Here is a 44,466-nt window from a genome sequence, read left to right on the forward strand (position 1 = left end):
GAGACCGCCCATAGTTTTGTACAAATCGTCTTCTTCACCTGGTAATTCTTGATCGATGTGAAAGAATTCTTTAAATTCATCTACGTTGAGAAGGCCATCTACGAGCCATGCTCCATCGCGTTCGATGATCTTGTTTTCTTCTTCCTTGATTTCTTCCTCACCAGAAGGCATCAGACCTACAATTTCCTCCATGATGTCATGCAAGGTGACAAGGCCAGTAAAACCACCATATTCGTCGAGGATAATTGCTTCGTGAACGCCTTCTGTACGTAGAACGTTCAATAATTTCATGAGTGAAATGGATTCAGGAACGAGAACAGGTTCTTTCAAACAAGCTTTGATGATATCGTGAATGGAACTTTCACTAGGACGTTGCATAATTTGAACTAATACATCGGATACGGTAACGAGACCCTTTAATTCATCTAAGGAATCGGTACCTACAGGAATGCGGTAATGGTTGGCATTCTTGAGAACCTCCATGATTTCGTCTTCCGTGCCGTTAAGATCAATCCATTTGAGCTGTGTACGAGGTGTCATTATATCACCTGCGTTCATATCTGCAAGATGGAAGATATTTTCTACGAGGATAGGTTCTTCCTCTTCGTAAGCACCCATGGCAACGCCTTCGGTGAGCATCTTGTTGATTTCAGACTCTGTAACAGGTGCTTCTTCTTTTACAGTAACGCCTAGCATTTTTAAGAGGAATTCTGTGGAAACGCCGAGGAAGCTAACGATTGGTTTTAACGCCACAGATAGCCAGTAAATTGGTTTTGCTACTACAACGGCAATGCTTTCAGGGCTATTTAAGGCCAAGCGTTTAGGCACGAGTTCGCCGATAACGAGGGATAAATAGGTGATGATGGAAACGATAATGAAGGAGCTCACAGAGGCTGCGTATGGTTCGATGCTTGGAATATTTGATACTAAAATTTCTTCTAATGGACTAGAGAAGGTGGCACCAGAATACAAACCAGTTAAAATACCTACGAGGGTGATGCCGATTTGAATGGTAGAGAACATTTCATTTGGGTTCTCTGATAATTCAAAGGCTGTTTTCGCGCGTTCATTGCCTGATTCTGCTAACTCTTCAAGTTTACGTTTTTTCGCATTTACAATGGCTAACTCCGTCATGGAGAATAAACCATTTGCAATGATTAACACGATGATAATGATAAAATCTAAGGTCAGATCACTGTCCATGTAAGTAGATACTCCTTTTTAATGACATATAATTCTGCACATGAGAATAATAGAAATATTACTCCTAGTATACCATATCGACATTAATAAGTGTTTCATATAACAAAAGCACCCGATGTGGATGCTTTTGTTATATACTATAGGTGTTACTGGACTAGTAAATAGTACCCTAATAAGGGTATAGTATGTATAGAAATTAAGATTAATATCAGTATTAGGTCATATAATTTAGGCTTCATAATAGGATTATATAGATGGCAACAGAGCAAGAGTGGGAAAGTGTATTACAAATTAAAACCTCTGGTCGCGATGATAGTCGTTCCGATACGGAGCATCATCCGTACGAGCCGACGGATTATTGCGTGCTGGAGCGTTTAGCAAATAGTGGTCATATTCGCAAGAAAAATACGCTCATCGATTATGGTAGTGGCAAGGGCCGAGTGAGTATTTTCATGGCTTACCAAACGGGCTGCCATTCTATAGGCATCGAATACGATGAACGGCTCTATGAAAAGGCTTTAATTAATGGTGAAAGCCCGGCAACTCGTAATCGTGTAAGCTTTGTACTAGGTGATGCAGCGCTGTATGAATTGCCAGATCAGGCTGATCGATGCTTTTTCTTTAATCCCTTTGCACTCCATACGATTAAGCGGGTATTAGGAAATATTTTTGATTCGCTATATCATAATCCTCGGGAGATTAAGTTATTTTTCTACTATGTTAATGAAGAGGTGGAGAACTTTTTAAATAACCATGTGCGCTTGGAACAAGAGGAACCTATTGATTGTAGTGACCTCTTTGAAGGAAGCGATACAAAGGAACGAATTCTCGTCTATTCAGTTAACTTGTTTTAGTGCAGTAATTTAAGACTTTTATAATAAAATAATTTAAGACCTTTAAAGACATTTATGTAACAATTAGATATATTTTGATGTAATAGTTAAAAATCCGATGGATGCAATACATATTAGATTGATGCAATACATATTATATTGATGTAACAAATAAATATCAGACTTTAATATAGTAAGTTTATATATGAATATGATGTATATAAATTTGATTAAATAACCTCGATTTGAATAGTGTTTTAGTAGTATGAAATGCATACTATTAGGGACGTATTTAAATTGAGGTTTTATTCTATTTTTAAGGAACTTTTACACATATTATTAAGGAAAAAGCAGATAAATTCTGCTATAATAATATATTAGAGATTATTAAATCAATTCATTTTTATGATTCTATACATTGATTCGTATACGCTAATGTAGCGGGTAGGACTGAGTGTATTGAATATAGGAGGTGCATATGGAACTCATCGATACAATGTTGATTAAACGCATTCGTAAGGCGTTAATTAAACGATATGACCGAGATCAACAGATTCAACAAATGATTGAAGAAATTGGTGCAGAGGAAGGCCTTAATGAAACCGAATTATCTATCGTTTACCAAGCGTATTTAGAGGTAAAAGAACGGGTGTACTATACATCTTCTCTCGTTGATTTGTGGAATCAAATTGAAGATGTTCAAAAACGTATGGCCTTATTGCATTCTTACGAATCTTTAGAAGAAGATTTATTTGGTGATGTGTTAGGCGACGATAAGGAAGATATCGTTATTTCTAATACATCTGAACTTGGCAAGGGCGCTAGTTATAATGATGATGCATATGCTATGGAACAGGTACAATTATCTGATTTTCCTGTGCATCATGATTCTACGGTGGGCATGAATCATATTAAATTGAATGAATTAAAATCTATAGGTGGTCTCTTTACTGGTTTTGGTGAAAGCTCTGGTAAGGAAATGGCGGATTTTGAAGATACTGCGATTGAGCACCTTGATGTAAAACCATTAGAAGGCGTTGAAAGTTTAGCAATTCATCATTTAGATGAAGATGAAGCGATAGATGTAGATGGTCTTGAAGAACTTTCAAAAGATAAGAAATTAGAGGCAGCTAACGTGGATGATGAGGATATGTCCTCTATCGATCCATACACGGCGGTGAATGCTTTATTATTTGGTAAAGCCGGTTTAGAGTCCGATAAAACAAATAAGAAGATGGAGAAGCTTCTTAAAAAGAAATTGAAACGCGTTGACGATGAATGGGCGCGTATTAACGGTTCTGAAGATAAGAAATCTAAGGACGATAAAAAATCCAAGGAAGATAAAACATCTAAAGAGGATAAGAAATCCAAAGAAGACAAAAAGTCCAAGGACGACAAAAAATCTAAGAAAGATAAAAAGTATAAAGAAGATAAAAAAGAGAAAAAACACAAGAAGTCTAAGGAAGAAAAACGCTCTAAAGACGAAGAAAAGTTAAAGAAAAAGAAAGACAAGGCTGAAAAGAAGCTTAAAGTTTTAAATGATAAGTTAAAAACAGTCTTTTTAGCTGATACTTTCAAGAAAAAAGATAAGAAGAAAGACAAGAAAAAGGATAAAAAATCCAAAAAGGATGAATCCGCAAAAAAGCAGAATCGATAGTTTCCGTATGGAATAGTAAGGCCTCTGAAAAGATGGTCAAGGAGAGTGCTAGTGCAAAGAAATCAGCAGGTGCTGAGACTATCGACCGTGGATGCGGTAAATGCAAACGATGTAAAGGTCCTAAATGTAAGAAATATCCGAAATAATTGATAGTTATGTAATTAGTAGAATATTACGTAGAATATATGTAGTATATTACGTAGCATATATGTAGCATATATATGTAGTTTATAAATTTTATTACTCATTTAGGCAGTATAGTTATGTAGTTTTGTTACATTTGTAACAATATAGTTGGATTAGTGAATTAACAATTTGGTTATAAGATTCAACAGTTAGGGGTTAATGATGAACCGATGGCAGCGATTATTTGAAGGCATACGAACAGAGATTAAGGTATTTATCTTTTTCTCTGTTCTGTTGACTGCATTTAGAATCGTGTTTCTTGCAGTATTTCAATCACAACTAGCTTCCGTGACGATGGAGAATATCCTTACATCCTTGTGGCTAGGATTTAGATTGAGTCTCAAGACCGTCGGTTCTTTGTGTTTACTAGGCTTTTTAGGGGGGACGTTGGTACATACCTTTGTGCCAAAATGGCCGTCCTTGCGCGTTAAACAGGTCCTCTACTCCATTGCGACTATATTGTTGACCTTCCTGTTTTTGGGACGCATTCCGTTCTACAAGATATTTAACTCTTCCTACAATGCGATGCTCATCAACGGTAAAAACGATGATATCGGCGCCATTGTAAATACCGCTATCAATGAATATAATGCCCTCATGTACATCATAGGGGCCGTTGTATTGAGCGCAGCGCTTTGCTATTTTCTAGTTCGTTTCCTAGCGTGGGGGGCCAAGAAATATAGTGACTACGCTGTTGATCTAAGGAATTGTGATGATGCGGATAATGTAAGAAATAGTGATTTTGCAGATCATCAACGACTTTGTACTACTTGGTATCCTAAAACGAAGAAAACGCAATGGATGACGGGCATTGGATTAACTGTCGCTATCGGTGTAATAGGTCTATTCTTTAGATTTGGCGGTGCTTTCAGCTATACGAACTCCATCAACTGGGAAAGTGCGGCTCGCCTCAGCTCCAATCTGTTGAATGAAAATATTCTCGACGATGTGCAGGCTCTCTATCGTGTTAAAAGCATTGCTAAACGGACGGCTGAGCTTGAGGTTATTAACTTAACGCCTCAAGAGCTAAACGAAAAAATCACTGCCGTTGGCGGTAAGTTTAATGGCACTAATTTTGACGGTTCTTTCACCAGAACCATTACAACACAGCGATTAGCGGAGCAACCACAGTCCATAAACCTCGTTCTTGGAGAATCCTATGGCTTGTGGCCGTTCCTCGCTGAATATAACGAGCCTGGTGCGTACCTCGTTGAACAAGGTCGTAAATACGCTGCTAGTCCTCAAGCGATGAGCACGCAGCTAGCCATCGCGCAAGGTACAGGCACGATGCCGGCCATCAATGGTTTGTTGACGGGTATGCCTGACACAGGGTTATATCCTAACTATGAAGGTGAAAGTTTCAAAGAGCCTTATGGTTTAGGTATTGGTCCTGTTATGAAAAAGCTAGGCTACAAGACTGTATTCTGGTATGGTGGCTTTAGTACTTGGCAAAACGTTAAGAACTTTGCTTTATCTCAAGGCTTCGATGAATTCCACGATGCTTCAGAAATGCCAAGCGAAGACGGCAACGCTTGGGGTGTAGGCGATAAAGATTTATTTAAAGCTATTTCTGCCTACATGGATCAACATAGAGGGGAAAAAATTCTCAATGTTATCATGACCACTTCTAATCATCCACCGTATAGCATCAATGTGGGTAAGGAAGGCTACGATGTGAATAAGGTAAAAGGGCATTTGCCAGATTCTATCGAAGAAAACGATAAGCAATTGAACGAAATGGGCCATATTTGGTACGCAGACCACGTAATGGGCAATTTTATTGCTCGCGAAGAAACAGCAGATCCGTCTGCACTCTTCGTCATTACAGGTGACCATAGTGAACGCTTTAACTTTGCTCGTGAAGTAGGTCCTAATGTGGCATCTACTATTCCTATTATTTTTTATGGTCGCGGCATTCATAAAGATTGGCTTGCGCCTAATGCGTTCGGCATGAGCATTCAAATTATTCCAACATTGGCAGAACTTGTGGGACACCCTGGTCAAACTTATGAAGCCATGGTGCCCAGCTTGTTTACACAAGAGAAATTCGTTTTTAATCATAGACTATATCTTGATAAAAGTGGCAAAGTGTTAGAACAAAGTGCGAGCATGCCTCAATCCTATGGGGATATGATTAAAAACATGCGTGAACTTGCGGCGTGGCGTATTAAACATGGGGATAGTATTCAATAAGGAACTTAAATAATTTAGGAATTAGATTGTATTATAAAATGTAATTATAACTTTAAGTATAATGGGGAGAAAAATGAATATCGTTGTAATATCAGATAAAAATAATGTAGTACGTAGACAAAATGTTATAAATGAATTTAATAAAAAAAATATAGCATTTAGATTTTTTGATGCCATTATGGCTAATAAGATGTCTAAAGAGGAATTAGATGCAAAATCTATAAAAGATACTTTTTTATCACCCAGTGAAATTGGCTGCGCATTAAGTCATTGTGGTGTATATGATGTATTTCTTAAATCTGATGAAAAAAGTATTATGATTTGTGAAGATGATATTTATTTTACAAAGTATTTTAATTATGATTCATTATTAAAAATAAAAGAATTTTTAGAAGAAACAAATGAACCTCGTTTAGTAGTTTTACAAAAGAGTATCTATCATCATAAACGTATAGGAAGTGTGAGAGAAAATATAAATTTATATTCAACACGAAATGCATTTTGTACTCATGGATATATGATTAATAGAACAGCAGCTGAAAATATTAAAAAATTACAAACCCCTGTAAAATTTGAAATAGATGCATTTAAATTTTATTATTGGTTAAATGCATGTAAATTATATTGTCTTGATAAAGATTTAATATTACAACTTAGTGAGGATTTAGCTCCGTCATCTGTAGAAAAAATATGGAAATCAGATCGAAAATCTAAAAAAGATAAAGCATATAAAGAGCTATATAATCAGCTACCTTTAAAAGGTAAACTTATTAGCCAATTTAGAAGATTAAATAAAGCTATATATAAACCTTTTGAATCATTAGATTATTAATTTTTTATTTTAAATTATATAGCTTATTTAGCTAAGATATTATTTTTAAAATAGGAATGTAAAATAATGCCATCTTTATCTGTAATCATTTTAGCCAGAAATGAAGAAAAACATATTGTAGATTGTATTAAAAGTATTCAATTTGCTGATGAAATATTAATTATTGATGATGGAAGTACAGATCAAACGGTACCTCTTGCTACTAACTTGGGGGCTAAAGTTATACCACATCCTCTGAATGGAGATTGGTCACAACAACGGAGATTTGGTATATCTCAAGCACATTGTGAATGGATTCTATTTATAGACTCGGATGAGCGTGTATCTCCTCAATTAGCAAAATCAATCCAAGAATCTATTAAAGGAGAGCCAAAGGCCTATTGGCTACGAAGATATAATTTATTCTATCACAATCCAGCTACTCATGGCGTAGTAAGACCTGATAAGGTTTTGAGATTAATGCCTCGTGAAGGGGCTACAGTGGAGGGGGCAGTCCATGAGACTTTTATTAGTCCTTATCCACAAGTTACATTAGAAGGTAAATTGTATCATTACACTTATGATAACTGGCATCAGTTCTTTGAAAAGTTCAATAAATACACTACAGCAGCGGCCAATAAGTACAAGGAACAAGGGAAATCTTGTAGTTTTTTAGGGGATATTATATTGCGTCCAACATGGGCATTTTTTAAGATATATATTTTGCAAGGTGGCATATTAGATGGAAAAATAGGTTTTCTATTATCTATCTACCATATGATGTACACCATGACGAAATATGTAAAATTATATTATTTAAACAAATCTAATGGGCAATTATAATCAGTAATTTAGTATAGTAGATTGCTATGGGGAATTATTGTTCTTGAAGTAGATATGGAAGTATGAATGAGTGAACAGTTTTTTCTATCCCTACAACAAAATATAAAACTAATGCTTTGGGCTCCTATATTAAGCACCATCTTTCGAATCATATTCATGATTGTGTATAATCCTTACCCTACATGGAAGGGACGCTGGAAATCTGTAGTGGGTTCATTGCGTTATGGCTTTTGGTGGGGGATGGATTTTGATGCTTATGTATTCTTACTACCCTTAGTATTGGTGACACTCCCTGCATTATTATTTGATGGGTATCACCAAATAGAAGATGCTGTACGGTTAGTGGGATTAACTATTTATTCCTGTATACTTTACGCAGCTTTTGCAGGAAAAATGATTTTTTATAAGCATTTCCATGATACGTATAACTATATGGTTCATTATGGAAATCATGCAGAGAAACATAATTTGATTGATGTATTTTTTAATCAAGATCGAGGAATTCTCGTCATTTTAGGATTGATTCCTATGATATTTATATCCTGGTATATGGGAGATTTCTTCTTATCCTTGCCATCTATACCCTATCCAACTATGGAAGAAACTTGGTCTATTGTAGCTTGGAATATAGGGCTTGTGGCTGCCTCCGTTTTGGGGTTTTATTGGTTCCGCTATGGTGGAACCTTATCTCATGATGATAAACCAGAATGGGATACGATTCCTACAGTAGTAAAAGAGGATATATTCTTTGCTCGTGCTACAGTACCAGATCTATGTGCCTTAGAAACTGTGCTAAAACATCCACTTCGTGATGAATATACGGCATCTGCTGAGGACATTGATGACGCGATTCACCGTATTGTTCCTAAGGATTATAAAGATTCTTGGCAGGATTTGAATACACCGCTTCATGCATTCAAGCGCGTTGCATCAGGCCCTCGTATTGATAGACCACAACATATTTTCTTTATTGTTGGTGAAAGTATCCCTCAGTGGTCTCTTGATGAACCTTATAAGGATCTCAATATATGCTCTGGTTTATGGGATTTTAAAGATAATCCTCATACGGTGCAAGTACCTAATTTTTTACCTGCCGGTAATGTATCTCGCCCATCTATTGTGAGTATGTTATCTGGTGTCTATGATGCGGGTACGGAAATCAATGAACGGGAAGCCTTCTGGCATGAACCATTGCCGACTTCTTTGGCATCTCAAATGAAGCGATTAGGCTATGATACGATTTATTGGTATGGTGGTAATGCTTCGTACGGTAATTTTAATCACTTCGGTAATGCCCAAGGATTTGACCGTGTGGAAAGTGCTTCTGTTTTCTGTGGCCCTGATGCACCTAAAACTTGGGTAGGCGTCTATGATCATGTATTTTTAGAACATATAGAACAAGAAATCAAATCTTTAGAACATCCTACATTCCATTTTATTTATACTACATCCAATCATGGTCCTTATAAAATGGAAGATTCCCTATTAGATTATGATCCTGAGAAGGTTATGCCAAATCTTGGAGATGATTTAAAATCTAACAAGAAACGCAATAAGGAATTGGCTACCTATCGCTATAGTGATAAGGCGATATTTAACTTTGTAAATGCTATGAAAGAGGCTTTTCCTGATAGTTTATTTGTTGTCACTGGTGACCATTCTAATCTATTTGGCTCTTTGAATAATACATCCTTAATTCAACGAGATTATACCTTGCGCGATACATTCTGTACTGTAGGATTGTTGCAACATCCTGCTTTCACCAAGGATACGATTACGGCGCCAATTGGCACGCATATGAGCCTCATGCCTACCATTATTGAAGCCATTGCACCAAAGGGTTTCGAATATTATTCCATCGTACCGTCCTTGTTTGATGAACAGCCAGATACATTAGTTACACCATATCAATGGATTACGCCTCATATGATGGGCGATGTTCGTATGGATTATGGTGAAAGCAACATACCATCCTATAAACCGGTTGAGCCAATTCGCCCTATTGATAATCATGGGGACGATGCGCGAGACTGGACATTATTAACTATGTGGTATATTAATTATTATGAAAATAAAGTTAAATACCAATAAGTATTGTTTATAATATTTTTATTCAGTAATAAGCAATTATGTTTTAATCAATATTTCTATACGATGACTAAATACGTAAAGTTTTACTATTTACTAAAATCCAAGGGCAAATTGTAATAGAGGGAGCATTATGTTAGGCAATTTTGGAAAACATTGGCATATAGGCCGTACTATATATGGCAAGCGCACATGGCGTGAAACGAGACGAACCTTCTTACATACAATGCGCTCTTGTCTTCATGACTCAACGGTTACGGAATTTGAAAACTTCTTTAAATCTTATACTCCAGATCCAAAGCTGTTGGAAAAACATCCTAGTCTCTATGAATTGATGAGTCGTATGTTTTTGATTAAAAACTCTACGCCACAATGGCGTTTGGAAGCTCTTCGTCAGCATTTCACCATATTACAAGAGGTGTTTACGGATAAAGCGATTCAGCTCATGTATGTAGACGAAGCGGAGTTTGATTATTTCGATAAAAAACGGGGTATTACCTTTTGGAGTTCCGATGAGCTCAATATGTCTGCTCATCTATATTACGAGCCGGGACAACGTAAGGAAGGTTTCTTGACAGTTATGCTCTTGCTCGAAGATAAGGGCGTATACCATGCAAATATTCGCTTTGCTAAAGGCCCTAATGGAGAGAGAACTCTTGTTATCGGTACTATTCAAGGTTATAAAGATGGTCTTGATCGAGCTAAGAAGATTACGAAAAAGATGTATGGTTACCGTCCGAAGAACTTTATTACCTTCTTGATTCGTGAAATCGCTCGTGCTGCGCGAGTAGAATCCATACTTGCCGTATCTGATGAAGGCTTTTATGCAAATTCACATATGGTGCGTGGTAATAAATCAAAGGTGGCCGTATTAGATACCTTGTGGGAGGATATTGGGGGTACAGTATTGGAATCCGATCCAAATTACTTTACTATTCCTCTTGAAGAAGAACGCAAACCTATGGAAGAGATTAAATCACAAAAACGTAGCCAATATCGTAATCGCTATGCTCTTTTAGATGAGTATGAAACTATAATTCAAGAAAACATAAAACCGTACGTAAAGGCCTAGAGGTGTGCTATGCGCGTAGCAATTTTAGAAAGTATTGTCATGCCTGCTGGTCATGAGGTGGAGTTTGATCGCATCCTCATCAATGAACTGAAGCGTCAAGGTCATGAACCAGTATTATTTGTGCCGGAGAACTTTCCTTTCAAAGTAGACTATGGAGTAGATATAGTGTACATAGGAGGGGGAGAAGTAGTGACCTATGCGGGGGCATCTAAATGGAAGAAGCTATTTTTATCCATTTTGCGAGAACGCCGTCGTCGCAGTTGGTTCACATCAGCAGCAGAAAAAATTAAAGAACATAATATAGATGCTTTAATCATTCCCACAGGGACATACCGTTATATTAAAGCTTTGTTAGACACGCCATTAAAGGACAGTAAGGCAGCAGTACATGTTATCTTCCATGGTATTGGGAAGGGCGAAATGGATCGCTTTATTAAGCAAGCTCATCGTGCTAATGCATATAAAAACGTGTACCTCGATGTTATCTCTTTGCGCGATGATATGTTGCGCTCTGATTTACCAAGAGTTCGTAAAATCTTGCCTCCTGTATTCTTGCCATCGAGTGAATTGAGTGGAGAACAAAAGAATAGTGATACACAAGGTAATGTTAATATACAAGACCAAAAAGTTCCGAATTCTACAACTTGTATAGGTACTAATTTGGAAACCTCTATATCAGCAAATAAACCGATAAAATTAGGTTTCTTTGGTCAATTTAGAAAAGAGAAAAACATTGAGCGCTTTATAGATGCCTTTGTATCGCTGAATTATGATGATTCGGTACAACTCGTCGTTCAAGGGGCAACGGTAAAACCTGAAGATGGGGCTTTATTTGAGTCTATCATCAAGAAATATAGCCAGTATAATAATATTAAGTTCATCCATGCCAGTCTGATTGGAAAAGACTGGGATACAGCCTTATTGAGTGTAGATGCTTTATTATTGCCGTATGGAGCAGAGCGATATCGCTATCACTGGGCGGCTATGTTGTTCACTGCTATTGGCTTTCACAAGCCTGTTCTTATATCTCCAGAGATCAATCCAGAGGTATTAGAACAGTATTCTATTGGGGAATTTTTAAATTTAGATGATGCACATTCCATCAGACAGGGGATTCAAGAGTTTGTAGAGAATTTACAGCATCATAAAGAGCAATATAATCAGGGGTTAATAGATGCAAATGAGGACTACAGTCACCGTGCATTAATTAAATCCATCATACATGTATAAGGGGTATTATGTAAGGTTTGTAGTTTATATGTTGTAAGGGAGAATTAATATGGGGGTATTATCAAGTGTAAGATTAGAATCATGGATTGCCATTATGATTACGTTGATGGCATGCTTTACAAGGCTATCCATGGCAGCTGGTCAAGTATTTTATGTTATTGCTATTTTGTTAAGTATTTTCTATATTTGGAAACATAGGCATGATCTATATGTTCCGTCCTATGTCAAAAAATATAGTAAAACATTTGCTCTAATGTTGTTATTGTTATTGCCTTCCGCAGTATTAACAAACAATATAGCTGTAGGATTACCTGAATTTATCAATGTTTGGTTGTGGAGGATTCCTGTATTTTTCGTTATCGCCCTGTGTATTCGTGATAAGAAAACATTATTTACGATGCTTGCCGTGTTTTTTGTGGATTTTGGTATCGATAATTTAGTAGCCTTTTATCAACATGTTTCAGGAATGACCGATAGAGGATGGGGATTTGGTAGTAGCGTGTTGACCATAGCAGGCCTCATGGTTATGCTAGGGCCTATTTTTTGCGTTATTTTATTAGATTCGGCCTTTCCTAACTATGTGAAAGCATCCGCTTTATGGGCATTAGGTTGTGTTGGCTTTGGTATGTATGGCAATCAAAGTAGAGGTTCCTGGCTTTTTAGTATGATTATGGTGCCTATCGTATCCTTACCATATATACTAAAACGATTCATTTATGTAGTCGTTGTTCTTGCTGCATTAGGTGGAGTTGTATGGGGATTTAGTACACAACCACAATATGTAGCTAGGTTTGAGTCCATTACGAATACGACTACAGATGGTTCTAACCTAGGCCGCTTTGATGTATGGACATCGTCTATTAATATGTTTAAAGACCATCCTGTGACAGGTGTAGGTATAGGTCAATGGCGTACTATATATGAAGCATCCTATCGATTACCAACGGAAAATCAACATTTATATCATGCACACAATAATTTTATTCAACTTCTTGGTGAGGTAGGCCTTTTAGGTTTATTAGGGGTTCTCATCTTTTATGGATCTATTGTTGTTGATAATTTTGTGGTTTGGTTTAAGAAACGAGATCCTTATAGTCTCTGTGCTATGATTGCTGTTATTTGTTATGTATTTGTATTTGGCCAAGTGGAGTATACTTTAGATAATTCATCAGGAATGCGCATTATGTATTTTATGTTAGCTACGATGCTTCAATTGCGGGATAATTGAGAATCGTATATCTGTATTGGAAAGTATTTAACTACCATTTAATAGACAATTAAGTAGGATTCAAATAGACTTAAAGAATAAATAACTACATAAAAGATAGGTGAAATCTATGTTTTTTTATAGTTTTACATATTTAAATATGATACAATATATGTAAATATTGGTACATTGTATTCGTATGATAGAGAGGTTGTTTTCTTAATATTTTGAGATTGAGAAAACAACCTTTTCTTATAATTTGGGGTATTAGTATGAATAGTTCCATCTGTAATAACAATAATAAAAAGTTATTTATTAGTAAGCTCATAGTGCTTATAGCAGATTATATAGCTATTGTTTTGGGAACATTAGCAGCCTATTATTTGCGTTTAAACTTATCAATTTTACCGGTAAGTTCAAATTTTAAGGTAGAAGAAATTTACGTATATGGTATTGTGCCTATTGTATTTTTAACTATATTGTTGCTTAATAATGCTTATTCTGTGGTAACACCTTATTGGGATACGATGAAAAATTTATTTCGTAGCATTACCATAGGGGTTGTCGTATCGATTGTTCTAATGTACACGGGCCATGTAATTAATGATGTGTCTCGTTTATTTGTTGCCTTTGCTTATATATGTATGCTCGTATTTATCTTTAGTGAGCGTTTTATTGTAGGAAAAATACTTTCAAAAACAGGATATTTAACAATTCCAATCCTTCTCGTTGGGGCGGGGAAGACTGCAGAACTTGTAAAGAGGGCTTTAGATCGCATGCCAATTACTACCTATAAGATTATTGGTTATGTAGATGATAATCCTAAATCATCATCCATCGCTAAAGAATACCCATGCCTTGGGGCCTTTAAAGATGTAGAAAGCGTTATTAAAGATACAGGAGTTCAAACAGTGCTTATTTGTGCTCCCGGACTCGAGTCTAAAAAATTAGTATCCTTAATTAATCGATTACAAGTATTAGTAAAACGAGTAGCATTTGTACCTGAATTATTTGGTTTACCTACTAGTAATATCAGTGCTCGTGGCATGATGGAAGAACAAGCCGTCATATTGCGTGTACAAAATAACCTAGCGCGCAAGTCTAATCGTATTTTTAAACGTATTTTTGATATCGTAGCTACTGTATGTGGTGGCATTTTGATTTTACCAATTCTCGCTATCATTGCTATATTGATTTACTTGGACTCTCCAGGACCTATCGTATTTGGACATAAACGTGTTGGTCAAGGTGGGAAATCATTTTCTTGCTATAAATTCCGATCCATGGTGCCAAATGCACAAGAGGCTTTGGAGCAATATCTAAAAGATAATCCAGCTGCTCGTGAAGAATGGGAACGAGATTTTAAATTAAAGGATGATCCTCGGGTTACAAGAATCGGAAAATTCCTTCGAAAAACAAGTCTTGATGAATTGCCACAGTTATGGAATGTTCTCGTTGGAGATATGAGCCTCGTAGGGCCAAGACCTATTGTTCGAGATGAAATTGTAAAATACGGCGATTATATTAATGACTTTTACCTTGTACCACCAGGAATTACTGGTGTTTGGCAGGTAAGTGGTCGTAGTGATACCACCTATGAAGAACGAGTTCTCATGGATTCTTGGTATGTGCATAATTGGTCTGTATGGATTGATATAGTGTACTTATTAAAAACAGTATTGGCTGTGGTGAAGTCTAAAGGTGCTTATTAATTAAGCTTTTACCATAACCATGTACCTCATAGGAAGTCATATGAATACATATCTTATTTATATTGCGCATGGCATCGGTGATTTTGTTATTGCCATGCCGCTCATTCAGAGTATTAAATCGCAAGATCCAACAGCTGTTATTGATATATTCACATGCAGCGAAAAGAGACGCATTAATTTGAATAAAACGATGGTGGAATTACAAGGGGATATTCGTCATTGTTACTACTATACCAAGAATGAACCATTTCATTCCTTAATGTTTTTGTTGAAAGCCGGTTATCATAGTTATGATTATGGTATTGTGCTCGAGCATTTAAATTCTAAATACATGTCGTCATGGCCAAGCAAAATTATTAATTTTTGTTGTAAAACCACGATAGGTGCTCATAATCCCTATAATGGGGCTACTTATGATAAAGAGATTATTCGTCCTGATAGTTACTATATATATAATTTGGAAAATGATATTCTTGAACAATTAGGCTTTGAACGAATAGTTATGCACCGTGAATCTTATTCTCTTGATAAGAATCCTGCGTTAAAACCAATCATAATCAACCATCCATCTATCGTATTTTGTATAGGCTCAGGTCATGTAGCGAATGAAAAATTATATGATCCTTATGCATTAAGTCTTAAGTCATGGCCAACTAAGAATTGGGTTGAACTCGGGAATAAACTTGTTCAACGAGGTTATGAGGTTATCCTTATTGGTGGTTCAATGGAACAAGGTATGATTGAACCTTATCACGATGAATTAGATTCACGTATTGTTAGTTTTATAGGAAAACATTCTATTAAAGAGAGTTTTCAAGTGGTACGAGAAGCAGATCTTGTTGTCGGTGTAGATACAGGCCTTATTCATGCAGCCGCTATACAAGGAACTGCTACGTTAACACTTTTTGGATGTACAGATCCCATTATTGTTAAGCCATTCGGTCCGTATAGTGAGATTATTCATCATACTGTAGAATGTTCACCGTGTTTAGGCTACGATCAATCCTATACATGTACTAATAATAAATGTATGCAAGGAATTTCAGTAGCGGCTGTATTAGATTCTATATTACATATTTTTGAGAGATAGAGGTAGATTATGAATATTTCCATCAAAAAAAGAGATGTTCTATGGTCTTATGGAAGTATGGCTCTCACGATGGCAGTAAATCTCTTATTATTGCCACTTTATATCTATTTCTTTACACCTGATATGGTGGGACTATGGTATGTATTTATTAGTATAGGATCTATTGCTTTACTATTTGATTTTGGTTTTTCTATTACCTTTGCTCGTAATATCACGTATTGCTGGAGTGGAGCTCAAGAACTAAAAGCAAGGCATGTTGTTTTTTCTGAATCAAAAGAGGTTAATTTTTCCTTATTAAAAGCTGTCCTTAAAGCTTGTCAATCGATTTATGCTATCTTAGGTGGTAGTGCTTTAGTGTTAATGTACAGTTTAGGAATGTATTATATAGGTAGCTTAGTTAGTCCGAGTTCTCGCTGGGAAGCTTATATTGCATGGGCAGCGTATGGGTTTGGAATTTTTTTGAATCTTTATTACAGCTACTATATCTCATTTCTTCGAGGTGTAGGTGCTATTACATTGGCTAATAAAAGTATTGTTTATGCTCGTTTATTGCAAATGGTATTTACGATTATTTTACTTTTATTGGGCTTTGGTATTATTGGGGCGAGTGTAGGTTACCTTATATATGGTCTTGGATTTAAACTCTTTGGACATAGATACTTTTATAAATATGAGCATATTGGTGAGAAATTGAGATCTGCTACAAATCTTGTTGCTACATCTACAGCAGATATATTCCGAACTATTTGGTATAATGCGTGGCGAGATGGGATTGTATCTATATCTAATTATATATCAACTCAAGCAACTATTATTATTTCATCATTCTATTTAAGTTTGGCACAAACTGGTATGTATTCCATTGCTATTCAACTGACTACTGCAGTAGCTGTTGTTGCTAGTACACTATATAATACATACCAACCGGCCTTTCAAAATGCATATATCACTAAGGATCAGCCTCGTTTAAGAGAATTATTTTCTTTTTCGGTGACATTATTTATTGTGATTTACTGGGTTGGTATATTTGGCTTATGGCTTGTTGGTCTGCCACTAATAAATATGATTAAGTCTAATTTTGTTATTTCTGATACAGTTCTTTTGGGCGCAAGTATTATGCAATTTGTTATTTACTATCGGAATTGTTATACATCTTATTTCTCTTGTACTAATCGTATTATCTATGTAAAAAGCTTCATTCTATCTTCTGCAATAGGCCTTGTGCTATCTCTTGTATTTATGGAATTTCTCGATCTTGGTATTTTGGGGTTACTTGGTGGGATAATTTTATCTCAATTGATATATAACAGTTGGTACTGGCTCTACAAGGTGCATAAGGAAATGGAGATGAGTTGGATAGAATCTATTGTGAAAGGTATTGAAAGTGCTCTTAGTAAAGTTAAGAGGTAAATTATGAAAACAGAACCAATACGGGTTTTAGAAGTCATTGGTATCGTAGCTGGTGGCGGAGTAGAATCCGTTGTGATGAATTATTATAAACATATAGATCGCTCAAAGGTACAATTTGACTTTGTTGTACATGATGACAATATCGTAGATATTACAGATATAGTTGAGTCTATGGGTGGTAAAGTTTATAAAGTACCATCGTACTCTAAAAATATATTTGGTTTTATGCAAGGTGTTTATCATATAGTAAAGGAACATAAGTATAACATTGTTCATTGCCATATGACGACATTGGGCGTGTTTTCACTAGGGCCTGCATGGCTAGCAGGTGCTAAGGTTCGCATTTTACATGGTCATAATACAACTGTTAAAAGTGAAACTAAGCGCAATATTATGAAAATGGCTTTACGACCTCTATCTGTATTTGTAGCTAATAGATACTTTGCATGTAGTAAGGTGGCAGCATGTTGGCTATATGGTTCTGATAAAGATTCACAAATCATTAATAATGCAATTGATGTAGAATGTTTTCAATATAAAGAAGAGACGCGTCAAGCATTGCGAAGTGAATTAGGATTGGCGGATAAGTTTGTCATTGGACATATAGGGCGATTTGTATATCAGAAAAATCATGCATATCTAATACGACTTTTCTATCAAGTGGCTCAACAATTGCCATCTGCACATCTTGTGCTTGTTGGAGATGGACCATTGCGAGAAAGTGTATTAGATCAATTGAAATCATTAGACTTATTTGAGCGAGTGACTTATTTAGGCTTACGTAATGATATATATAGATTGTATAGTCTATTTGATGTATTTTATTTTCCGTCTTGGTATGAAGGTTTAGGGGTAGTAGCTATTGAATCTCAAGCAGCAAAACTACCAATATTGATGAGCAATTTTGTACCAGATGAAGCTATTATTGATTCTTCATTAGTAAAACATATAGGCATTACTGATGAAGATATAGACATTTGGATTAATGAAACTAAGCGTATTTATAATGATATAAATCATCTTCATGATGGTGTAAATCCTCGTATTGGTATAAATAATTGTATAAATACTGAGGGCTATAATATTCAATTAGAAGCTAAACGTTTAGAGGAGCTCTATTGTGAATACAGTAAAGGCTAGTACTAAACAATTAAATATTTTAGTAGAAATTATGCATGGTTTAGGCGATACAGTATGTGCTTTAGCATTATTAAAAGGGGTGCGATATTTATATCCTGATGCAAAGCTAACAGTACTTTGTAAGATGAAATCAGGCCGTGATATTATTGAATCTTCATATATTTCCATAGATAAGATTATTGTTCTTGATGTATATAAGAATATATATACATCATTTAAAACAATAATGAATTTAAGAAAACAAAATTTTGATATAGGTATTAGTGCTGGCATTACACCAGTAAAAAAATCACAACTTTTTATGAAATTATGTGGAGTAAAGGAACATATAGGTTTTCAAGCTTCGGGCACTAATAAATATGACTATAATATGCATTTTGTGGAAGCTAATGTAAAGACGTTAGGTTTAGAGTTTAATGATGAATTAAGACCACAGTTATATGTAGATACTGATAGTGATAAATCTATATGTCATTATTTTGATGGTTTAGACCAAGCAAGACCTATTATTGGTTTATGTATTGGTAATGCAGACCCATCTCTTACTAATCGTTGGTTACGGACGGGACGAGTCTTTCCTAAAGCTTGGGGAATTACTCGAATGCGTGAGCTTATAAAGTTATTAGTAAATAAAGACTATCAAGTTGTTTTAATTGGTGGAAATCAAGAGAAGCCTCTATTAGAAGAACTACACGAGTTTTTAGGATTATCAAAAGTTGTAAATTTAGTAGGTAAATGTAGTATTAAGCAGAGTATGGCAGCTATTAAGCGTTGTACCTGTTCTATAGGTATTGATACGGGAATGCAACATATTGCAGGAGCTTTATCTGTACCAACTATATCTATATTTGGACCTACAAACCCTAAATATATAGGGCCGTTTTCAACATGTAGTTACTTTGTAGAACATGAGGTGAGTTGCAAGTATTGTTATGGAACAGATAGGTATATTCATTGTAAAGATCGTCGTTGTTTGACGGAAATTTCACCTCAGCAAGTAATGGATATAGTAGAGAGGGTATTAGAAAAAATTTTTATAGATATAGAGCTATAGTATTTTATATAGTTTCATAGATGAATATCTAGATAGATTGAGAGGATAATAAATGATACATGAGAGCTTATTTAAATATATTCGATACTTATTTGTAATTTTATTAATATGTCTGCCTTTCAATCGTATTTATCCTGAGTTTAGACCAAGGTTTTTAGCAGGTATAATGAGTAGTGAATTAGCTATATTTCCTTTAATTATTATAGTAAGTATTGTCTTATATAATAGATGGAAATATAAAGTACCTTTTTACAAGGAAAAAGTATTTATATTTTATAGTCTTATTTATATTATATTTTTATTATTCTCTTCAATTGTAGGATTATTGATATATCCTTATTATGATCAGATTCCAATTTTGGCAAATCAACAATTGCCAGAAGTAACTTCTATATTGAATATAGTTCAACGTTTAAAAATTCCAACTGATTTAATATATCAATTTAGTATTATACTTATAGTAAGTAAATTAATATATGCAGCAATTATTCGTTATATTTGGACTTTTGGTATATCCTACGTGATTTTTAATTGTTATTGGAATCGATTAGGAGAATTAAAACAAGATTTGCTAAAGGGGATTAGTATTTTATTAGGTGTTTTAATATCGTTCAGTTGTATTGAAGCCGTTCATTTATCCGGGATTGCATGGGGAACTGATATAGTTAAATCTATAAATCCACATTTTTATTTAATCGGTGAAGATCAGAATGGACAGTGGCCTCCTTTGATTTGGGAATATCAATTTAGATCTGTTACACCGGAGCCATCATTTCTTGCAATGATTTTGGGATTTTTATTACCTTTTATTTGGTATAAAATATATCAAATAAGAGACAATATTAATAGAGGATTATGGATATTTATTTTGTTTATCTCTACTATATTATTGTTTTTGACACAATCTAGAACAGCAACAACAGCTTTAGCTTTAGAATTATTTATTTTAATTATTATTTTATTTATTAATAGTATTAAATCCCAAACTTGGAGATTTAATGGTCAATATATTGTACATATAATAAGTGTCACAATAGTAGCATTGTTCTGTTCGATTCAATTTATTGCTAACTTTATGACGCCACCGGTAGAGAATTTTAGTAAAGTTGTAAATTTTAGTACTTATATGAATAATAATTTTATATCAGTTAGTACAATTAATAAGTTATTTGATAATATCAATTTAACTAATAATATATATCACAATAAAAAAAATTTAGATGAATCTCAAAAAAACTTAGAAAATTCTAGTGGTTTTATTAAAGACTTAGAATTAGATAGTAATAATTCTAAAGAGACTCGTTCTAGTAATATTTCAAGAAAAGAAAATATTAGAATGGAGTTTGAAATCTTTAAAACTCATCCTATGTTAGGTGTTGGAACTGGATTAAGTGGGATGTATAAGACAGATTTAGTTAATCCTGAATCAATGAATAATGAGTTAGAACGTTGGACTTATATGCAAAAAAAAGTAGGAATTATTAAGGCTATATTCCCTGTAGCGAGTCAATATACAACATTATTAGCCGAGCAAGGTATATTAGGATTACTATGGTTTATGGTGCCAGAGCTAGTTTGTTTGTTTATATTAGTTAGGAAAATTTATGCTGATAGTAATTTAGATATGTTCTCTGTAGCTATATTAATAAGTTTATTAGGTTTTACCTTAATTGGATTTACAACATCATTTTATTTAACTTATATGTATTGGATTCTATTGTCTTTTGCTGGAATTGCTGTATTTAAGACAGATAATTAAATTGTATCTAGACTCTCTAATATTAACTAAATTATTTAACTCAGAAAATTTCAGCTATAGATAAACTATATTATGTAAATATATATTTTTATTATAAACGTATTAATTGTAAGGTAAGCATATGAATAAGAATTTGGGGATTGAACTATTTCGTATAGTTTGTATGTTGTTCATAATAGCATTTCATATGTCAGATCATGGTGTTATATCTATTAATAGTTCTATGCCTATTACAGGGAATTGGTTAACACTTGCATTCGCGAGGCTCGGTGGAGCTATAGGGAATTGTGCCTTTGTTATAATTGGTGGTTATCTATTATGTACAAAAGAATTTGATAGTCGTCGTGTTATTAAATTATGGCTACAAACACTTTTTTACTCTATTATATGTGGTCTTATAGCCTTTAAAATAGGAATTATTGATGTAAGTATAAAAAGGGTTATAATGATGCTATTGCCAATTACCTATAATGAATATTGGTTTATATCATCCTATCTGATTTTAATGCTATTAGTACCTTTCTTAAATCCGTTATTACAGAATATATCAAGAAATAAGTATAGAGGATTTATAGGTATTGGTATACTTATATTTAGTCTTATTCCAACAATAACTCGTTATTATTGGATGGATTCAAATAATTTGATACTATTTTTTATAGTACTATATGCAGTTGGGGCTTATATTAGAATCTATTCTATTCCAGGCAATACAAAGTATCTTTTATATGCTGTATTATTAATGAGCTTTGTAGGTATTTCTATGTGGTCTTCAGCATATATAAACCAGACTTTTAATAAAAATATAGATATTTTTACTTTAGTATGGCCAACATATAGATTTCCTGGATTATTAACAGCATTATGCCTATTTCTAGGTTTTAAGGATTTACAATTACCTTATGGTAAGATAATTACATTTTTCTCTACATCTGTATTTAGTGTATATCTTCTCCATATAGGGCGTTTGCAAAATTGGATATTCCTTAGCCTACTAGATGACTCTTATGTTTATACTCAATGGTTTTTCCCTTTATGGTTAATAGCGGTAGTATTATTTGTTTTTATAATCTGTGTGTTTATTGATAAGATACGTATTTACCTTGTAGAACGGCCAATGGATCCATTAGTAAAATCGCTGGCGGGACGGTTAAACACGTGGCTTAAAAGTAAAGAGATTATATAGGATTTATTGTTTAGGGAATTAATATGCTTTTTAGCATTAATATTAGTTCATTATATAATTAGGAGACATTACTTATGGATATTATTACACAAAGATTTGATGATCATTTAGATACTCATACGAAGATGCGTAATTATATTGAAGAGATTCGAGTAGTTGCGGATATATGTAAGAATGCTCTTGATAAAGGACATAAAATTCTTTTCTGTGGTAATGGGGGTTCCGCTGCTGATGCTCAACATTTGGCAGCTGAATTGGTAGGACGGTTTGTAAAAGAACGGGAGTCTTTACCTGCTATTGCTCTTACAACAGATACGTCTATTTTGACAGCTGTAGCTAATGACTATTCTTATGATGATGTCTTTTCTCGTCAAGTAGCTGGTTTGGGACAGGCTGGAGATGTATTAATAGGCATTTCTACATCAGGAAATTCTAAGAACGTGGTTAAGGCCACAGAATTAGCAAGACAGAAAGGTCTAAAAACAGTTGCATTTACTGGTGAAGGTGGCGGCAAACTTGGTGCTCTTTGTGATGCCGTGATAGCTGTTCCGTCTAAGACCACGGCTCGAATTCAAGAAATGCATATAATGGTAGGGCATATTATCTGTGAAATTGTTGAGGAAGATTATGATTAAGAAAACTATTAATAAGTTCTTACATGATAGTCTGCCTAATCTTCGTATAGCTGTCATTGGCGATCTAATGGTAGATCGGTATGTTTTTGGTGACGTAAGTCGTATATCTCCAGAAGCTCCAGTCCCTGTGAATCGAGTAAAACAGATGAAAGAAGTCCTTGGTGGGGCGGCAAATGTTGCTGCGAATCTTGCCAATTTGGATGTTCATGTATATGTCGGTGGAGTAGCGGGACAAGATACCCATGGAAACCTTTTACAAGACTTATTAGATTCTAATGGTATTGATAAAAGTGGTGTAGTGATCTCTAGCGAAAGATCTACTATAACTAAGATGCGAATTTTAGGTGCTCGTCAACAAATGATGCGGCTAGACTTTGAGACAGTTCGAGATGTTGACCAACAGGAAGAGGAGAAACTCATTCGTTGGCTGACTATTCTCTGCCAAAAAGGATTAGATGGAATTGTTATCTCTGATTATGGAAAAGGGGTTTGTACAGACACTCTTTTAAGACAAATTTTCAACTTGGCTAATCAATATATGATACCGACTATTGTTGATCCTAAGGGAGCTCAGTGGAATAAGTATGATGGTGCTACCTTTATTACTCCTAATGTGAAGGAGTTATCTGAACGAGTTGGTTACTCTATTAGAAATGATGATGATAGTATAGTGACTGCAGCTAAAGAGGCTCTAGATACTAATCATATTCAATATATTATTGCTACTAGATCTGAAAAGGGTATCTCTGTTATTGCTAGAGATGGCCGAATTTGGCATAATCCAGCTACTCAACAAGATGTTTTTGATGTATCTGGTGCTGGTGATACAGTTGTGGCTACGATGATTTGCTCTATCGCAGCTAATCTTTCTATGCGGACCGCTCTTCATGTAGCTAATGGAGCAGCTGGTATCGTAGTATCTAAAGTGGGTACTTACCCTATCCATCGACAAGAATTAATTGACTTGTGGATGTCTCTTCAAGAAGGAAAATCTATAGAAAAGTCACTCTATTCTTGGGAAGAAATGAAGACTTTAGTTCGACAATGGCAAGATCAAGGAGATACAGTTGTTTTTACTAATGGATGCTTTGATATTCTTCATAGAGGGCATATTACGTACTTGCAAGAAGCGGCTCAACTAGGTGATCGACTTATTATAGGCCTAAACTCTGATGCTTCCGTAAGGCGCCTTAAAGGGGAAACTCGTCCTTTAGTAGAGGGAGAAGATAGGGCTTATTTATTGAGTGCTTTGGGTTGTGTAGATGGTGTTGTACTTTTTGATGAAGATACTCCATTCCAATTATTAGAAACTATTCGACCTAACATACTTGTTAAGGGTGGAGACTATAAAGTAGATGAAGTAATTGGACGTGAATTTGTAGACTCAGTACAAATTCTATCTTTTAAAGAAGGATACTCAACCACTAATGTGGTAAATAAAATTGCTGATTTAGTAAGATCCAATAAATTATGATAATCCTAGTTAAATATGAGACGTTATGCATGTAAAAGATGTCTTAAATTGCAACATGAAATTGAACCGTATCCAAATCTACAATTCAGTTATTTAATTATTATATAGAAACGCTCATTTACTTAATTCGAAAAGATAAACCATTTTTTTGATTAAGATTATTTTTGATGATATAATGGGGAAAAGGAGGTTGTGATATGTTAATTAATTTTGCAGTTGCTGGATTTGCATCAATTGATCAACTTCAAGAACTCACATTTTCTGCTTTTAAGGGACAAAAAATTATATCAACAAAATATGAGCAAAATTATATCTTATCTAGTGTAAATAGACCTACTAAATCTAGTGTTATTTTTGGTAATAATGCTGTAGGTAAAACTAATATTCTATATGCTTTATTAGGTTTACAACAAATAATTTCTACAGGAATGCCAATTAAAAATGAAAGAGTTTTTAATCGTTTATCTGATACTATTTTTTTTGAAATAATAGTTGAGTCTGATGAAGGTAATAGTTTCGAGTATAAAATTAAGGTCAATAAAAATGAACAAATAATATATGAAGAGCTTATTAAGAATCAAGATATTATTTTTAAATTTTCTGATAATAGATTATATAGTTTATCACTAGATGAGAAGATACAAGATATTTATTCTAGAGAATCCACTTCGACACTTTTATCGAAATTAAAAGATTTTATAACTGATATATATAATGAGTTTGTTACTACTGTTAATAATATTTCTGTAGTAACAGATATGTTTTTGAATTCTGATGTTAAATGGTTTAATATAACATTCTCTAATAAACATAGAGAGTTAATTCAAAATAATAAAGAGTTAGCGATACAGATTTTGAGACAGGTTGATCCTACTATTAAAGATATCGAGTTTGAAGAGCGTATTTCTGATGATTCAGATACGATTAATTATGATGTCAAGATTGTACGACTAGATGATAATCAGCAACCTGTAAGATTTCTTTTAGCATTTGAATCCAAGGGGATTAAGAGAATCGTTTTCTTATTAATTAATTTGTTAGAGGTACATCTAGGTAAGACAATTTTAGTAGATGAACTTGATGCTTCTATTAGTACAAAATTCCTTATCTTACTATTTAATGAAATTATTAATTCTTCTAAGAATAGAAAAGGTCAATTAATTGTAACATCTCATAATTTAGAGTTATTTGATCTATCTTTGTTTGCACCACAACAAATATATATTGTTTCAAAAAATCATTCATTATCTACGGTTGTTAATTCTTTAGCAGATTTTCAATTGAGAACTAATAAAAAGCGTTTAGCACTGGAATTTTTACAAGGTTCATTTGAGGTAATCTAATATGGCTAGCTCTAAAAAGGTTGTAAGAAAACGATTGGCTAAAAATATTAAGACGAGCTTAAAAATATTAATCGTTTGTGAAGGTCCAACTGAAAGTACATATATAGAGGATTTATTAGGTGATATCCCTAATATTGAAATTGTTTCAATTGATGGTGCTGGATATGGTAAATTTAAAAATTACATTGAAAGCAATGAAAAATTATATAAGGTATTTTTGGTTGTTGCAGATTTAGATAAAGCACAGCCAGATCCGCAAACAAGAAAAACTTCCAATGGGTATCATTTGTTAAATGGTCTTATTACTTATCTTCATAAATTGAATAATCAAAATACCATTTTTCTATCTAATCCAGATATAGAATACTGGGTTGCCTGTTTAATAGGTCAAGAGAGCTATACAAAGGCTGATTTAGTATCGATTGGGTATAGAAAAGGTGACTCTGTAAATACTTTTTTAAGAGCACATAATGGTAATTTTGATACTGCAGTAAAATTGGCTAATAGTGATAAAGTGTATTATCGAAAACCTAAACCAGGAGTGAATTATACATTGCAAAGTGATTATTTAGAATTAAGACAGAGTAATTTAACAGAACTCCTAGTTTATATACAAATGCTTAATCAATAATTGAAATAACGTATTTTTAATGAATTAAGAGGATAGTTGTTTATATTAGAATAACTATCCTCTTTTTCATTATTGTTTTTAGACTGGTTCATGACGTAGTCGCGAATTATAAAATTACCCACTATACGGGTGAATTCGATTATAAGTGCTATAATATGAATAATAGGTAATCAATTATAAATTGGGATTATATGACGATATTGTGTAAGTCATTATAATTGTATGATGTGGAATTTGTAATTTTTAGTAGGGGGAAAATATGAATTACAATTCGGATAAAGCAATTGAATCTTCGGAACAGGATTTACTGGGGAGAGTAACATTCTCCAAACAATTAGGGGAAGCGATATATAAATATGATGGAAAAGATGGATTAGTGTTAGGTGTATTTGGTAAATGGGGAACTGGTAAGACATCTATTCTGAATATGGTTGTCAATGAAATAAATTATTTATCTGACAATGATGATGACAGCCCTATTATTGTAAATTTTTCCCCTTGGAATTATTCAGATAAAGACAATCTAATAAGTCTATTTTTTAGAGTATTAAAAAATAAACTTAATATGGACAAATATGAAGAAACAAGAAAAAAGATAGGAAAAGCATTAACTGATTATTCAGATGCTCTAGATGCTTTAGCTTTGGTTCCTATGGTTGGATCTGGCCTAGCAACTATATTAAAGACGATAGCTAAAGCTCAAGGTGCTGAATTATCAAAAGATGTAGATATAGATACGACTAAAGAAAATTTAGAGACAGTTTTAGGTGATACTAATCAAAAAATTGTTGTGATTATAGATGATATTGATCGCTTAACCAATACACAGATTAGAGATATTTTTCAATTAGTTAAGCAGGTTGGTAATTTTCCAAATATAATATATGTCTTATCTATGGATAGAGATGTTGTATGTAGAGCTTTAGAAAGTGTACATGATATTGATGGTGCAGAATATTTAGAAAAAATTGTACAGATTCCATTTGAAATACCTGCACTTTTGAAGCCAAGATTACGTGAGATATTTTTAACAAATCTTGAAAATACAGTTAAAACTATTTCTGATAACCCAAAAATTGATCAATCTTATTGGAGTGAAGTGTTTACAAATTGTATAGAACCTTATATTGAAACATTAAGAGATGTAAATCGAGTTATAAATACATTTCAATTTAGATATAAAATATTATATGAAGAAACTGCTTTCGAAGATATGGTGGCTCTTACTACTATTGAGGTTTTAGATCCTCAATTATATCAGTGGATTGGTAGAAATAAAGATTTGCTTTGTAGTACATATTCTCATAGTTTTTCAGCTTTATTTAGGAATAAAAGTGATTATCGTACATCAATATATGAGGAACTTAAAAAATTAGCTATAAATACGGATATAGGGATAAAGTTTCTCACAACATTATTTCCTGTGTTTGCAAATGATATTGATGAACGTAGTGTTAGATATACATCATCAAATATTAGGGAGACGATGAGAGTAGCACAAGAAGAACGATTTAATTCATATTTTATGTTTGACTTGGGTGGAATTCCCGTTTCAAGATATATTATTAATTCTTATATAAATATATTACCTTTAGATGATTTAATCGATACAATTATTGGAATAAATAATAATGGGAATATTGAATATTTTATAGATGAATTAAGATCATTGGTTGATACCATTCCTGAAAAGCGTTTAGGTTTATTATCATCTGTCATTTTGAATGTATTACATAAATTCTCTCAAAATAGTCAATTTTATATGTTATCAGCATATACTAAAGCAGAATTTCTTGTTTATGATATTATGAGTAAGATTAATGATGAAAATGAACGATATAATTTGATTAAAAATATACTAGAAAATATAAATAAAGAGCAATTAGGAACATTGGCTTCTTTTATCAATAGAATAGAATTATCTCATGGAAGGCTCGCAGGAAAAGAGGAACCTATAGAGAAACAACTTATTACTTTACAGCATTTAATTGATATAGAGCCAATTTATGTTTCAAAAATTAATGAGATTACTCAATCTGAAGTAATTATTGATATAAGAGATTTTCATATGGCTTTCTATTTATGGGAGTGTCTAGATAAAGATAGAGCAAGAACTTATTTAGACAATATATTGAAAGTGGACAATAATATACTTAAGTTTATATGTGCTATTGCAAGTAAGTGGACAAGTGAGAATGATGTTGGATGGTATTATTCATTAGATAAAGTTTCAAATTATATTTCCGTAGATATAGTTTATGAGAAAATTAAAGAGATTAGTAAAGAAGATTTGGTTATGTTTAAATTAGAAGATCAGATTAAATTGGCCTCTTTTGTTTTGTCATATGGTAAATCAGAAAGTTATCGTGTTGATGAGAAAGAAGCTATGAAGCTTGTAAATGATTGGAAAGCTAATAAAATTAAATAGTATATTATATGAATGGTAGGCTTATGAGTAGAATAATTCAATTATTAACATTTATTTGGTACTCCATGACAACTGATTTATATACACAGTATCGTTCATATATAAAACAACAATTAATGAATAAATCTAATTCAGAGTTACAAATTATACATGAATTATTAGTAAGTGATTTTGAGAGTCGATACATGTTTATATGGGGAACTATTTCTTTAGGTGCTATTTTGGCCCTTATAGTAAGTATAGGATCAAATTTGGCAATAGAAGTCCTGAAGGAAGGTGCTAGTGAAAGTATTATTTTTGCTTATAGCCAATTTATAATAATTACTATAATAGTACTGTTAGGTTGTAGCATAGTAGGCTTTGTTTCAACTATGTTTTTGAGTATTTCTAAGTTCAAATCTATTGGATTTTATGGTATTTTATTTGTTGGAATAATAGGATTAGCTTATTGGAGCCATTTTGAACACTCTATTCTTATGGACTTATTCTTTCTCATATTAAGTTGTATATGTACAGGCATTATGTTTGCTACAATTTTTGATACGATAAAAAAATGTGCTGTTATCAAGAAATTAATAATAGAGGAGCTTATAAGTAGTAGGAAAATGAAAATACGATTGCCAAAAACTATTAGTTGATTAGATGACATTTCTAATATGTATTTAGTATGAGTATAATCTAAATAGGCATTTACTTGTTCAAAGAGGATATATATTGTATTGATAAATAACAAACCTTAGTGAATCAATGTTCAAAAAGAAGGATTTTTGAACATCACTTTTCTAAATAGTAGATTGATGTATAAAATGCTATTTTTTTGTACATTAATTATTATCGTAATAAGTATAGCTTAATAAAAAGGCAGCTGGTGTATAATCAGCTGTCTTTTTATGTGTAAAATTTGTCACAACATTCTCATATATTTCATGTATTTTATGATGTATACAAGTCATCCTGGTAGTTACCAGTTGGCGTAGTATTCATATAGTTTGAGAGGAAGAATATGAGGTATAGAGAATGAGAGCGAGCAATATTGAATTGTTGCGTATCATTTCGATGATACTAATTATTATGCACCATTTTAGCGTGCACGGTTGTTTCCCCATTACGCCAGATTTAACGTTTAATAAGGTGTTTCTCCAAGTATTTGGACTTGGAGGCAAGGCTGGTGTAGTTGCCTTTGTTATGATAACGGGCTATTTTATGGTTTCTAGTAGTTTTAAGCTGCACAAGTTTGTCAAGTTAGTAGGGCAAATATGGTTTTACAGCATTGCCATGTTGGGCGTGGCTATGGGTTTAGGACTCGATACGGTGACGTCAAGAAATATGATGCTTGCGCTATTGCCCATTGGTGCCATGAGTTGGTTTGGTCAGAACTTTTTAGTACTCTATTTATTAACGCCTATTATTAATCGAGTGCTTCATTGGCTACAGCATAAATACTACGTTATACTCCTAGTGGCTTCCACGGTAATTTGGTTCTTAATACCGACGGCATTGAATTTATGGCCTAATGTACCGCATACCACCTTTGGATTTAAACATATTTTTTCCTTTATTGTGTTCTATTCGCTGGGGGCGTACATCAAGCTGTACGGCTCACATATAACAAAGAAAATAGGTATTATATTTACCGCCATAGGCTTTGTAGGGGCTTTTCTAGGGGACATCCTTGTCGATGTACTAGCCATGACGAATCCAGCGTATATGAAACAGATTTTCTACTTTACGCAAAATGATTATGGCTTCTTTCAATTGCTATTAGGTATTGGCTTATTTATTATTTTTTTGAAAGCAAAGATCACTTATCGCCCTTGGATCAATATGGTAGCATCTACTACCTTTGGCATTTACCTATTGCATGACAATAGGTTATTCCTTCATTATATGTGGGACAATGTATTGGCAACGTATCAGTACTATGATTCAATAGTATTACCTCTGTATGCAATCTTTGTAGTGGCGCTCATTTTTGTCGTCGGTATGACCGTAGACTATGTGCGGTTAGCTTTCATAGAAAAACCTGTGATGAAAGCAATTACGCCAAGCCTCGACCGGATTCAGTTCAGGGTTGAGAAAGTAATGCCATTATAATGCGATTATCGGTGTTTTTTGGTATAATATATAAGTATTCTTACCATAAAACGGGAGGTAATTATAATGCGTAAATTCTTGTATATGTTAGCGGTATTGCTTGTATTAATTGGCATTAGCACAAATGATGTAGAAGCTCGTCAAGATGTGTATGCTACGACATATCTCGGTAATAGCTGGTATGTAGATCAAGACTCTGTAAAACGGGTGGGGGATATACTCAACTTTACGGTGTACACAACAGCAGGTCTTAGCTACAAAGTGACATCTAGTGATGACAACTATTACAATGCAGACGTATTTTACGATAATAATAAACTCGTATCGGATAATGGCCAATCTGTATGGAAGTCGCCAGGCATGATGGCAGCCATGCGCGTGGCCCGTAGATAAACAAAAAAGGCAGGAATTATTGATATGTCCTCCATTACTGAACATCTAGTAATGGAGGACATGTTACATAATCTCTGCCTTTTCTTTTGCTTTTTATTATATATTTTTGTATATTTCTATTTATAGATTCTTATGGACTCGCTTATATGTTCGATATATAATTGGATTAGGATAGTCAGCGAGGTTGGGCCTCTCTTCGTTAATGAAGGGAGGGGTGTCTATGAGTGATTATGAACTAATCATGCTCCTGCTTCAAGTAATGGCTGTTGTCATCGCTTTCGGAGCACTAGTAGCACTTATTTGTTTTGGAAAAAGCAAATAGCCCTTCGTTACCGCTTGGTAGCTAGATAAAACGAAAAGGCCATTTCCTAATTTCTATTAAGTTTCGAGATGAGCCCGACGTGACTACTCGCTTGGCTATCTACCTATATTATAGGGATAAAAATATATATCGTCAAATTGAGATGAAATACATTATTATAATAACTACATATAAATAATGATAAAAGCTGTACATACATAGATTAGACTGAACGGCTTTGATGTCAAAACGAATGTAACATCAAAGGCGGTTCAAAAATCGATTATGTGTGTACAGCTTTTTGGTTTTAGTGTGTTTTTGTGAAAGTAGTCATAGGACTACCATAAAGGGATCTTATTATTTTTCAAGTTTGTCTACTAAGCATTTTACTGTTTCTTGTAGATCTTTATTTTGAGCTTCTAATGCTTGTACGCGTTGTTCTAGTGCGTTATAAGAGGCAGGGGACATAGCAGTAGATAAAGATTTTCCTGGTCTATAGGTGATGCCTACATTGGCCATAACGTGATTGTTCATCGTAAACCCTGTGGTGAGTAAAAGATTATCTTTGTGATAATAGCCTACACCTAGAGCTACTGCATTTGCATTTTTATAATGACCGTAGCCCGCCATGTATTGAACGCGATTATCCGGATCATATGGTAATGGATGTAATGCAGCTAATGCAGCGGCACGAGCATCACCTTTATTGGATTCCGATTCAACACGTTGTACCTCTTGAGATACATGTTGTACAGATTTTTCAATAGTGCTAATAGAATTATTAAGCTGTTGACTTGTACTTTTACCAAGGGTATCAATCATTTGATGAACGCCGTAGAGTTGGGATCCGTTGACCGCATCTGTAGAGGTAGCACTCACGCGACCTGCTGCGAGATTGGTAATCGTCCGTTCCTTGCCCTTAGCCCCTACGGATACTGTTGATACAGGGGCGGTGCCGGCATAGTTGACGGTAGTACCATTTTCAAAGGTATGACTTGCTGTACCGACTACATCGCCGTCAGCGGAATCATTGCCAAGGACAACGCCATTTTTTAGAGAGGTAGTCACATTATTGCCGAGAACAAAGGTGTTTTCTCCAGAAATGTGGTTGTAATTACCTATACTGTAAGAATTGGCTGCATCAATAGCTGTTTTACCGTATTCGCCCTGGCCGAATACACCGGATGCGGTCGCTTTCTCTGATAGTGTATTATAAGAGCCTACAGCCAAACCTTTTGCGGCTTTTACATTCACATAATGCCCTACGGCAAGGTCGAACTGACCGTTTACTGTTGAATTCGAGCCGATGGCTACAGAATTGCTGGCCTTACTGTTAGCACCTTGAAAATTACCAATCCACACGTTTTTATCACCTGCGGAGTTTTCCCCTGATTGAGTCCCCATGACAATGGAGTTCGTCAACTGGCTTGCATTACCTGCGGCGAAACCGACGGTTACGTTAAAATCGCCAGTACTGCCTCGGAAGGACTTCGCCCCAAGGTTGATATTGCCGCCGCCTGATGAGCCGGCCCCAGCAGCTGCACCTAAGGCTATGTTATTACCTTGCGCATTAACATTCTTACCCTTGCCGTTCGCCGCACCGGCATTCTCACCGAGGGTGATGTTGCCGCCTGTTCCTGCGGTGAAAGTTTGACCTTCCTTGCCGATGTTACCGTTGTTATCAACGATATTGACCGGCGCCGCATAAACTGAGGCGGACAAAGCTACCATTACAACACTTGCTAATACAAAACGTTTCTTACTCATCGTATACACTCCTTTGTGTACAAACAAACTTTCACAAAACTTTCATAAAAAGACTTACATGGCTACTATAATACCAAAAAGGTATATTGTAAATAGAATATTCACATAATTCCAATAAATATACAATATATTCTATAGGTATTTATAGTTAATAAGAAACCTTTGACACATATTTATAAAATTTAAATATTTATTTATTCTATAAATTGTATTCTAGCATTTTATATGTATACATTGCATTCTATATGCATTGACAAGCCTCTATATATTTATATAAAATAGAAATAATTTCATGTTTTGTTCATGATAAAATCATGAGTCATCGGCGTGTGTAATCGTGTGTAATAACGTATTAAGTACATAATTAAATAAATAATTATGTGCGTAATGAAAAGTGTGTTTGTACGTAAGAGTGTGTAATGAAATATATAGTTGTGTTAGTAGTGGCCCTGTGTATGTCCGTTATGCCCGTGTTGGGAAAACAGGTGGACAGAACAGCGCAGCCTATGCAGGGGACTATGGTAAAACAAGTTCATAGTGAAAGTAAGGCCGTATTATCTGACGACTCAGATACCTTCCATGTTAATTCGTCTCATACTCCAGATCATGTCATCGGTCAGGGCGGATTGGAGATGCCGGACTCAACGGATAAAAAGACGACTCGTTATTCCGATACGGATGCGGTCAACTCTGCGTTGCAGGCGGTGGTCATGACTGGTGTTCATTCCGCAATGCACGGATCGAAGGCGAAACCGTGGATGCAGCGAACCGTCTTGTCATTGCGCTTTCAGAAAAACTGGAAGCCCTTGTACGGTGTGGAAACATTGCAGCCGTTAGGTCATTATGATGAGACATCTCGCCATGTTTGGTTTACTCAGGAGCGATTGGCGAATGCAGCGGATACAGGAACGACGGCGAATATAGGCGTTGGCTATCGTCGAATTGCGGCGAATGATGAACACTATTACGGCGGCAATCTGTTTTATGATCATCGGTTCAGAGGCAATCACGGTCGCATGAGTGTTGGGCTAGAGTACGTGTCGGGGATCGGTGCGTTTCGCATGAACTGGTATCGCGGTGTGTCTGGCGAGCGTTCCCTTGATGGTGCGACACGCATGGAAAATGTGTCTAACGGATATACTGCGGAGTACGGGACTAGCTTCAAGAATGCCCGTTGGGCGCGCGTGTATATGGAGGCCTATCGTTGGCAGTTGCGGCGCAGTGCGGATAAGCATGGCTTGCGCATCGGCACGGAGTTGCAGCTCACGCCGAGAATTTCCGTGGACATGGGCTACAACAAGCCGGAGCATGAGCACGGCAGTCCGTACGGTAAAATCATGTTCCGTCTAGCCGGTGTCGATACGGCTTGGTTTGGTGGTAACCATCGATCGGATACAAAAACATCGGTTCGTGCTAATATGTTGGAAAATGTGCGTCGTCAACATACGGTGTATGTTGATTAACAGTGTTGTCGTTGATGATCGACTCATATCTGAATTTGGTCCTGAAATGGCGTTATTCCGTGTGGATACTATTGCCAAGAATCATGAAGGACAACCAACTATTGAACGTGTAAGGGTCAATAAAAAATAGAATACTTATATATATGATTTATATTGTGAAAGCCGAGGCTCTAGGGCCTCGGCTTTTTCGTGTACCTGTAGGTGATAATTTTTCTGTATATAAAATTATCTTATCTATGAAAGTACTAAACTGAAAAGTCTAAAAATATGAAATTGATTACGTAATTACAATAATCGTTATATTCCGATATGTGGATTTATCGTAAATTTTGATAGGAAAGATGAAGATTTTATTTCTTAAAATTAAAAAGTATTAAAATAGAAATAAATAAATGACAAAAATGAAGAAAAGATGAAAAAGTTGTTTACAAGATAGAAATTTTTTGATATTGTATTGCCGTGGATGAGTATATGATGAAGAATCATGAATAATTATAGTATTCAGATCGTAATTTGGAATACTAATATTTGGTGTAAGAAGTGTAGATGATAACTAATCTTTATACTTATTCTTTTTATTATCTTTGCAATATTATGCAACACAAGTGGTGTGTTTTACTGAGTTTTCGGTAAGAAAGGATAATCATGAATCGAATTTATAATGTTATTTGGAGTAAGACAAAAAAATGCTACGTTGTAGTATCTGAAATTGTAAAAACAGGTGGCGGTAAGGTAAAATCCGTACAAAGCGGTACAACCTGGGCACGCATGAGTGTGATTATGGCGGTATCCGCATTATTAATGGGTGGTAATATTACTACGGTTAATGCAGCTACTTATGCTGCGATGACTATTGATGCTGTAAATGATGCTGGCTATGCTACCGGTAAGAAATCTTATAGTGAAGGTAGTTATTTATATAACTATCAAAATCCTGGGAACTTGACACCATTTGATAATAGTCATTTGTACAATGGTACAGATAGAGGTAACTATACAGAAAATAGCTTTGCCGGTATTGCTATCGGTACGCATACAAATATTGTAGAATCAGGTAATTCGAATTATCATTCCGGTTTAGCTATCGGTAACTATGCTCAGGCCACAGGTGGTATTTCCTTTGCTTTAGGTCATTATGCTCAGGCCTTATCACCATCTGCTATGGCTCTTGGTACAGCTACAAAGGCGAGCGGCTTTAACTCCTTGGCTATGATGCGTCAATCCGCTGCAGAAGGTGAGTTCTCCACAGCATTGGGTACTGCATCTTGGGCAAAGGGTAATGGTAGTTTCGCCATGGGTTACTCCGCTACAGCAAAAGCGGATCAATCCATCGCAATCGGTGCGGCAGAAACTATAAAATTACCTGGTCAACAACATGGTACTCCAAGTGCTAAATATAATGGCGATGGTAATACCGTAACAGAAGGGGCTCGTTCTCTTGCTTTCGGTACGAAAGCTCGTACTGCAGTTGGTGCAGATGATTCTATGGCATTCGGTTCTTCATCCAGTACTGGTGGCGCCAATGCGGTAGCTATGGGTTATAGTGCTAATGCTAGTGCAGAGAATGCTTTTGCTATCGGTAATACGGCGCAATCATCCGCACAAAATGCGGTAGCGATGGGTAAAAGTGCCAATGCAAGTGGTGTAAGTAGCTTTGCCATGGGTAGTAGCTCTAATGCTGCTGGTGCCGATGCTATTGCTATGGGTAGTTCTTCCCAAGCCAAATTATCGAACTCTATCGCATTAGGTGGTAATGCAAAATCCTTGGGTGCTGATGCGCTTGCACTTGGCGGTGCGGCTAATGCATCTAAAGATGGTGCCATTGCAATCGGTAAAGAAGCGAAAGCAAACAATACTAATACGACAGCTATCGGTCTTGGTGCTACTGTTACAGGTACTAACTCCATGGCTATCGGTACAAATGCCGTTGCAGAATCCAATAATTCCTTGGCATTGGGTACTGGTACGGAAGTAAGAGGTGCCTTGGTTAATGGTTACTCTGCTTTCACTAATCAACAAAACAACAATGTTGCAAACGGTGTAGTTGCGGTAGGTAACGTAGGTTCTGAACGCCGTATCATCAACGTAGCAGGTGGTGAAAACGATACTGACGCAACAAATGTAAAACAATTAAAATTTGTAAACAGTAACTTGGCAAAATCCATCGCAGGTCCTACATATACGGGCTATGAAGCGAATGGTTCTACATATAAAGCGCCTGATTTCAATATCAAGAACAGCACGTATCATACGGTAAAAGAAGCTGTTGAAGCGGCGCAAACGAATTTCTTCAGTGCTAAAGGCACATCTGCCGATGCGAACTACGATAACACAGGTGCTACAGGCAATAACGCGACAGCAGCTGGTGTACGTACTTCCGCAGCAGGTAATTTCGCGACAGCTGTCGGTGCTGATGCGACTGCAGCTAATACGAACAGTACGGCTATCGGTTATAAAGCTAAATCCAGTGTAGATGATGGCGTTGCATTGGGTGCAAACTCCGTTGCTTCCGTTGCAGCAGGTACAGCAGGCTATAATGTGAAAACTGCAGACAGCCGTACAAACGGCTATAGCGGATTGACAGGCGCTGCGTTGACTTCCACTATGGGTGCGGTGTCCGTAGGTGACGGCGGTACAAAAACTCGTCAAATCACAAATGTGGCTGCAGGTACAGCTGATACTGATGCTGTTAACGTGGCACAATTGCGCAATGTTAATTTGAAAGTAGCCGGCAACAGCGGTAACAATGACGTTTTATTGGACAACCAAACATTGACTGTAAAAGGCGATGGTTCTTATGTTACGACATCTGTTAACAACCAAACAATTGATGTGACGTTGACTGATGCAACTAAGAACAAGATTGACAATGCGGCAAATAAAGACTTGTCCAACATTACGGACGGTGGTAAATCCGTTATTCGTGATGAAGCACAAAAAGCCGTAAAGGTTGTAGCTGGTAAAAATACAACGATTACAGAAGGTACTGACGGTACATATAAAACATATAAAGTTGACGTAGATGCTCCTGACTATCAATTAGTTGAAAATAGCAGTGCTGCTGATAAAGCTTACACTGTATCTGGCAATAAAGTTGACTTGACTGTACAAGATGCTAAAAATCCTGCGAATAAGAAAACTGTAACTATCAAGGATATCGCGTCTAAAACAGAACTTGATACTACAAAAACAGAGCTTATTAATAAAGGTTTGAAATTCGATGCGGATAATGGTGGCGAAAAAACAAATAAATTAGGCTCCAAGGTAACAGTAGCTGGTGATGGTACTAACATCAACACTACAATTACACAAACTGGCGACGATACAACGATTAAGGTTGCATTGGGTCAAGATATCAATGTTAATACGGTAACTGCTACAAGAACTGTAAAAGCTGGTACTGCTACTATGGGTACCCAATCTGTAACAGATAACAAAAGTGCTGCTCAGAACGGTAACTTTGTATCCGGTTTGGACAATAAAAATTGGACATTAACTGATCCTGCCTATGTATCTGGCCGTGCGGCAACAGAAGATCAACTTAAGATTGTTAGTGATGCTGTGAAAGCGGCTAACGCAAGTGCTTCTGATTATCGTTTAATCGCTAATCCGAACAATGCGGCAGATGGTTCTTATAAGGTTGATAACAATAAAGTTGATTTACAAGTGAAGGACGATAAATCCGGTACAGTTAATACTGTGACAATTAAGGATATTGCGTCCAAAACTGAACTTGATAAGGTAAAAGATCGTTCTGTGAAATACGATGGTAACACAGGTCATGACACAGTAACATTAGAAGGCGCTAACGGTACAAAAATCACTAACTTGAAGGACGGCAACGTAGCAGCTGGTTCTAAAGATGCTGTAAACGGCGGTCAATTACATCAAGTTAAGCAAGATCTTGGTGACCAAATCACAAATACCAAGAATGAATTAAACAATAAGATTGATACAACTAAGCAAGATCTTATCGATAAAGGTTTGAAATTCGATGCTAATAACGGCGGTGAAAAAACAAATAAATTGGGCTCCAAAGTAGCAGTTAAAGGGGATAACTCCAATATCATTACAGAAATCTCTCAAGACGCTAACGGCGATAGCACAATTGATGTGAAACTTGGTAAAAACCTTAATGTAGAGACAATTACCGCTACTGGTGCAAACGGTAAGGACGGTAAAATCGGTATCAACGGTAAAGACGGTGTAACAACTAACATTTCCGTTACTCGTGACGGTCAACCTGGTGTAGACGGCGCTCCTGGCACAACTACAACACGTATTACATACCAAAAACCTGATGGCACCAACGAAGAAGTGGCAACTTTGAACGACGGCCTTAAATTCAAAGGTGACATGGGTGCTACATCCAATGTTAAGCTTAACAAACAAGTGGACATCAACGGTGGTGTAACAAGCGCTTCCGATCTTGCTACAGGCAATAATATCGGTGTTACTTCTGCGGCTGTTGGCGCTGATGGCAATGCAAAATTACAATTGCAATTGGCGAAAAACTTGACTGGCTTGCAATCCGTAACGGCATCCGACACTGTGAAAGCAGGCACTGCCACTGTAGGTAATCATACGGTAGCGGATAAAAAAGGTGGCAACCAAACTGGTAACTTTGTAACAGGTTTAGATAATAAAACTTGGGACATTTCAGATCCTACGTATGTAGAGGGACGCGCAGCGACAGAAGACCAACTTAAGAAGGTTAGCGATGCTTTGAAAGCATCTAATGCAAGTTCTACGGATTATCGCTTAATCGCTAATCCAGATAATGCACAAGACGGTTCCTATAAGGTTACTAATAATCAAATTGATTTGAAGGTAAAAGATGAAAAATCCAAAGACGTTAAAACTGTAACAATTAAGGATGTTGCGTCCAAAACTGAACTTGATAAAGTAAAAGACCGCTCCGTGAAATACGACGGTGATACTGATAAAGATACAGTAACTTTGGAAGGTCCTAACGGTACAAAAATTACTAACTTGAAAGATGGTAACGTAGCGGCCGGCTCTAAAGATGCTGTAAACGGCGGTCAATTACATCAAGTAAAACAAGACCTTGGCGATCAAATTACGAATACCAAGAATGACTTGATTAACACAGGTCTCAAATTCGATGCTAATGTAGGCGGCGTAAAAACTAACAAATTAGGCTCCACTGTTACAATTCAAGGTGAAGGTACTGCTGCTGACGCTGACTATAGCGGTGAAAATCTTAAAACTTTCATCAAACAGGATGCGGCGACAGGCAATACGACTATCGACGTGAAGATGAATAAAAATCTTAAGGCTGAATCTGTGAAGGTTGGCAAAAATGGTAAGGACGGCGTATCTATTACAGGTCCTGATACAGCGAACGGTACAGATGGCAAGGTAGCTGTTACTGATAAAAACGGTAATGAAGCAGTTTCTATTTCCGGTAAGGACGGCGTAGGCCACATCGGCTTGACAGGCCCTGCCGGAACGAACGGCGTGAATGGTACTAATGGTATCGACTTGTCCGTGAAACCTGGTTACAACGATGCTGCTACAGGCGTTAAAGGCGAAAAAGGTGTAGACGGTACAAACGGTCTTACTCGTATCGTATACACTGATGGCAACGGCGAGCATCAAGTTGCGACTATGGAGGACGGTTTACAATTCACCGGCAACAACTCTGGTACCGTGAATAAACAAAAATTGAATTCCTTAGTGAAAGTACAAGGTGAAGGCGTAACTGCAGCTGAGTCTGCTACATTCAAGAGCGCAGCTGGTAACATCAATGTAAAAGCTGATGGAACTGACAAATTGGAACTTCAATTGGCGAAAGACCTTAAGAATCTTGATTCCGTAACTGCAGCTAAGACTGTGAAAGCAGGCGACGCTACTATGGGTAGTCAAACTGTTAACAACGTAGCTGGCGACAGCGAAACAGGCAATTATGTAACAGGCCTTGATAATAAAGCTTGGGATGCAGACAAGATTGTATCCGGTCGTGCGGCAACAGAAGATCAATTGAAAAAAGCGTTGGATGCTCAAAGTGCTAACTCCACTGACTATCGTTTGATTAGAAATCAAGCAGCTGGCTCTAATGGAGATTACACTGTGGATACGAACGGCGATGTAGCGTTGACTGTACAAGATAAGAATCATCCAGATCAAACAGAAACCGTTACAATTAAAGATGTTGCTTCTAAATCCAAACTTGATAAATTGAATGACCGTGCTGTTAAGTATGATTTGGACCCTACTGGTAATCCTGATAAATCCAAGGTAACTTACGAAGGTCCTGCATATAACAATAAACAAGGCGGTACTCACGTAACGAATGTGGCATATGCTACAGGCAACGATGGTAGCGAAGCGGTTAATGTGGACTACTTGAATGACAAAATCAAAGATAGTGCGGACGCATTGACTAATAAAGGTTTGAAATTCGATGCTAACCAAGGTGGAGAAAAAACTAACAAGCTTGGTTCCAAAGTGACTATTAAAGGTGAAGGCACGGCAGCTGACGGAGATTACAGCGGAGAAAACCTTAAAACTTTCATCACACAAGACCAAACATCTGGTGATACAACTATCAACGTGAAGATGAATAAAAACCTTAAAGCTGAATCCGTGAAAGTTGGCAAAGACGGTAAGGACGGCGTGTCCATTACAGGTCCTGATAACGGTACAGACGGCAAGGTAGCTGTGACTGGTAAGGACGGCAAAGAAGCCGTATCTATTTCTGGTAAAAACGGCGTAGGTCACATCGGTCTTAACGGTAAAGACGGCCGTAGCGCTGACATTTCTGTTGAAAAAGGTGATCCGGACCTCAACGGTAACGAAATCACTCGTATTAAATACACTGATGAAAAGGGTAAGACACATCAAGTGGCAACCAAAGATGACGGTATGGCTTACGGCGGTGATTCCGGCGACGTTATCAAGAAAAAACTTAATGAACAATTGGACATTAAGGGCGGCGTAACAAACGAAGCTGATTTGACTGAAAACAATATCGGCGTTATCAGCAAAGATAACATTCTCAATGTTCGTTTGGCAAAAGACCTTAAAGGCCTAAATTCCATTACTTTCAACAACGGTGCTAACGGTGCAAATGGTAAAACCGTTGTAAACGGCGAAGGCATGACTATTAAAGATGCAGCAGGTAATCCGTTGACAGCTGTTACAAAAGACGGCGTGAAGATTACTGATGGTCCTTCCATGACGAAGGACGGCATCGATGCAGCTGGTAATAAAATTACAAACGTTCAAGACGGTAATGTTGCAAAAGATAGCAAAGACGCTGTAAACGGTGGCCAATTGCATACAGCTATCGAAGACATCAAAACTAAAGGCTTTGGTCTTGAAGCAGAAGACGGTCAATCTGTGAAGAAACCTCTTGGTGAAACTGTTAAGGTTAAAGGTGATGACACGAATATCAAAACATCCGTAGACGGCGGTGCTGTTAAGGTGGAATTGAAAAAAGACATCACTGTAGATACTGTAACAGCTAAGACTGTAACAACAGGCGACACTAAGATGGATACAAACGGCGTTACTATCAAGGACGGCGCTAATGAAGCGACTAAGTTGACTAAAGACGGCTTGCAAATTAATGATGGCGGCAATAAAGCTGTTACTGTCAATAAAGACGGTTTGACTATTGAAAACGGTCCTAAGGTAACAAAAGACGGTATTGATGCGGCTGATAAGAAAATCACTAATGTGGCTGATGGTACTATTGGCGTTGGTAGCAAGGACGCTGTAAACGGCGGTCAATTGCATACAGCTATTGAAGACATCAAATCCACAGGCTTCGGTCTTAAAGCGGAAGACGGTAACTCCGTGAAGAAACCTCTTGGCGAGACAATCGACTTGAAAGGTGACGGCAATATCAAAACTTCCGTTGACAACGGCGCCATCAAGATGGCATTAAATGATAAGATTACTCTTGGTCAAGATCCGGCAAAACAAGTTAACATCGACGGTTCTGCAGGTACGATCACAGCTGGTAACGGCGGTAATCAAGTTAAGATTGACGGCAATGATGGTTCCGTAACTGCAAATACTGTGAAAGCTGGCGACGTAGTTGTAGGCAAGCAAACTTCTGACGGTAAAGAAGGTAACTTCGTAACAGGTTTGGATAACAAAACTTGGGATCCTGAAAATCCTGTAGCAGTTCCTGGTCGTGCCGCAACAGAAGATCAATTGAAAGCTGTTAATGACGACTTCAATAACAAAGCAAGAACAGGTCGTGTATTCCAAGGTGACCAACCTGGTGATAGCGGTAAAGTGGTTCGTGGATTGGGAGATACTATGAACCTTAAAGGCGGTGCGGATGTGAACCGTTTGGCAGACAACAATATCGGTGTTGTGAAAAACGCTGCTGGTGATGGTTACAATATCAAGTTGGCGAAAGACTTGAAAGGTCTTGAGTCCGTAACTACTACAGATGCTGCTGGTAATACAACTGTTATGAACGGTGGCGGCGTGACAATTACACCTGCTCAAGGTAATGCTGTAAGCCTTACTAAAGACGGCCTTAACAACGGTGGTAATAGAATTACTAATGTTGGCCCTGGTGTAGATGGCACTGATGCGGTTAATGTAAATCAATTGAGCAGTGCTATGCGTAGTGTGGATGGTAAAATCGCTGATGTAGGTGCGACTAGTGCAGCTATTTCCGGCCTCAAACCTTTACAATATGATCCATTGGAACCAACTCAAGTATTGGCTGCTGTAGGTCACTATAAAGGCAGCACAGCTGCAGCTGTAGGCGTGGCGCACTATACTAATGAATCTACAATGTTCCATATGGGCGTATCTCTTGGCGGTCATGACAACATGATTAATGCGGGCGTATCCTACAAATTTGGTACATCCGACGCTAAGAAAGCGGTTCCTGCACGTTACAAAGCCGGCCCTATCAGCTCTGCGTATGTATTGCAAGATGAAGTGACTGCATTGAAAGCTGAAAATGAACGTATGAAACAACATGACCTAGAGTTAACTGCTAAATACGATCAAGTACAACGCGATAATGAAGAAATGAAAGCTCAAATCGCATTGTTGATGCAACAAGCAGGTCTTACAAAATAATCGAATCTGAATATTCGAGTTCTTAACCACTCATGTAAGGATTGTGAAAGCCGCCCTTTCCGGGGCGGCTCATCATAAGGAGGAAGTATGAAATTCAAAACATTTATGCCTGTATTGGCACTTGCTTGTGTATGCGCGGTAGGTCAAGCGGATGCGGCTCAAGATCGATTGATGATGCCAGAACA

The 44,466-nt window shown here is 36.1% G+C and carries 29 protein-coding genes and 1 pseudogene; 28 read left to right on the top strand and 2 right to left on the bottom strand.

The window, feature by feature from the left end; genetic code table 11:
- A partial coding sequence (locus E7B10_RS08780) for a hemolysin family protein (protein WP_316055585.1) occupies positions 1-1,203 on the bottom strand: 1,203 nt, incomplete at its 3' end.
- Positions 1,204-1,457: 254 nt separating this feature from the next.
- Here E7B10_RS08780 and E7B10_RS08785 point away from each other — a divergent pair.
- The 25 genes and pseudogenes from E7B10_RS08785 to E7B10_RS08900 all read left to right on the top strand — a co-directional run bounded on the left by E7B10_RS08785 (position 1,458) and on the right by E7B10_RS08900 (position 31,672).
- A complete protein-coding gene (locus E7B10_RS08785; RefSeq protein ID WP_118091643.1) occupies positions 1,458-2,057 on the top strand; it encodes a class I SAM-dependent methyltransferase in 600 nt (199 codons plus the stop codon).
- 457 nt (positions 2,058-2,514) lie between these two features.
- Positions 2,515-3,693 (top strand): transcriptional regulator, encoded by a 1,179-nt coding sequence (locus E7B10_RS08790; protein WP_316055586.1) that lies wholly within the window; start codon positions 2,515-2,517, stop codon positions 3,691-3,693.
- Between the two features lie 345 nt (positions 3,694-4,038).
- Positions 4,039-6,072, top strand: a complete 2,034-nt coding sequence (locus E7B10_RS08795; protein ID WP_316055587.1) for an LTA synthase family protein — start codon at positions 4,039-4,041, stop codon at positions 6,070-6,072.
- A 73-nt stretch (positions 6,073-6,145) separates the two neighbouring features.
- Entirely contained in the window at positions 6,146-6,904 is a 759-nt protein-coding gene (locus E7B10_RS08800) for a glycosyltransferase family 25 protein (RefSeq protein ID WP_165851644.1), read from the top strand.
- Between the two features lie 66 nt (positions 6,905-6,970).
- Complete coding sequence (locus E7B10_RS08805; RefSeq protein WP_123138261.1) at positions 6,971-7,726, top strand: glycosyltransferase family 2 protein; 756 nt, start codon at positions 6,971-6,973, stop codon at positions 7,724-7,726.
- Between the two features lie 66 nt (positions 7,727-7,792).
- On the top strand, positions 7,793-9,817 hold the full coding sequence (locus E7B10_RS08810) for an LTA synthase family protein (protein WP_123138262.1): 2,025 nt from the start codon (positions 7,793-7,795) through the stop codon (positions 9,815-9,817).
- 36 nt (positions 9,818-9,853) lie between these two features.
- A pseudogene (locus E7B10_RS09590) lies at positions 9,854-9,934 on the top strand (glycosyltransferase family 2 protein); the annotation flags it as partial.
- Between the two features lie 13 nt (positions 9,935-9,947).
- Positions 9,948-10,886 carry a DUF535 family protein gene (locus E7B10_RS08815; protein ID WP_123138263.1) on the top strand — a complete coding sequence of 313 codons (939 nt, stop codon included), beginning with the start codon at positions 9,948-9,950 and terminating at the stop codon, positions 10,884-10,886.
- A gap of 9 nt (positions 10,887-10,895) precedes the next feature.
- A complete protein-coding gene (locus E7B10_RS08820; RefSeq protein WP_316055588.1) occupies positions 10,896-12,116 on the top strand; it encodes a glycosyltransferase in 1,221 nt (406 codons plus the stop codon).
- Between the two features lie 49 nt (positions 12,117-12,165).
- Positions 12,166-13,344: an O-antigen ligase family protein gene (locus E7B10_RS08825; RefSeq protein WP_315308113.1), complete on the top strand. Its 1,179-nt coding sequence runs from the start codon at positions 12,166-12,168 to the stop codon at positions 13,342-13,344.
- Positions 13,345-13,595: 251 nt separating this feature from the next.
- On the top strand, positions 13,596-15,035 hold the full coding sequence (gene wbaP, locus E7B10_RS08830) for an undecaprenyl-phosphate galactose phosphotransferase WbaP (RefSeq protein WP_316055589.1): 1,440 nt from the start codon (positions 13,596-13,598) through the stop codon (positions 15,033-15,035).
- 40 nt (positions 15,036-15,075) lie between these two features.
- A complete protein-coding gene (locus tag E7B10_RS08835; RefSeq protein WP_316055590.1) occupies positions 15,076-16,125 on the top strand; it encodes a glycosyltransferase family 9 protein in 1,050 nt (349 codons plus the stop codon).
- 9 nt (positions 16,126-16,134) lie between these two features.
- Entirely contained in the window at positions 16,135-17,535 is a 1,401-nt protein-coding gene (gene wzx, locus E7B10_RS08840; protein WP_316055591.1) for an O-unit flippase-like protein, read from the top strand.
- Between the two features lie 3 nt (positions 17,536-17,538).
- Entirely contained in the window at positions 17,539-18,675 is a 1,137-nt protein-coding gene (locus tag E7B10_RS08845) for a glycosyltransferase (protein ID WP_316055592.1), read from the top strand.
- Positions 18,656-19,729, top strand: a complete 1,074-nt coding sequence (locus E7B10_RS08850; protein ID WP_316055593.1) for a glycosyltransferase family 9 protein — start codon at positions 18,656-18,658, stop codon at positions 19,727-19,729. The genes E7B10_RS08845 and E7B10_RS08850 overlap by 20 nt, the downstream gene beginning before the upstream one ends.
- A 166-nt stretch (positions 19,730-19,895) precedes the next feature.
- Positions 19,896-21,488, top strand: coding sequence for an O-antigen ligase family protein (locus E7B10_RS08855; RefSeq protein ID WP_316055594.1), 1,593 nt, complete (start codon positions 19,896-19,898; stop codon positions 21,486-21,488).
- A gap of 121 nt (positions 21,489-21,609) precedes the next feature.
- Positions 21,610-22,674, top strand: a complete 1,065-nt coding sequence (locus tag E7B10_RS08860) for an acyltransferase (RefSeq protein WP_316055595.1) — start codon at positions 21,610-21,612, stop codon at positions 22,672-22,674.
- Positions 22,675-22,748: 74 nt separating this feature from the next.
- On the top strand, positions 22,749-23,309 hold the full coding sequence (gene gmhA / locus E7B10_RS08865) for a D-sedoheptulose 7-phosphate isomerase (RefSeq protein ID WP_123138272.1): 561 nt from the start codon (positions 22,749-22,751) through the stop codon (positions 23,307-23,309).
- Positions 23,302-24,783 carry a D-glycero-beta-D-manno-heptose-7-phosphate kinase gene (gene rfaE1 / locus E7B10_RS08870; RefSeq protein WP_316055596.1) on the top strand — a complete coding sequence of 494 codons (1,482 nt, stop codon included), beginning with the start codon at positions 23,302-23,304 and terminating at the stop codon, positions 24,781-24,783. The genes gmhA and rfaE1 overlap by 8 nt, the downstream gene beginning before the upstream one ends.
- Positions 24,784-24,980: 197 nt before the next feature.
- Entirely contained in the window at positions 24,981-26,126 is a 1,146-nt protein-coding gene (locus E7B10_RS08875) for an ATP-binding protein (protein WP_316055597.1), read from the top strand.
- A gap of 1 nt (position 26,127) precedes the next feature.
- Positions 26,128-26,757, top strand: a complete 630-nt coding sequence (locus tag E7B10_RS08880) for a hypothetical protein (protein WP_316055598.1) — start codon at positions 26,128-26,130, stop codon at positions 26,755-26,757.
- Positions 26,758-27,016: 259 nt separating this feature from the next.
- Entirely contained in the window at positions 27,017-29,185 is a 2,169-nt protein-coding gene (locus E7B10_RS08885; RefSeq protein WP_316055599.1) for a P-loop NTPase fold protein, read from the top strand.
- Between the two features lie 23 nt (positions 29,186-29,208).
- Positions 29,209-29,823, top strand: coding sequence for a hypothetical protein (locus E7B10_RS08890; protein WP_195213429.1), 615 nt, complete (start codon positions 29,209-29,211; stop codon positions 29,821-29,823).
- A 379-nt stretch (positions 29,824-30,202) separates the two neighbouring features.
- Positions 30,203-31,279, top strand: a complete 1,077-nt coding sequence (locus E7B10_RS08895) for an acyltransferase family protein (RefSeq protein WP_316055600.1) — start codon at positions 30,203-30,205, stop codon at positions 31,277-31,279.
- A gap of 66 nt (positions 31,280-31,345) precedes the next feature.
- A complete protein-coding gene (locus E7B10_RS08900; protein ID WP_105087335.1) occupies positions 31,346-31,672 on the top strand; it encodes a Tat pathway signal protein in 327 nt (108 codons plus the stop codon).
- A 658-nt stretch (positions 31,673-32,330) separates the two neighbouring features.
- On the opposite strand, the gene E7B10_RS08905 is transcribed toward E7B10_RS08900, so the two are convergent.
- Entirely contained in the window at positions 32,331-33,740 is a 1,410-nt protein-coding gene (locus tag E7B10_RS08905; protein ID WP_278451839.1) for a YadA-like family protein, read from the bottom strand.
- A 518-nt stretch (positions 33,741-34,258) separates the two neighbouring features.
- Between E7B10_RS08905 and E7B10_RS08910 the strand changes: the two genes are divergently transcribed.
- The 3 genes from E7B10_RS08910 to E7B10_RS08920 all read left to right on the top strand — a co-directional run bounded on the left by E7B10_RS08910 (position 34,259) and on the right by E7B10_RS08920 (position 44,281).
- Entirely contained in the window at positions 34,259-35,203 is a 945-nt protein-coding gene (locus E7B10_RS08910) for an inverse autotransporter beta domain-containing protein (RefSeq protein ID WP_399427933.1), read from the top strand.
- On the top strand, positions 35,193-35,333 hold the full coding sequence (locus tag E7B10_RS08915; RefSeq protein WP_316055603.1) for a hypothetical protein: 141 nt from the start codon (positions 35,193-35,195) through the stop codon (positions 35,331-35,333). The genes E7B10_RS08910 and E7B10_RS08915 overlap by 11 nt, the downstream gene beginning before the upstream one ends.
- 515 nt (positions 35,334-35,848) lie before the next feature.
- Positions 35,849-44,281 (top strand): YadA-like family protein, encoded by an 8,433-nt coding sequence (locus E7B10_RS08920; protein WP_316055602.1) that lies wholly within the window; start codon positions 35,849-35,851, stop codon positions 44,279-44,281.
- Positions 44,282-44,466: the final 185 nt, after the last annotated feature.

It is taken from the genome of Veillonella sp., assembly GCF_032470285.1.
Lineage (GTDB): Bacteria > Bacillota > Negativicutes > Veillonellales > Veillonellaceae > Veillonella.

Bases quoted from the DNA above. Each gene is read 5' to 3' on its own strand.
- E7B10_RS08795 (WP_316055587.1), top strand. From the start codon at position 4,039: ATGATGAACCGATGGCAGCGATTATTTGAAGGCATACGAACAGAGATT.
- E7B10_RS08860 (WP_316055595.1), top strand. From the start codon at position 21,610: ATGAATAAGAATTTGGGGATTGAACTATTTCGTATAGTTTGTATGTTG.
- E7B10_RS08880 (WP_316055598.1), top strand. From the start codon at position 26,128: ATGGCTAGCTCTAAAAAGGTTGTAAGAAAACGATTGGCTAAAAATATT.
- wbaP (WP_316055589.1), top strand. From the start codon at position 13,596: ATGAATAGTTCCATCTGTAATAACAATAATAAAAAGTTATTTATTAGT.
- E7B10_RS08810 (WP_123138262.1), top strand. From the start codon at position 7,793: ATGAGTGAACAGTTTTTTCTATCCCTACAACAAAATATAAAACTAATG.
- E7B10_RS08910 (WP_399427933.1), top strand. From the start codon at position 34,259: ATGGTAAAACAAGTTCATAGTGAAAGTAAGGCCGTATTATCTGACGAC.
- E7B10_RS08885 (WP_316055599.1), top strand. From the start codon at position 27,017: ATGAATTACAATTCGGATAAAGCAATTGAATCTTCGGAACAGGATTTA.
- E7B10_RS08805 (WP_123138261.1), top strand. From the start codon at position 6,971: ATGCCATCTTTATCTGTAATCATTTTAGCCAGAAATGAAGAAAAACAT.
- rfaE1 (WP_316055596.1), top strand. From the start codon at position 23,302: ATGATTAAGAAAACTATTAATAAGTTCTTACATGATAGTCTGCCTAAT.
- E7B10_RS08895 (WP_316055600.1), top strand. From the start codon at position 30,203: ATGAGAGCGAGCAATATTGAATTGTTGCGTATCATTTCGATGATACTA.
- E7B10_RS08875 (WP_316055597.1), top strand. From the start codon at position 24,981: ATGTTAATTAATTTTGCAGTTGCTGGATTTGCATCAATTGATCAACTT.
- E7B10_RS08905 (WP_278451839.1), bottom strand. From the start codon at position 33,740: ATGAGTAAGAAACGTTTTGTATTAGCAAGTGTTGTAATGGTAGCTTTG.
- E7B10_RS08835 (WP_316055590.1), top strand. From the start codon at position 15,076: ATGAATACATATCTTATTTATATTGCGCATGGCATCGGTGATTTTGTT.
- E7B10_RS08785 (WP_118091643.1), top strand. From the start codon at position 1,458: ATGGCAACAGAGCAAGAGTGGGAAAGTGTATTACAAATTAAAACCTCT.
- E7B10_RS08790 (WP_316055586.1), top strand. From the start codon at position 2,515: ATGGAACTCATCGATACAATGTTGATTAAACGCATTCGTAAGGCGTTA.
- E7B10_RS08900 (WP_105087335.1), top strand. From the start codon at position 31,346: ATGCGTAAATTCTTGTATATGTTAGCGGTATTGCTTGTATTAATTGGC.
- E7B10_RS08815 (WP_123138263.1), top strand. From the start codon at position 9,948: ATGTTAGGCAATTTTGGAAAACATTGGCATATAGGCCGTACTATATAT.
- wzx (WP_316055591.1), top strand. From the start codon at position 16,135: ATGAATATTTCCATCAAAAAAAGAGATGTTCTATGGTCTTATGGAAGT.
- E7B10_RS08845 (WP_316055592.1), top strand. From the start codon at position 17,539: ATGAAAACAGAACCAATACGGGTTTTAGAAGTCATTGGTATCGTAGCT.
- E7B10_RS08890 (WP_195213429.1), top strand. From the start codon at position 29,209: ATGAGTAGAATAATTCAATTATTAACATTTATTTGGTACTCCATGACA.
- E7B10_RS08855 (WP_316055594.1), top strand. From the start codon at position 19,896: ATGAGTAGTGAATTAGCTATATTTCCTTTAATTATTATAGTAAGTATT.
- E7B10_RS08920 (WP_316055602.1), top strand. From the start codon at position 35,849: ATGAATCGAATTTATAATGTTATTTGGAGTAAGACAAAAAAATGCTAC.
- E7B10_RS08825 (WP_315308113.1), top strand. From the start codon at position 12,166: ATGGGGGTATTATCAAGTGTAAGATTAGAATCATGGATTGCCATTATG.
- E7B10_RS08820 (WP_316055588.1), top strand. From the start codon at position 10,896: ATGCGCGTAGCAATTTTAGAAAGTATTGTCATGCCTGCTGGTCATGAG.
- gmhA (WP_123138272.1), top strand. From the start codon at position 22,749: ATGGATATTATTACACAAAGATTTGATGATCATTTAGATACTCATACG.
- E7B10_RS08800 (WP_165851644.1), top strand. From the start codon at position 6,146: ATGAATATCGTTGTAATATCAGATAAAAATAATGTAGTACGTAGACAA.
- E7B10_RS08915 (WP_316055603.1), top strand. From the start codon at position 35,193: ATGTTGATTAACAGTGTTGTCGTTGATGATCGACTCATATCTGAATTT.